The following is a 56,038-nucleotide window of genomic DNA, read 5'->3' as shown; positions in this document are numbered from 1 at the left end:
TGGCCGGATATATTTCACCAGCATGGAAGGCAACAGGTTGAACTCCTCCGTCAGCAGAAACCGGTAACCCGCCGTTCCGAAGAAATGCGGTACCCGCTTTCCGTCAGCCCTCACTTCATTGTCATTGAACCTGATCTTTTGCGGAACCAGTTGCTGCGCCGACAATCCCAGGAACCAGCTGGCAGAATACAGGTAAAGCCCGGTATTGAAATCCGGACTGACCTCGTTCAGGCTCCTGTTCTCATACACAGCAGGGTCTACGGGCGTAACGATCCCGAAATCCAGTTTGGCCGTATTCAGCCTCAGCTGGCTGATTCCCGCTCCGAAACCCGCAGCAAGGCTCGTTTTAGGACTGATGCCCAGATGATAAGCATACGTGATGTACCCTGAAAAGCGGTTGAGCGGTCCCGTTTTATCGTTGATCACCTGCACCCCGATGCCGTGATGTGGCGCAGCCGCAGTATAGGTCTCCCAGTAAGCGCTGCCCCTGGGATTTTCGCCGGGTATGCGGAAGCCCGTGGCGGAGGTCCGCAAATCCGATTTACCCAGTGGCATAAACGCAGTGAGGCAGGTGGTCACGGGTGCATCACTGATCCCCACCCACTGGTGACGGTGACTGACCTTGATATCTGTATAGTTTTCGATACCCGCCAGGGCCGGGTTGAGGATATACTGGTTGAGCATGTACTGGGAATAATGCGGCTGTTGCTGCCCGTTACCAGTCAGGCAAAAGAGAAGAACCGCTAAACTTGCATGCCATCTTTTCATCATTATCGTATAAGGGTCACTGATCCTTTGAGCAGTTCCCGACCATTCTTCGGATTGATCAGCCAGTAATAAGTGCCAGCCGGCAAGAGGCTACCATTCATTCTTCCATCCCATGCCCGGCCATAACCCAATGAGTGAAATACCCGCTGGCCATAACGGTTGAACACCTCCACAATACAGTTGGGATAGGATTCCATATATAGCAGTACCCAGGTATCGTTGATACCGTCTCCATTGGGTGTGAAGGCATTGGGCACGATTATCTTCGGTAATACTTTCACCAGCATTTCATCGGATGCCTTACAGCCATCCTTACTCGAAACAATCAGTTTGTACCGGGTATCCTCGCCCGGGGAAGCGGAAGGTTGCGCCCTCGAAGGATCATTCAAATGAACAGAAGGCAGCCAGGAATACCGGAGGCCGTCCCCTGCCCCGCTGCCTTCAAGAATGGTGAAACCTCCTGGAAGGATGCCTTTGTCCGGACCTGCATTTGCAACCGGACTCGGGTTCACCCGGATGTTCCGGGAGACGGAAGAGGAACAACCGTTTGCTGCGCGAAACTGGTAAGCTATCCTGTGTAATCCAGGGCCCGCCGCAGCGGGACTGAATACTCCCTGTGCATCCGTACCGGCGCCATCAAACAGCCCGTTACCGGGAAAGCCCAGTGTTTCCCGCGCAGGCAGCACAAAGGGCGGCGTTTCCTGGCAGACAGGAAACATAGGAGCAAAACTCACCACAGGGCTCGCTTTCAGGGTGATAAACCGACGGAGCACACCCAGGCAGGCATCTCCCGTACGGGCTTCGTACAGTACCCGGTGATCGCGGGTCAGCGGCTGGCTGAAGTCGGGGTATTTATGTGCATACTCCTTTCCGGGAACCGGGTCCTCATCCTCCGTTTTGATGGCCGGGTCCCGGTCATAGTCCCACCAGATGGTCAGCGCGCTGAGACGGCCGCTCTCGATCCTGGTAGCGTCCGTGATCACCAGCTCACTGTTGGCGCAAAGGGTCTGTTCTCCAGCCAACCTGAAATCCGCCGCCTGCACACGGCCATTGACCGTAAAAGGCCTGGAGAAAGAAGTGGCACAGCCCTCTCCCGATGTAACCTGCAGGCTCACCCGGTAATTACCGGCAGCCGCATAACGATGCTCCGCATGCTGGTCCGCAGAGCTGCTGTTATCACCAAACTGCCAGTGCCAGCTGAACCTGTCAGCGGTGCCATCAACAATGGAACTTGAATCCGAAAAGCGGGCAAAGGCATCATCGATACACACCTCCGGCACCCCGAAATTCACTACAGGCAGCGGGTGCAGTTTGATGGTCTGCTCTTTCGGGAGACTCTTACATCCCCTGGCCGTAACTACTTCCAGTCCCACCGTTACCCTGCCCGCTTGCTCATAAGTATGATTTACCGGACTGTTGCTGGTGGCCGAAAGCGTTTGCCCATCCCCGAAACTCCAGTTCCAGCGAGTAAGCGGATCGCCGCTGCTGGTGGAAATGCTGGCCATCTTAACAGGCAGTTGCCCGCAGAGCGGGCTCCTGAATTCAAAATCCGCCAGGGGTAACGGATCGATCCTGATTGCCTGACTGGCAGTATCCGACATACATCCCAGGTCTGTGGCCACAGCATGACGCACCGGATAAGTGCCGGGAGCCGCAAAGAGCCGGGATAAATCCTTTGCATCATTCACGATGCGGCCATCACCCAGATCCCAATACCAGTTCACGATCGGCCTGCCTGAAGCCGGGGTATTGTCTTTCAATAAAACAGCGTCGCTAATGCATCCGTTATGGGTAACCGAAAAACGGGCCGCCGGCTTTTCAAACACCTGAAAATCATAGTTGACCTCCTGCTCACCTGTACATCCATCCGAAGTGGGATTGATGAGCTTCACCCGGATTGGCCAGGTGCCCGGGCGGTCGATCCGGAGGGTCTTTTTGAGACGGTAGCGATAGAGCCGCAGGCCGCCATCCACCGTCCAGCCAGTATCATAAACGGGATTCAGGATGAGGGTATCCCGGATGCCAAGGGCATTGAGCGCGGGGCCAAAGATCCATTCGATCCGCTCCGGCTGATAGGGAAAGGTCATGGCCAGGCGGAAAGGAGAATTGCGGCAGCTGGCCGGCATATTCACCGGGGAATGATCGTTCTCAACGGTTACGTACTGGTATAGATCGCTGAGGTTGGTGCCGGCAGAATACCCGTAGGATTCATTTTCACTGAAGCCGTAGGCGATGGCATTGAAGGGGGTATCGCAGGTAATGGTGTGCGGCCCCTGCTCCACCCGGATATATGCATAGGCATACCCGGGGTCAGCCGGGTGGGTCACAAAGGCGGTGGCCTGTGATTGACCATCGATGGCAAAGGAGGCTATGGCTGCCGGATCGTTCTTCACCACGGCCATGATCTGGTGCATGGCATTTCCCGAACTGAGCAGCCGCATGCTCATCAAAGTGCTCCGGGTGATCACCTGCTCCACAGGGTTCAGGTAGATCATTTCCGGGTCGCCATTGCCCGTTTCCTCCCCGCAATTCTGGGTGGTAAAATACTGCGCAACCTGAATGGGTTTATCGCTTTCAATCACATGAGGAAGAGCGTCGTGGAACGTATAATGAAAATTGTTGGTAAAGGCGGAGGAAGGGATCGTTTGTCCATCCACGGTGACCCTGGCCGAGGGGTCCGGCCGGATCACCCGGTAGTAGTTCAAAGGCCTCGGGTCACTCGGGACCGTCAGGTATTTTTTGCCCCAGGTACTGGTGGGATACAATTGCTGAATGAGGTTGTCACTGGAGGACGGTACCCTTCCGCAACCGATGCCGATCCGTCCGCTCCCGGAATAGACCGCTACCTTTTTGCAACCGGCTCCGCTGTTCAGCGTCCGGACCACCGAACCGGTGAGATCGGACCTCGACAAATAATTGAACACCTGGCCCCGGTTCAGGAGAATGGTGTAAGGTTGGCCGGCACTCATGGATCCCGACAATGCCCCTGCAGCCGGGATGATCTGCACCTGCGTATTGTCTTCCACCGCCACTACAAAAAACCAGCTGTAAGAGCTCTCGTTGGTGGGGCCCGGCTGAGCGATCTGATCGAAGTTGATGGAGTAATATTCACGGCCGATGGTACTGACAGGAAGACATAAAGTAGCTCCGGTCACCGAGGCCATATAGATCTGCGCATATACCACAACGGGAAGTTCAGCGCTGATATGAATGCCTTTGTTGCTGATGCCCTCCTCCTGGAGAAAAGCTTCTTTCGGGATATCCGTCACCGGGGTGATCTGGTTGGCGCGGATGGTGTAGGTACCGATTGTGATACCCATGCCGGGGATGCTGACGGTGACCCGGGTGTCCATATCGGCCGTAATAAAAATATCCATTCCGGGTAAAGTGCCGGTGTACATCTGCTGGTGGTTGCCAAAGCCCAGCCAGAACTCCTTCCCCTTGTTGGTGAAGTCCTGCCCGGAGGCAAAAAAGACGCAGTAAAGCAGACCGGTCAGCAGCAGGATCCTGGGCATGCAGTAGGAAGAAGACGGGTAAGCGATCGCCTTCAGCGCGGCTAATATATCAATTAAATATCATGCAAAATGTAGTCAGCCAGCGGCAGGGACCTTATCTGCCGAGTAGCCGTGCTGCATTTTTTCCTTCGCAGAAAATGAGGTCGAGCACCGAGCAGTGAGGTCTGAAACCATGGCGTTCCTGGAACACCTGGGAGTACCGGACCGGGTCAGGGAACAACTGACCGATGGTATGGGGCGTGACCTTATTCCGGAGGTCGACCCACTCTGCCGGGTCATAATTTTCCTGGTACGAAGTGGTCAGTTCAGTAGTGAAATTTCCACCTGTTTTTGCGGTAGCCCATTCCCAGGTGGACAGGTTCCAGTCAAGCAGCCATTCAAATTTTTTCTCATATAAACCAGCGAGGCCTGGTTCATAAAACTGGAACCAGGGACTCCGGTTATAGCAGCTTTGGAGGGTCTTGAAATGTTGCGATTGCCAGCTATGGTCGTTGGCGATGCGGACATCCTTCATGGGTCGTTTTTGTTCCCGGCCATCGATGAGGGGAACACTGAGCAGGATGGGACCATTGCCACCGAGCACCTCCGTCCGGTTACGAAAACTCACTTTTTGGTAGCGATCATATACATCGAAATATATATGTGTGAAATCTGTAGAAATCCGGCATAAAGTAACCGGTGTAAAATAATGACAATCAATAACTAACTTCATCTTTATTTCAATTTTGTAAATTCTGTGGAGGAATCGGCTGAAAATGCGGTTACAGACATATTTCCACCATTTTACAAGCTAAATTTAAATAATCAGTATTTTCCATAATTGTACTTATAAATAGTTACTTACAATTAAATTTCAAGTCTAAAAATATTAGTAGGCTGTTTTTCCTCTCGCTGCCGGTTTGTCTGCCTGATTTTTCTAAAAGAATTAGCAAACAAATTCCTAAAAATACAACTCCTTTTTGGCAGTAAAAATTAATCTGCTACTTTGTGGTTCATAAAATGAATGGCATGAAAAAAGCGCGCTGGATGCTCCTGCTCCCACTCCTCTGGTTAGGTTGGCTGGGATGTGCAAAACCTACTTCTCTCGATTACCTGGGGATCCGGAATGTGAAGTTGCTCAGCATGGGTTGGAAGGAATCGACGGTAGCTGTTGACGTGGAATATTACAACCCGAACCGCTACCCCCTGACCCTGAAAAACGGAGATGTGAATGTGTATGTGAACGACCGGTATTTCGGAAAATCCACATTTGACAGCACCCTGAAAATTCCGAAACTGGACACTTTTCTGATGCCTGTAAAACTCACCGTTGACATGGCGAATACCGGGATCAGTTTCCTGCAGAATCTCGGATCGGAGGAAGTGATGATCCGTTTGGAGGGAAGTGTAAAAGTTGGAAGAAGTGGAATTTTTATCAATTACCCCATCAAATATGAAGGGAAGCAAAAGTTCAGTTTTTAGGATTTTGAAGATTTTGACAAGTGATTTTCCGGCGGGTGACTGCCGGATTTTTTTTTGCCCGGATGATGGAGAAAAGAGAAAAATGGGTCCCGGGGACGACATTCAGCCGGGGGGGGTTCGAGAGGGACTCCGGGGTGAAAAATGGCGGGAAGATCAGATGAAATTTTGGGAAACCGAGGGGATTGAACCGGGCAATCCGGAGGGAAATTGCCACCAGGTATGCCGGAAAAAGAGAGTGAAAAGCCGGGGAATTTTCCAGCTAAACTTCAAAATGATCACCATAAAATAATCCATCTTTCAATTTTACCCCGCCCCTTTTGCCGGATCACTGAAAGGAATTTCTGGATCAATCCGGCGTGATTCCCGGGTCGAAAAATGGTCCGGACATTTTCATGAACCTGTGTTTTCGGGAGAAAAATCAGCCACCAAAGCCTGGCGGAAATTTCCGTTTTTTCGTTCAGCATTCCTTCCTGAATGAAAAATGATGGCTGAATCCAGAAATAGCAATTCAATTTTTGCATGCTTGAGTATCGGTAAATTTTCTGACAGTCTGGCGTGCTTTAAAAGCCAGAAAGAAAAATCTTTCAACGGATATGGGCCGCATTTCGAACAGGATTTCCTGTTTTTTGAGGGTTGTCACCTGGGTTAAAACCTGGTTTTTGAATTGATCTTTTTAGAAATCGATGGGCCTAAAAGGACAATTTCGAAGTCATTTTCTGTCCCTGGCCGGGCAAAATCAATGAAAATTGAATGGTAAATTCCGGGCATTTTCTGAGCACCATTCAGCGAATTTTCAGTGGATTTTCAGCAGATTTCCGGCAGTTAGATTTTGGAGTACCAGAGGGAAAATCCGGAATTTTTGTTGAAAATTTCCATGGCTTGAGGTACATAAAACACGGTTTTTGAGCTCGTTTCTGACCTCCGTATTCGCCGATTTTATACCATTTTTCAGCATCGAAAAACCGCTATTTTTAGCTTTTTTTCGTTCGGAAGAAACAGAAGATATACCTGAAATCGGCCCAAATGGAGAACTGAATTTTACAATTTTTTGATGCCTTATGCCCATTTTTTGTCCCCGGATTTTCTGATTTTTTTCATCTGATCCTGACCTGAGGGACCTATAGATTGGTCAGATTCCCGACCCGGACCTCTTTAAAAAAGCGACAAAAACACTCACGATTTTCCGTGGAACATTCAAAAATCCAACTGGAAATAGCCTGTTTTCCGGATCACCCACATGGGCTGTTTTATATTAAAAAACAAGATGGCCTTGCAGCAAAAAACAACGTCTTCTGTCTCAAAAAACCAGCCTCAAACCGGGTGCTTTTTCAGCGTTCAAACACCCTTCTTATTATCCTTCATCACTCATCCATAAAATCCTCCTGTTCATCATCACATTCCTGTTACATGGCATATCCTCCGCACTCTTTTACTGCTTTCAGGTTATTTTTAACTTACAATCTGCTAACGTATGAATCGAGGAAGACAGGCCCCGGATCTCTATGCGAAGTATGCTGTGTACGATAAACCTGCCTATTTCAACCAAATGCGCGAAACGGAATGGCGCGGACAATTACAATCCTCCTCCGGCGGCAGGCTGTTCCGGATCAAATATTACGATAGTCTTTTCAGATGGGAAGTAAAGCCCACCCCCCAGCACCTGGTGCATCACCAGCAACATTACGGACGTCATTTCAACGGGTTAGTGGCAGGGTCCGACCTTGCCCCTGAACTGCTGATCGCCATCGATATACGCTCCGGTGAGGAGATCCTGCTGTTCGATGGAGCACGTCATGGCTACAGCAACCTGTTCTGTGATACCTGGGAGCCCAGGCAGCTGAACAACCGTAAGCCTTCCAAATTTTATACAGATAGTCGGGGTAACCAGGAATTCGAGATCGTGGTGCAGGCCTTTTTCAACGTGGATTATGAAGAGGAGCTTGACAGTTTCCGGGATAAAAGCGGTACCCTCCGGCTGATCAGCGGGGAAAAGACCAACCTGGGTTTCCTGCTCCGGAACGGATTTGATGCCATTGCCATCAGGGGGTACGATAGCCAGGGAGAGTTTGTAGCCATCCACAGCGCCGAACTGGCCTGATCCGGGAATCCGGAGCAAAAAAAAACGGCTGCACCTTCCGGTACAGCCGCTTCTGAAAAGAAACTTTATTGTTTTTTGCCGCCCCCGTCCTCGGGTTTCTGGCAGCATTTCGGCAATTTCTTATAGGCTTCCGGCTCGGCAGTCACATCATCTGCATCATACCCGATATTGGCAATGGCAGTTCTGATGTTCTCGATATTCTGGCGCTCCGCCAGGAAGGTCACTTTTGTTCTTTTATTCCTGAAATCCACATTCACTTTCTGAACGCCTTCTTCGCGCAGGAGATATTTCTCTATGCGGTCCTTGCACATCTGGCATTGAACGGTCGGGGTCTGAATGGTCACATTCTGGATACCTTTCTTCGCCTGGGCCATACCCATGGAAGCAATTCCCAGTACCGTAACCAACATTAACAGGAGTTTCTTCATATTACATTCGATTTGACTCAAATGTACTTATTTCCCCTGCCAGTTGGCGGGGTCTTCCCTCCATTTTAACAAAATGCCCTCTTCATCCTTGCTCACCATTCCTTTTTCGATGGCCAGCTCAATAAGTGTGGGATAATCAGTGAGGCTGCGATACTCCACTCCGGCTTTAGCCAGGGCTTCAGCCGCAACAGGGAAACCATAAGTAAAGATGCTCACCATACCGATCACATTCAGACCGGCTGCCTTCAGCACATCCACCACCTGCATGCTGCTTTTAGCAGTGGATATCAGGTCCTCTATCACTACCACTTTCTGGCCGGGAGTGAAGTAACCTTCGATCTGGTTGCCCAGTCCATGCTCTTTGGGCTTGGGACGCACGTAGATATAAGGCAGCTTCAACTGATCGGCCGCCATTGCGCCCCAGGGGATGCCCGCTGTGGCTACACCCGCCAGCAATTCAGCCTCAGGGAATTCTTCAAAAACAACATTACACATCTCGGATTTTACAAATTCGCGGATATAGGGAAAGCTCAGTGCCTTGCGGTTATCGCAATAGATAGGGCTTTTCCATCCCGAAGCCCATGTAAATGGTTCAGCGAGATTTAATTTAATAGCATTAATTTGTAATAACTTTTCAGCGACTGCTTTTTTGTTCGGTGCCATAGTATTCGTTTATTCCTGGTTGCGGCGAAATTGGAATTTGAAAAGGGAAAACTGAAAATTATTTATGCACATTACCATTTATTTTAACGACAAACCTTTGTTCCTCACCGATACCATCACCGATGAGATCGCTCCTTATGCCCACCACGATGATGCCGTTTACATGGATGAGCTCTCCGCTCCCGGTGTAAATTCCATGATCCACGAAATGAAACAGGAAAAGGTACATGCCGGTATCTATTTCCACGATGATATCAACCAGCTGAAGCGCGCTTTCTGGCGCAAGTTCATGCTCATTCAGGCCGCCGGCGGATTGGTTCAGAATGAAGACAAAGCTGTGCTGATGATGTTGCGCCGCGAAAAATGGGATCTGCCCAAGGGCAAGATGGACCCGGGTGAAACACCAGCCCAGAGCGCTTTACGAGAGGTTCAGGAAGAAACAGGCCTGGCTGAGGTAACACTCGGTGATCCCCTGGTGACCACCTATCATACTTATGACGACGCTGGTCATCATATCCTCAAAGAAACGTTCTGGTTCAATATGACCGCCCCCAAAGCGCAAACGCTCACCCCTCAGCTGGAGGAACAGATTACAGAACTGGTCTGGGCCGATAAAAACGCGCTGCAAGAATACCTGAAAAACACCTTCCCATCAGTGAAAGAAGTGCTGCAGAAGGCGGGATATTAAGATCTCTTACACTGTGCCCAGTCGCTCGCGTCCCCGCAAGTGACTTCTATTTGCTCGCCTCTGGCGAGTTCAGCGTTCGCCGGGAGGCGAACAAATATGCCTCACTCGCCAGAGGCGAGCGAGTGCACCCGAAGTAAGCCGGCAGACGCTGTTACTTCTTAGGCAGAATAGCTACTGTGAGCCTGCTTACACAGATCAGTTTCTGCTCTTCATTCACTATCCTGATATCCCATACATGCGTTGATTTACCAAGATGAATGGGTTTTGCAGTACCGGTCACAAAACCGGAGGAAGCGCTGCGGATATGATTGGCATTGATCTCCAGCCCTACACAGATGAATTTCTCCTGGTCTATCACCAGTACAGAGCCAACGCTGCCCAGGGTCTCCGCCAGCACGCAGGAAGCGCCACCATGCAGGATGCCGTAGGGCTGATTGGTACGATGGTCAACAGGCATGCGGATGCTGAGAAAATCATCGCCCAGTTCCGTGAACTCCAGCCCGATATGCTCCGCCATATTGGAACGGCGGATCTGGTGGAGATCGGAGAGCTGCAGGTTTTTATTGAACCAGATCATGGTCTATTTTTTAGGCAGGCCGGCATGGATACTGGCGGCTACTTCTTTGGGAAGGAACTGCATTACATCGCCTCCGTTCTTGAGTACATCACGTACAAGCGTGGATGCCACGGATGTATATTGAGGAAGGCAGGTCAGGAAAACGGTCTCGATCTTTTCGTCGAGACTACGGTTCATGTCTGCAATGGCCTTTTCGTATTCGAAGTCGTTCACGTAGCGGATACCCCGCAGTATGAACTGTGCTCCTACCTGTTTGCAGGCATTTACAGTCAGGCCTTCGTAAACGATGGCGCTCACTTTGGGATCGTTACTGTAGATGTCGCGGATCCAGCTGAGACGCTGTTCTTCGGAGAACATCGGCACTTTGTTGATATTCCGGCCGATACCGATCACCAGTTTGTCGAATAACGGTAATGCACGGTCGATAATATCCAGGTGACCGATAGTAATAGGATCAAAGGTTCCCGGGAACAGAGCGATTCTTTGCATGGCAATGCATTATAAGGTGAATTATCAGGAAGCGCCAGGCGTTTCCCTTCCCCCTGCCAGCAGATAGAGTGCCGCCATACGCACGGCCACACCGTTTTCCACCTGGTTGAGGATGATAGATTGCCCGCTGTCTGCCACATCACTGTCCAGTTCCACACCACGGTTGATAGGGCCGGGGTGCATGATCACTACTTCTTTATTGAGACTTTCGAGCAGTCTTTTATTGATTCCATAAGCCAGGTTGTATTCTCTCAGTGAAGAGAAGAGCACCTGGTTCTGTCTTTCCAGTTGGATCCGCAGCACGTTGGCCACATCGCACCATTCGAGGGCTTTGCGGAGATTGTATTCCACGCGCACATCGAATGCTTCCCGGATATGTTTGGGGATGAGTGTGGGCGGTCCTGCCACCATCACTTCCGCACCCATTTTTTTCAGGAGGTACATATTGCTCATGGCTACGCGGGAGTGCATTACATCCCCGATGATGGCCACTTTCAATCCTTCCAGGCGGCCCAGTCTTTCGCGCATGGAGAAAGCATCCAGCAGTCCCTGTGTGGGGTGCTCATTGATACCGTCGCCGGCGTTGATGATGGCTGCGGGAATATGTTTCGAGAGGAAATGAGGCGCACCGGTTGCGCTGTGACGCATCACCACCATGTCCACTTTCATGGAGAGGATATTGTTGACAGTATCCAGGAGGGTTTCGCCTTTTGAAACAGAAGAACCGGAAGCGGTGAAATTGATGGTATCGGCGCTGAGCCTTTTTTCGGCCAGCTCAAAGGAGATCCTTGTACGGGTGGAGTTCTCGTAAAATAAGTTCACTATCGTCACGTCTCTCAAAGAAGGCACCTTTTTGATGGGGCGCTGTAATACTTCTTTGAACTCAGTGGCTGTGTCTAAAATGAGCTGGATATCCTCGCGGGTTAGATCCCTGATACCGAGTAGATGTTTTACAGAAAGTCGCATTTCAGGGGGCGAAGTTAATGGAAAAATCAATACATGCCATCAGGGCCACCGAGAAGTCCAACTTCATCTTTTCCATCCTTCTCTTTCCAGAATACTTTCACTTTCTGGGAGATAATGGAATCGATGGACCTGCCCACATAATCGGCCTGGATCGGTAACTGCCTGCTGAAGCGGCGGTCCACCAGGATGCAGAGCTCCACTTTGGCGGGCCTGCCGAAATCAAGGAGGGCGTCAAGCGCGGCGCGGATGGTGCGGCCGGTATACAGCACGTCATCTATCAGGACCACATTCTTATTCTCGATGCTGAATGGAATATCGGTATGATTGGGAACATGCAGCTGGCTGCGTACATCATCACGGTAAAAGGTAATGTCGAGCTTTCCATATTTCACAGTTCCGGGAGGCGTCAGCTGACGGATCTCCTGCACTACCCTGTCGCTCACAAATACGCCGCGTGGCTGGATGCCGATGAGAACAGTATTTTCCAGGTTGGTATGATTCTCCAGGATCTGGTGACTTAATCTCTTGATGGTGATGGCCAGTTGCTGTTCGTTCAGTACAGTTTTCAAACCCGAAATTTTTATAAAAATAATTCAAAGAGGCAAAATAACGGCAAATAATTGGAACCGCTGAATTGATCCTTAAAACAGTGAAACCTGCCCGGGATGCCATGAGGCATACAGGACAGGTTCCTACTTGAAGTTATGTGGCAATTATTTGCCGCTCCAGAGAGCGTAAGTAACACCCAACTGGAATACGCGGTTGAAAATTTTCGCATCACCGTTATCATCCAGTCTGCTCAGACCAAAAACATAACGCGCGTCGATACCAAACGGAGAACTGGGGAACTCATAGCTGGCGCCAAGTCCCACACCCAGGTCAAAACCTTTGAAGTCATCGTTCCTGTCAACAGTTACGTCGCCTTGTTTTGTTTTCCTGGTTACAGCAAATCCAAACTGAGGACCTACCTGAGCGTTAAGACCAGGAGCGATTTCGTACTTCAGCATTACTGGGATGTTGATGTAGTTGAACCTGATCTTCGCATCATCTCCCGGAGCATCAACTTTACCGCCTTGTGTGGAAAAAGTCAGCTCAGGCTGAACACTGAACTTGTTACCTACTTTGAAATTAGCGAAACCGCCTACATGAAATCCAATCTTTGCATCAACGTTATCAGCGTCATCGCCACCCCAATCAGCAACGTTCAGACCACCTTTTAAACCAATCTTAGTTTGCGCATTAGCTGCAGCAAATGTTCCGGCAAATGCAAGCAGCAAAAAAATCCTTTTCATGTTTCTTCTGTTTAAGTTAATTGACTAGTGAGTAAATGAACAGAGAATTATCCCGATAATTCATTTACGGCTGCAAACATATAGTGCATATATGAATCCAGCAATATGATACATGTACACATTACCAGAAATTTCATGCCACAAATGAATATGGCTGATTCAGCCTCCTACCCTAACCAGCTACCAGACTGCATTTCAGCCATTCACAAAATTCAAGGGCAATCCGCAACGATGAAAGATGAATTTTATTTTATTCTTATTTTTTAACAGAAATTGTATCAGAATGGCCCTTTTTCCGGTGACAGTCTACCGTTACTCATGATAATAAGAAAAAAAGAATGGCTGAAGCAATGCTCCAGCCATTCAGAAAAACATTTTATTCTACGGTCATTTATTTACCCACGTTAAAAAGAGCCCAGGTGATACCCAGTTGGATACCGCTGTTCTTCATTTTATCAGCGTCACCACCTTCTTTGTTGATCTTGCTCAGACCGAGATTGTAACGCGCATTCACACCAATTTCTTTGGTGATCTGGTAACCTGCACCGAGGCCCCATGACAAATCGATCTTCTCAGCACCATCTTTCAAGTCTTCAGTATGTTCATCAGATTTTGCTTTAGCGTTCATCAGGAAACCTACCTGGGGACCAGTTTCAAAATACAGGCCTACAGGAAGATGATACTGGAACAGGATGGGAACGTTGATATAGTCAGCATTCCATTTTACTGTTTCACCAAGCATATCATACTTTGCACCTTGAGCAGAATAAAGGATCTCCGCTTGTGCAGCAATGTTTTCAGTAAATTTCATCCGACCGAATACACCGCCATAGTAGCCGATTTTGCTGTCGAGACCGTCAGCACCATCGCCAGTGAAGTTTGTAAGTTGAGCACCAGCTTTAGCACCAACACTGAATTGAGCGGATGCAGTAGCAATAGAGGCTAAGCAAATAAGAGAAAGAAAAACCTTTTTCATAATGTGAAAAATTTTTTGAGGGTCATTGAAAACGATAACGCAAACATAATGCTATAAGGTTAACGCATTACCTAACGAATTGTTAGAAATTTTATTTTTCAACTACACTATACAGTTATAAAATGTTTCCAAAACAAAAAAAAGAGCACTCATATGAGCGCTCTTGATAATTTAAATATGTGTTGCAAAAACATTATGCTTCCTGCAGGAAAGGATAACGGTAGTCAACCGGAGGATTGAAAGTTTCCTTGATAGTTCTTGCACTCAGCCAGCGATACAGATTGAGAATGGAACCTGCCTTATCATTCGTACCACTCGCTCTTGCACCACCGAAAGGCTGCTGACCAACAACAGCGCCCGTAGGCTTATCGTTGATATAGAAATTTCCGGCAGCATTGCGAAGCCTGTTGGTAGCCAGTTCCACGGCATAACGGTCCTGTGCAATGATAGAACCTGTAAGTGCATAAGGAGAGGTAGTATCTACCAGCTCCAGCGCTTTATCGAATTGCTCCGCATCATACACATGTATCGTTAACACAGGTCCGAAGATCTCCTCGCACATGGTAATATATTTAGGGTCCTTTGCTTCGATAACGGTAGGCTGAATGAAATACCCCTTGCTCTTATCGCAGTTTCCTCCAACCAGTACGCTTGCATTGGGATCATTCTTTGCATTATCGATATAGGATTTGATCTTATCAAAGCTCTTCTCATCGATAACAGCGTTGATGAAGTTGGTGAAATCATCCACCACACCCATCTTGAAACTGTTGATGCCGTCTACCAGCAGCTTCTTCACTTCTTCTGCGATATTGGAAGGGATATAAGCGCGCGAAGCAGCAGAACATTTTTGTCCCTGGTATTCAAAAGCACCACGCAGCAGGGCTGTTGCCAGTACTACAGGGTCAGCACTTTTATGTGCCAGTACAAAATCCTTACCGCCGGTTTCACCTACAATGCGCGGGTAGGTTTTATACGTATGCATATTCTTACCGATGGTTTCCCACATCTTGTTGAATACACCGGTAGAACCTGTGAAGTGTACACCTGCAAAATCAGCATGGCTGAAGCATACATTACCGATAGTGGGGCCATCCACATATACGAGGTTGATCACACCATCAGGCAAGCCGGCTTCTTTCAGTATGCGCATGAACATCTGTGCAGCATATACCTGAGTATTGGCAGGCTTCCATACCACCACATTGCCGCACATGGCAGCGGACGTGGGCAGGTTGCCACCGATAGCAGTGAAGTTGAAAGGAGTGATTGCGAGCACAAATCCTTCCAGGGGACGGAACTCCAGCCTGTTGTGGATCCCGGGCGCGCTGACAGGCTGCTGTCGGTAGATCTCGCTCAGGAAATGAACGTTGAAGCGAAGGAAGTCGATCAGCTCACAGGCACTGTCGATCTCTGCCTGGTAAACGTTCTTGCTCTGGCCCAGCATGGTGGTGCCGTTGATATATGGACGGTATTTTGTAGCCAGCAGATCAGCTGCTTTCAGGAAGATATTGGCACGGTTCTCCCAGCTCATATTGCTCCAGGCTTCCCTGGCAGCCAGGGCTGCATCGATGGCCTGTGATACATGGGATGCATCACCTGCGTGGAAATAACCGAGCGTATGTGCAGTCTCGTGAGGAGGACGCAGCGCCACTTTTTTACCGGTGCGCACTTCCTGTGAACCGATATACATCGGGATATCAGCCTCTGTATTTTTCAGTTCAGCCAATGCGTCTTTCAATCTCTTTTTTTCCGGAGATCCCGGTGCATAGTTCAATACCGGCTCATTCGCAGGCATCGGGTATGAAAAATATCCAAGATTCATATCATGTAGTTTTTGTTTCCGAATACTAGGCCGTTTCTTTTTCCATCATCAGGTAGGCCTTGATGAAGCCATCCAGTTCTCCGTCCATTACCGGCTGCACATTACCCACTTCAAAGTCTGTACGGTGGTCCTTGATCATTTTGTAAGGATGGAAAACATAGCTTCTGATCTGGCTGCCCCATTCGATCTTTTTCTTATTGGCATTGGCGGCATTCTTGAGAGCTTCGCGTTTGCGCAGCTCCTCTTCATACAAACGGCTTTTCAGCATGGTCAGCGCCATTTCCCGGTTCTCACCCTGTGTACGCGCTTTCTGGCACTCCACAATGATGCCGCTGGGGATATGCTTCAGACGAACGGCGGTTTCCACCTTGTTCACGTTCTGACCTCCCTTACCACCGGAGCGGTAGAATTCCCATTCCAGGTCGGCGGGGCTCACTGCCACTTCAATGCTGTCATCCACTAACGGGTATACGTAGATGCTGGCGAATGAAGTATGACGGCGGGCATTGCTGTCGAACGGCGAGATGCGCACCAGGCGGTGCACGCCGCTTTCGGCTTTCAGGAAGCCGTAGGCAAAGGGCCCGTCGAATTGCAAGGTGGCGCTCTTGATACCTGCGCCATCACCATCCTGCCAGTCCAGCTCCGTTACTGACCAGCCCTGCTTCTCGCCGTACATGCGGTACATACGGGCCAGCATTTCTGCCCAGTCCTGGCTCTCCGTTCCACCGGCGCCGCTGTTGATCTGCAGTACTGCCGGCAGTTCGTCTTCCGGTTGGTTGAGCGTGCTCTTGAACTCTGCATCTTCCAGTTGCTGAATAGCCTGATCATGGGCAACCCTTACTTCATCTTCGGATGCCTCTCCTGCTTTCCAGAAATCGAAGAGCACGGCAAAATCTTCTACAGAGGTAACGGTTGTTTCAAACAATTTTACCCAGTATTCATTCTGCTTGATGTTCTTGAGAATCTCAGTAGCGCGTTTGTTATCATCCCAGAATCCGGGGGATAACGAAAGTTGTTTTTCCTGGTTTATCTTATCACGTCTGTTATCGACGTCAAAGAAACCTCCTCAGGACCACAATACGGTCCCTCATAGCCTTGATTTGTTCTTGTGTCATAGGGGCGCAAGTTACAAAAAACTAACTGATTGCGGACTTTTTCCGAACTTCACCTCCTCAACAACTCATATCATGAAGACCATATTTTCAACACTGGCAGCCGCCTGTTTTCTGGTAGCCTGCAACAATGCGGAAACCACAAAAAAAGAGGGTGAAACAGACACTAAAACCGCGGTAACGCCGGTGATCAGGGAAGAAACAGTTGTATACACAGACAAAGGCGATACCCTGCAGGGTTTCATCGCTTATGACGAGAGCATTACCACCAAACGCCCGGCAGTTCTGATAGTGCCGGAATGGTGGGGCCTTACGGAGTATCCCAGGATGCGTGCCCGCGAGCTGGCAAAGCTCGGCTATGTAGCCATGGCAGTGGATATGTACGGAAAAGGCAGGGTAGCTGAAGATCCCAAAACAGCCGGGCAATATGCCATGGTATGGTACAGGGACCCAGCTGCAGCGCAGCGCCGTATTGAAGCAGCCGCCGCCGTGGTAAAAGGCAATGCGGCAACAGACAGCTCAAAACTGCTGGCAATCGGTTACTGCTTTGGCGGTTCCATGGTGCTGAATGCAGCCAAACTGGGGTCGGACTTCAAAGGCGTAATGAGCTTCCATGGCGCGCTTGAAGGCGGCGTGGTTCCTCAGAAAGGACTTACCAAAGCCAGGATCTTTGTGGCTAACGGAGAGTCTGATACCTTTGTTTCTGCGGAGCAGATCGCCACATTCAAAAAGCAGCTCGATTCTGTGGGTGCTCCTTACACATTCAAGCAATATCCGGGGGCACTGCATGCATTCACCAATCCTGACGCCACCGAAACAGGCAGGAAATTCAATATGCAGGTAGCTTACAATGCGGCAGCAGATACTGCTTCCTGGAAGGATATGCAGGACTTCTTCAACTCGATCCTGAAATAAGTTTTTTTACTCCCCGTGGAGGATCAGAATTGTCCGTTTTTATAGTGGAAATCCACCATGAAAACGGACAATTTCTATTGTGTATTTGACAAAAAAGGACAGGCAGATTTTACCGTATTCACGCACTTCCCTTCCTTTCCTGATTTACTGCTCAGGCGATAGCTTCCTTCAGTTCACTTTCATAACGTGGAAGCATAACCGAAAAAGTGCTTCCGATCCCCGGATTACTGTTTACAGACAGGCTTCCGCCGTTTTTCTCCAGGAAATCTTTACATAGTTTCAGTCCGAGTCCGGTTCCTGTTTCGCTATTGGTTCCACGTGTGGTGTAATAATGATCTCCGAATAACTGTCCGATCATCTCCGTTGTCATGCCCACTCCGGTATCCTGTACGGATATTTCCACATTCGACTGGTTTTCGGTGGCGCTCACCCATATGGTGCCATGGGCTGGCGTGAATTTAATGGCATTGGACAGCAGGTTACGAAGCACCATGCTGATCATTTCGCGGTCGGCGTAGCAGTAAACGGGTGTTTCCAGTTTAGCTTCCAGCCAGATCTTTTTATTCTTTGCCTGCAGTTTCAGCAGGGTGATGGTTTCGCCGATCATCTGGTGCAGGTCCAGCATTTCGGGTTGAACGGAAGCGTGCTTCATCTGTGTGCGCGCCCATAGCAAAAGGTTTTCCATAAGGCTTGTTACGTAGTTCATTTCATTAGTGATGCCGGGGATCATTTCTTTGATCTCCCTGGCGGAAAGTTTGGTCTGTTGCATATTCAGAAAGAGATTGCGCAGTCCATACATCGGTGTTTTGAGATCGTGCGCAATCACTGAGAACAATTTTGCTTTGAGCTGATTGAGTTCAGTCAGTTCGCGGGTCTGTTGTTCCAGCAGTGCGGCCTTCTCAACTATCTCCCGTTTTTGTTTGGTGATGGCTTTGTTCTGCTGGTGCAGTTCACGGCTCTTCATCATCAGGTTGAACTGGTACCGGAGATGTTCCTGTTTAATGAGATAGAGTGCATAAAAGATGAAGCCCAGCGCCAGGATATGATTGAAGGCGAATATCCAGTAGCTGATCTCAGACAATTTGAAAAAATACTCACGGGGAACAACAACCGCTAATACATAACAGCTGCAACTCCAGAGAAAGGAGAATACCAGGCTTACCATCCTTTGCAGAAAGAAAACGCCGGTGATCACATATAAAAGGAAGAACAGACCAACCCCTACATCCACCCTTCCGAGGTAAACGATACAGGTAACCAGGGGGTAGAGCCCGAAATACACCAGTCTGGCATACCGGTACTGGCATTCGTGGTTGAGCCAGAGCACCAGGGTGCAGATCACCAGAGGGGCCAGGGCCACGTACCAGGTGAGGGGTGGCAGGTGTTGTTCACTGAAAAGTCCTGCCAGCACCAGCAGCAATCCGGCGATCATACTGATACAGTTGAGCTGGTTGAAAATGATCAGCTTACGCCGTTCATAATCGTCCATTCCGGCTGTTACTCCCATGGAGCGCAGTAGTTTCCACTGACTGGTCAGAGCCTGGCCGCTGGTTTGCATATGAGGTTATTTTCGGGATATCGGGCGGAGACAGTAACGCGCCGGCAGGTCTTTTTATTTCGGGGAAACTAAAGAGGTTCAGATGCTTATACAATTAATATATGTAAATTGCTGGAACAGATTTAATTCCCCTTTAAGGCCCCGGACCGTTCTGGCAGGATTCTTGAAAAATCAGGAAGGACCATTGTATTATTCATCATTTAAATAACCATGCTATGAGTACACAAAAAGTAATACTCGGCACTCTTACGGGGGTGTTGGCCGGAGTTGCCATCGGGATGTTATGCGCCCCGGCTTCCGGAGCTGAAACACGTCAGAAAATTGCAGATGGTGCGGGCCAGTTGAGAAAGAAGTTCAACCGTTTGATCGGTGCATCTGCCGATGAACTGGACGAGCTGAAAGACGTATTTTCATCTGAGATCTCCGGGCTGAAGGATGATGTGCGTGAGAGGGTTCTCCAACTTATCAAAGCAACCAAAGCCAGTGGTAACTCTATCAGAGAACAGGTTACCCTGTAACGTATGCATTTACCGAAAAGCTATAGGCTATCGTTTGTGAACACAGGCGGTAGCTTTTTTTATATAAAATATCACAAAATCATTAACATTGTGCTCTAATCATTATTAAATAGAAGACTATGAAAAAACTCAACACTCGTCTCTTTGCATGTGCAGTGATTGCGCTTACTACTATCTCCTCTCCTGTTCTGGCAACTACAGTTGTTGAGCCAGTTCCCGTTTCTGTACCGGGATCTGCAGAGCCCACTCCTGCTGAGGTGAAGGCTGCCATGGAGAACTTCAGGGCGCTTCCCCGTAAAGAAAGGAAAGACCGTATCAAGGAAGCCAAGAAAATGATGAAGGAATACCGTGCAGACAAGCGTGCCGGTAAAGCTGCTGAAACTGACCAGGTGCTGCTGGCGATCCTCGCCATCCTGCTGCCACCGCTGGCTGTTTACCTGAAAGAAGGAGAAATTAACAGCAAGTTCTGGATCAGCCTGATCCTCACCCTGCTTTTCTGGATCCCTGGTGTAGTATATGCATTGCTGGTAGTATTTGATGCTATCTAAGCTACATCCCTTATGTCGTAGAAAGATGACGCTCAAAAACATCTTTCACTCATAAATTCGCATGCATGAAAACATTATCGTTCACAATTACCGGTCTGACCGCAGCCCTGCTGATAACGGCCTGCAGCGGCAGTATGTCGCCTACCGGCGGTAATCACAGTCTGGAAGGCAATTCCTGGAAACTGACGGGGCTCAGCAGCATCAGCGGCGAGCTTCCGAAAACGGCAAAGGAAGTGACCATGCGGCTGGATTCGGGAAAGGTCTCCGGCAATGGCGGATGCAACAGGTTTTTCGGGTCTTACAGCCTGAATGGCTCCTCTGTGAAATTCAATGGGGTGGCCAGTACCAAAATGTTCTGCCAGGGCGCTATGGAAGTGGAAGACGGATTGATGCAGACCATCAACAATACTGATGGCTACTATATCCGTGGCAAGTGGCTGGCCCTGCTAAAAGGGGCTGATACACTGGCGCACTTTGAAGTGACCAGAACGATGGAAAAATAATCCGGACAGGGAGCGAAAGCTCCCTGTTTTTTTTGCTTCCTGTTTATTTGGTTTGTTTAGGCTCGGCTTGTTTCGGCTCGGCTCGGGTCGCGAAGGGATATAAAACGCCGGTTGTGAAATGAACCGCACCGGGAGAATATATAGGTGACTTTTTATTGGGAAGATGGGACGGGGGAACAGGGATGAGCTGCATCGCTTACATTTCGAAGACCGGCTCTTTCATATCCCATCGCTCCTTTCTCCGAACGTGCAGCAACCTGCAAACAGATCCGGTCAAATCAACACCAACAAAAATACCTGCTCCATTTACTTTCGCTGACGCACCCGTCCCCATCCTTCTCCCACCCGCTCCGGACACCACACACCGGCCTTCCCCCAAACTTTTATCCGTACCGGAATTGGCACTCATCAACCACACACTCATATACTGCGCTTGTTTTTTATGTTACACCTCCCGGGTGCCCTGCCGTTGAGGGGGTATGGGCAAGGAGGCCTTTAAAACATACGATCCTACAGCCCGGCATTGCACCATATCCCTAATATACCCCACCACCGCCCAATTAAAACCCCGCAGGTGTGGGTATGTTTTTCAGCCTCCGGCCCATACCCCCTCAACGGCCAACAAACCATAAACCATAAAACAAAAAGCCGGTCTCCCATCTCTGAGTGACCGGCCAATTCCGGGTACGGATTAAAAGTTTCTTTTTTGGGTAAGCCAGAAGTGCTGGTTCCGGAGCGACAACACCTGCCGTCTGCTTAAATACGTAATATTTCGGCAATTGGATTGCGGCCATCAATGTGTACATTCGTACCCTGTAAATTCAGACCAATTCATGCAACCCAATCTCATGATCGATCTCCGTTCGGACACTTTCACCCTTCCTACACCCGGTATGCTGGAAGCCATGATGCAGGCCCCTGTCGGCGACGATGTTTTCGGAGAAGACCCTTCCGTTAACCTGCTGGAGGACAGGATGGCTGCTCTTTTCAGGATGGAAGCGGCGCTTTACTGTCCTACAGGTACCATGAGTAACCAGATCGGTATCAAAGCACATACACAGCCAGGTGATGAGGTGATCTGCGATCAGACTGCCCACGTGTACGTGTATGAGGGAGGCGGTATCGCCTTCAATTCAGGAGCACAGGTCCGCACCCTGCAGGGCGATCTCGGAAGGATCACTGCGGAACAGGTGGCTTACGTGATCAACCCTGATGATGTGCACCGGGCCCGTACCAGCCTGGTATGCCTGGAGAATACTTCCAACCGCGGCGGCGGCAGTTGTTATGATCTCGCAGAGATCGGCAGGATCAGGAAGCTCTGTGATGAGCACCAGTTGCTACTGCACCTGGATGGCGCCAGACTCTTCAATGCGCTGGTGGCCCGCGGCGAGAAGCCCGCCGACCATGGCGCTCTTTTCCATAGTATCAGCGTTTGTCTGAACAAAGGACTGGGATGCCCGATCGGCAGCGTGCTGATGGGTACCAGGGAGTTTATCAGGAAGGCCAGGAGGATCAGGAAAGTGTTTGGAGGCGGCATGCGACAGGCAGGTTATATGGCGGCAGCCGGACTCTATGCCCTGGAAAACCACGTGGAGCGGCTGGCCGATGACCATCGCCATGCGCGGTTGATCGCAGAGGCGTTGCAGCAGACCGGTTATGTGGAAAGCCTCCTGCCGGTGTCTACCAATATCGTGATCGCTGCCATCAAACCGGACTGGCAGCCGGGTCAGATCACGGAACTGCTGAAGGCAAAAGGGGTGCTGGCCCTGCCGGTATCCGCCAACCAGATCAGGATGGTGCTGCACCTGGGCATCAGCGATGAAATGACGGATATAACAGTCAACACTATACGAAACCTGGAAACTGGAAGGCTCTGAAAGCAGAACGGACAGCTCTCGCTGTCCGCTCGTAACCTAATTCACGTAGGTTGCAGGGTTTAGGGAAAATACGTAGGGTAAAAATTATAACTGCGTAAAGAGAATGGATTTTTATCGCTTCACATTATTTAGATAAGAATATTTATGCGGACTACAGGTATACACTTAGAGTCTGATAGTAAGGAACTATTGAAAAAAGTATTTATTGACCATAATTCTAACCAGATGCTACCGAAAATCAAACCTCAGCGTACCGAAGTGTGGAAAAAGCTGAACACGCATTACAAAAAAATCAAAGATGTAGAAATAAAGGAGTTGTTTGCAGAGGATCCTGAAAGATTCAGGAAGTTTTCATTGCAGTTGGAAGATATCCTGGTTGATTATTCAAAAAACAGGATCACATCCAAGACCCTGTCGCTCCTGGAAGAACTGGCCCAGCAGAGCGAACTGAAAGCCGCCATCGAGGCCATGTTCAACGGTGAAGCCATCAATGAGACGGAAGGCCGCGCCGTTCTCCATACCGCCCTGCGCAACTTTTCAGGCAAGCCGGTAAATGCAGAGGGAAAGAATGTGATGCCGGAAATACAGCAGGTGCTGAAGCAGATGCAGGACTTTGCCGCCCGGGTGCATAGCGGGGAATGGAAAGGTTACACCGGTAAAAAGATAAGATACATCGTCAATATCGGCATCGGGGGAAGCGATCTCGGTCCCTTCATGGTCACCGAAGCGCTGAAGCCCTTATGGGTGGAAGGCATCCAGCCTTATTTTGTATCCAATGTGGATGGGACCCATATTGCGGAAACCCTCAGGAAGGTGGATCCGGAAGAGACCCTCTTTCTGGTGGCCAGCAAAACATTTACCACCCAGGAAACCATGACCAATGCCCTTACAGCGCGTGAGTGGTTCCTCAACGCAGCCAAAGAGGAAGCTCATATTGCCAAACATTTCGTGGCGCTCAGTACCAATGAAAAGGATGTGGTGAAATTCGGCATCGATAAAGAGAATATGTTCGTATTCTGGGATTGGGTTGGCGGCCGCTATTCTCTCTGGAGTGCCATCGGCCTCAGCATTGTACTCACTATCGGTTACCACAATTTCGAGCAGTTGCTGCGCGGCGCCCATGCCACCGATCTGCATTTCCGCCATACCCCCTTCGATAAGAATATTCCAGTGATACTGGCGCTGATCGGGCTCTGGTACAATGATTTCTTTGGCACCCAAACGGAAGCCATCCTGCCATACGACCAGTACATGCATCGCTTTGCGGCATATTTCCAGCAGGGAAATATGGAAAGCAATGGTAAGAGCACTGACCGCCGTGGCAAAAACGTTAACTATGCTACCGGCCCTGTGATCTGGGGAGAGCCCGGCACCAACGGACAGCATGCATTCTATCAACTGATCCACCAGGGAACGGTGATGATCCCCTGCGATTTCATTGCACCGGCCATCAGCCACAACCCTATCGGTGATCATCATACGAAATTGCTCTCCAACTTCTTTGCACAAACGGAAGCACTCATGAATGGTAAGCCGAAGGACGTTGTACGCAAAGAACTGATTGCTGCCGGTAAAAACCCTGATGAAATCAAGGCCATTCTTCCATTCAAGGTATTCACCGGAAACAGGCCAACCAATTCCATCCTGGTGAAGAAGATCACTCCCTATACACTGGGGCAGCTGATCGCTGTTTATGAGCACAAGATCTTTGTGCAGGGTGTGATCTGGAATATCTTCAGCTTCGATCAGTGGGGCGTTGAACTGGGTAAACAGCTGGCAAATGCCATCCTGCCGGAACTGAAAGACAATAAGCCGGTAGTAAGTCATGATTCAAGCACCAACGGGTTGATCAATGCATTCAAAAAAATGCGCGGATAAAATAAATTTTTCTATTTTACCGCCCCGGAACCATGACCCTTAAATATGAAAAACAAAATCACACTCCTGTTTTTGTGCAGCATACTAATGGCCGTATGCGCCGAAGCACAGGAGCGCCTCTGGAACGATTTCACTCCCAATACCAGAGACCACGGACTGGCAGAGGACCGGCTCTCCGGTCAAACCCGTAAACACAGACTGGTCAGACTCAATTCAACAATAGCACAACAGTTGCAGCAACTGGCGCCTATGGACAATCCACAGGCATCTTTTCCTGCTACTGCTGTGCCTTTCGGGATCCCGCTTCCTGAAGGAGGGCTGCACCCGGATATCATTTCAGAATCCCCGCTGCTACCTCCTGATATGCAGCAGCAATACCCTTATATCAGAACTTACCGCCTCCGCGATGAACGCAGCAAACGCTTTACAGGCAGGATCACCATTACGCCAGCCGGCGTCAGCGGCCTTCTGTTCACCGACAGCGGCGCTGCCTACCTGGCCCCTGCTCCGCAGCATGGCGAGGGCATTCATGAAGTTTATTATGTAAAAGACATTCAATTGCAACAGGCCCTGAAATGCCTGACCATCGATCAGCCTGATCCTGTAAAAAACAATGATCTGCCCGGCTCACCGCTGGCGGGCGACTGCCAGCTGCGCACCTACCGGGTAGCCGTAGCCGCTACCGGAGAATACACGCAATGGGCGGGCAGTGTTGCCGCTGCAGTCAGTGCTATCACCAGTACCATCAATGATGTGAGCGCCATCTATGAAAGAGATGCTACCATCCGGTTTGTGCTTGTGAACAATACCAGCGTCATTTATTCAAACCCGAATACAGATCCCTTCCCTACCCTTGATTTCCCGGATGGAACTTTGCTGAACAATAACCATTCAGTGCTGGTCACCAATATCGGCAGCGGTAATTTTGATGTAGGCATGATCTTCAGCAGGGGCTGGAATGGTGGCCTGGCAAGACTTAACAGCGCCTGTAACAGCAGTTCCAAGGGCTGTAACGCAGCAGGACTCACATTCGGGACGGGCGCCAATCCGCAACCCGGACCGCAGGGACCGGTATTCACCGGCACGGTGGCCCATGAGATCGGCCATCAGTTCAGCGCCACTCATTCCTTTGCGGCCACCAATGGTTCCTGCAACGGAAATGCTTCAGAATACAGTGCCTGGGAGCCCGGCGGTGGTTCCACCATCATGGCCTATGCAGGCAGCTGTGAAGGCAATTCTTACCAGAACAACAGCGACCTCTATTTTCATGGCGGCACTATCGGACAGATCAGCAATTATGCCGTAAACTTTGCCAACTGCGCCACTATCACCGGCACCAATAATACGCCGCCGGTAATTTCGGTTGCTGCTACCAGTTATACCATCCCCCCGGGCACACCCTTTGAGCTCAGCGCTGTTGCCTCCGATGCCAGCAGCCTGCAGTATTGCTGGGAACAGCTCGATGGAGGCACGCTCACAACCGTAAAACCCAGCGCCACAGCGGTTTCCGGTCCAGTGTTCAGGTCATTTCCACCAAACGGGAATCCCAACAGGGTATTCCCGAATATGAACGCAATTCTTGCCAATATCAGTCCTGATTATGAAGTGCTGCCCACCGTAGCCAGGCTTCTTCATTTCAGGCTCACGGTGAGAGATGGCGCGGCAGGAGGCGGTTGCACCAGCGAAGCAAGTGTTACTGTATCCGTAGCAGGTGCTGTACCATTCCGGGTAAGCTCTCAGAATACAGCTACCAACTGGGCGGCCAATGGTGTGAACACCGCCGTGATCAACTGGAACCCGGGTGGTACGGAATCCGCACCCGTCAACTGCACGGCAGTGGATATTCTTTTCTCAACTGATGGAGGTTTCACCTACCCATATACGTTAGCAAGGGCCGTTCCCAACAATGGCTCGGCCACCATCACTATCCCTAATCTGCCCACCAATAACGGCAGGATCAGGGTGCAGGCGGTCAACAATATATTCTTCGATATCAATAACGGCAATATCACCATCAGTTCAGGATGTGCCGCCGAAGGCGCCAGGATAGTGCCGGAAAATGCAGTAACTGCGGAAGCCGGTGATGCTTCGCTGGATCTTGGTCTCAGTCCTGCTTTCGGCACGATGCTGAGCAATAGCTTCAACGGGCAGCTCGCCACCACCGATCCTAAGGGTAGCCTGGTGTTCAACCAGGTATCGGCGGGTAACTGCCAGCTTTCTTCCAATGTATACCAATACGACCGCTACCGGTTCATGGTCAACAAAGCAGGCTTGTATACGTTCAGTATACCCGGGGCAACATATCCGGCAGTGATGAACCTGTACCGGTCTGTGTATGACCCGGCCAGCCCCTGCACCAACTTCATCAACTCCAATGCCACCAGGATGACCACCAGCGTGAATGTAACTACCGGTTTTGCGCAGGAACTTTCACCCGGCATTTATTATGAACTGACCGTAGGCACTTTCAATGCCAGCAATCCGGCTTTACCGCTGAACTATACTGTTACGGTGAGCAATACGGTGAGCGGAACGCTCTGGACCAATTTCCCGCCACCCGGTGCAGGCTTCAATTATACATATGTGACTGTAAGCAACATAACAGGGCTGATCAAAGCTTTTGATACGGAGGCGGACCTTTCTAATGCTACGATCTATCCCAAAGGGTCGTACGCTGTATACGGTGTCTCTTACAATAATTCCATTACCACCAATACACTCAACGGGTATATTGGCGGCAGCTTCAATACTTTCACGTATGACATCCTCAACAATCCTGCAACCCTCTGCGCCAATATAAGTGACAATGCCGTGCAGGTAACAGTAGAGGGTTCAGGACCAGCAGAGTTGCTTCCATTGAGCGCAACATTCGTGAATAACACAGTAGTATTGAAATGGGCTACGCAACTGGAGCAGGGAGCTAAATTGTTTGAGATCCACAGGAGCACCGACGGCAGTAATTTTGTGAAGCTGCCCGGCGATGTACCGGCCAAAGGCAATAGCAACACTCGCACAGACTACAGTTATACCGATAACTCTCCTGCTGCCGGTGCCAGTTATTACAGGGTACGTCAGGTAGACCAGGACGGACAGGATGTAATGAGCAATATTGTGAGAACGGAAAAATCAAACAGGGACTTCCTGGTAAGGCTCCGACCCAATCCTTTGAAGCGCGGGCCATTGTATGTGGATTATATCAGTGAGCAAAGAGAAGATATTCGTATAATGATCACCGATAGTAAAGGAAGGATCATGCTGAACCTTACGGAGAATGCCAGGACCGGCATGAACAATTATCGTTTTGATGTAACGGGTTATGCCAAAGGTGTATACTTTGTAACAGTAAGGAGAAGCCTGGGTATCCTGGCGGAACGTTTTGTAAAGGACTGAACAGAAAAGCAACTGCATAAAAAATCCCCTGGTAATAACTACCAGGGGATTTTATTTTGAAAGGATTTTCAGACTGTTTCAGGAATTACCACTTGTCCACTTCTTCACCTGCATCAGCAGAAGTGCTGTGAGTTGGAGCCGGGGCGCTTGCCGCTACCACAACCACTTCAGAAGCATCTACTGATTCTTCAGCACCTTCATTTTCTACACCGTCCATACCTTGCTCATTGTCCTGGTCATGGTTGTAAGCGTCGAAATCGAAGTTGGGCATAAGATCGGTCTTCACATAATCAACTGCTTCGGTCAGCGCTTTCAGGAACTTGTTGAAATCTTCTTTGTAGAGGAAGATCTTGTGCCTGTCGTAACCGTTTTCGTTGAATTTTTTCCGGCTCTCCGTGATGGTAATGTAATAGTCATTGCCGCGGGTAGCTCTCACATCAAAGAAGTATGTTCTTCTTTTCCCAGCCCTGATGCGCTTACTGTAAACGCTTTCCATTCGTTTGTCGTTGTTTTCGTACGCCACAGTCATTTTAATTTTTGCAGTTTAATAATTGGCAGTTTTACAAAAAAGTAGGCACAAATATAATATTACTTTTGAACCGGCAAAATTTCCGGGCGGAATTTACGTGGTTTTATTTAACCATACAATACTATTCTAACTACTTAATTGTCATCAGGAGCCTCGGATCTTTCCAACAGTTGTTGTTCATACAAATATGAGTAATACCCGTTGCGGGCCAGGAGTTCGGCATGTGTTCCTTTCTCTACCATTTTCCCTTCTTCCATCACAATGATCTGATCAAAATCAAATAGAGTAAAAATGCGATGTGTAATGATGATAGCGGTCTTGTCTTTAAGAAAACGGTTGAGGTTACCAAGGATCTCTTTCTCCGTTCTTGCATCCACTGCACTGAGGCAATCATCAAACACAACGATGTGCGGGTCCTTGATCAATGCCCGGGCAATGGAGATCCTTTGCTTCTGTCCGCCACTGAGGGTTACCCCTCTCTCCCCGATCATGGTATCGTACTGCTCATGAAAACCGGCAATCTCTTTTTCCACGCTGGCCGCCCTTGCAGCCTGCTGTACTTTGGCCGTATCCGGCTCACCATCAAGCCCGAAGCTGATATTGCTGGTGATCGTATCGCTGAACAGGAACACATCCTGCGGCACATAACTGATCTGTTTCCGGAGGCTTTGCAGGTCTATCCTGCGGATATCGGTATTGTCGATCCGGATATCCCCGTTCGACGGATCATACATCCTTAACAGCAATTGAGCTATCGTAGTTTTACCCGATCCGGTATGCCCGATGATGGCGATCTTCTCTCCTTTCTTCACATGCAGGTTGAACTGCTTCAGTGCATGAATACCGGTATTTGGATAGATAAAATCAACGTTGTTGAAATCGATAGCGCCCTCCAGTGATGGCTCAACGGCAGCTACAGGCTGCCTGATGGCAGGAACGCTGTGCAGGAATTCATTCAGCCTCTTCTGTGAAGCCGCTGCACGCTGGATCATACTGGCCGTCCAGCCGATAGCGCTCACAGGGAAAGTGAGCATGTTCACATACATCACAAATTCTGCAATGGTGCCAATGGTGATGCCGCCATTCCCTTTGATGGCATAAATTCCACCGATCATGATAGTGAGCAGGGTGCTCAGTCCGATCAGCAGTGCCATACTGGGAAAATAAATTGCTTCCACTTTTGCAAGACCGATGGCATTTTCCTTGTACTCCTCCGCGTTCTTATTGAAGAAGGCATTCATGGCCTTTTCCTGTACAAACGATTTGATCACACGGATGCCGGAATAGGACTCCTGGGCATTGGTGGTAAGATCGGAAAGCAGGCTTTGGATCCGCTCACTTTTTTTGTTGATGATAGTATTCACAAAATAAATGGTGACGGCCAGCAATGGCAGCGGGGCCAGCACATAGAGCGTCAGCATTTTGTTGGACTGGTACATGAAAAACACACTGAAACCGATGGTGAATGCAAGGTTGATGAAATACATCAATGCCGGTCCGGTGTACATTCTTACACGGCTCACATCCTCTGCGATACGGTTCATCATATCGCCCGTACTATGTGTCTTGAAAAAATTGGAATCCAGTTTCAGGTAGTGATTGAAGACCTCGTTCTTCTGATCGTATTCGATATGCCGGCTCATCACGATGATGGTCTGCCGCATCAGGAAAAGAAAGAATCCGCTGAGTATAGCCAGGGCCAGTAATACAATGCCCACCCATACGATCTTCTGTCCGAAACTCAATTCAGCGCCACTGAATGCATGGATCAGTTCTTTTACACCGATATCGTACCTCGCCTGCTTTTCCACTACCTCACCGATCCGGGTTTCGTATTGAGCAGGGGCATTCTTCTGGATAAGTTCCAGCTGCACTTCATCAATCACAAAACCGGTCAGTTGTGGAGCGAGTATTTTGAAATAGTTGGAAAGAACGATGAAAATTATACCGAAGAGGAATCGCCACCGATATTTCCAGAAATACTTGTTGATCGCCTTTAAATGCTTCAAAACCGGGGAAATTTTAAGCAAAGGTAAAGGATATGAAATAAAATACTGCCAGGCCGCTATTGTACCGCCCACGATTTAATAAATCCTTACAGAAGACTGCAAACGAACCGCGATGGGCCGGTTTTCAAAAAATAAATGCAGCAGGCTATAAGGGTATTTCAAGATTGAGGTGTATCATTATGGATTACCATTTCAATCACCTGCTCTGAAAGAAGAAGAAGCCATACCAGGCACAGCAGAAAAGATGGCAAGGACCATTGAACAGTATTTCCGTAAACATATGGACGGACTGCACCGCTATGCCTGGACCCTCCTCCGCAGCAATGAAGCGGCCGAAGATGCCGTGCAGGCTGTTTTCCTAAAGCTCTGGGAAAAAAGAGCCGGTATCGATGAGAAGCAGTCGGTACAAAGCTGGCTCTACACTTCGGTATATCATTATTGTCTGAATGTAAAAAGAAGCGATGCGGTCCGGACCGAATACAGGCGCGAGCAGATGATACAGCACCAGCCGGCCATCTTCCGGGATGAACTGGTAGGCAGTGAACAGATGCAGCAGATCAGACTGGCCCTGGAAAGCCTGCCAACACAGTGCAGGATCATATTTTATAAAAGCAGGTTCGATAAAATGAAATATGCCGCGATTGCCCAAGAAATGGACATTTCCGTAAAAACAGTGGAAGCGCAGATCGGAAAAGCCCTGCGCATCCTGCGGGAGAAACTGTCGGATATCCTCGTAATGATCATCCTGTATCTAATGATGTAATATGAGCCAACACCCCAACCATCAAATGGACGATCAGTTGCTGGCAAAATACCTGTCGGGAGACGCCACGCCGGAAGAAGCCATCCAGGTGAATGACTGGCTCAGGCTTCCCGGAAATATGGAGCAGTTCCGGCAATCCGCCTACATCTGGGCGCAAATGGAGGGAGATCCTGTTCATCAATTGCCTGATCAGAACAATAGCTGGCAAAATATAAAGCTGGCGATGCAGGCACCCGTCAGCATTCCCTTGCAGCCAGGGAAACACAATAGATGGAGATTTGCCATTGCAGCCAGTGTACTGGTTGTAATGCTGAGTGGGATTTATTTTCTTTTTTTCCAACCCACACAACGCATTGCTGACTATGAAGTCAAAAAAAATACCCTCACCGCTGAAAACCGGGTCCTGCGCGATACATTGCCCGATGGCTCCCGTGTTGTACTGAACAGCTTCTCCGCGATTGAATACTCACTGGATTTTCCAAAGAGCGGCCGTAATCTCGGATTACATGGCGAAGCCTGGTTCGATATAACTCCCGGTCCCTCGGATCCATTCACCATCTTTGCCGGAGACGTTACAGTGAAGGTACTGGGTACCAGTTTCAACGTACGCGAAACACCGGATTCCGTGCTGGTAACGCTGCAGTCCGGCAGTGTGCGCATGTGCAGGGATCGCGACAGCATCACTCTTCAGCCAGGTGAACTTGGCATCTATGATATCCGGAACAGGCATTTCGAGATCATCCGGTCTGCCGATCCCAATCAGACCGGTTATGCCACCCGCATCTTCGATTTCAAAGATGAAAGCCTCCGTGAGATTGCAAGCCAGATCGAAAAAGCCTACGATATAAAAATCGTGTTCAACAATCAAGCACTGGCTGATTGTACCATGAGCAGTACTTTCAATAATGAATCGCTCGATTATATCATGAATGTGATTGCCGTAACCCTCAACATTACATTCAGAACAGAAAACAAAACGGTTTATTTAAGTGGGAAAAGTTGTGAGTAGCATCAGAATCGTTGTCTTCCTGACCTGCCTCCTGCTCATCTGCAAAATGGCGGCAGCACAGAAAAAATTAAACCTGCAGCAACAAGTGCGGCTGACCAAAAATGAATGGCCGCTGGATGAATTATTGCAGGAAGTGACCAACCAGACCGGTGTACCATTTTCCATCAATACCCGGAAATTTCCCCGTTCCCGGAAACTGCATATCAGACTACGCAATCAAACTGTAAACAACCTGCTGGCCAATATTAGGAAGTCTACCGGTATTGCTTATACGCAGGTTGGTTCGCATATCATTATGCTGGACCAGTTACCGGCAAAAGCAACAGCCGTTAAAGAACCGGTAAAAAAGGGCAATAATGCTGCAGGAAATAAAACTGTAATAAAGCGAAAAACCGTGTCAAATCCTGTACCACCCACCGATACAACTACTGAAACCATCCCGCGGGTAACTGATCTTCCTCCATCATTACCCGGCTCAGTTGTTTTTACAGCAGGATCCCCTACGCAGGTTATTTCTGAAATACCTGTACTCAGTAAAATACAGGTAAAGAAATTGCTGACAGGCAAAGTACCTGTAAGTAATTTACCAGGCACAGGCAACCAGTCAACTACAAGTACTTCTTCACGCAGCAAAAGAGAATACCAGGTTTACAAAGGTCTTTTTGCACAAGGCGGCAGCTCCTGCGATGATGCCCTGTACATGCACAATTCCGTGATGGCAGGCCATACCTACGCGTATGGCATTATCGGCTACACCACCAACCTTAAACAAAACGGTCTGCGTTACGGGATCGGCGGATCTGTTCCGTTAAGCAGCAGCTGGAATCTGCACCTGCAGCTCAGTACGGGCAAACTAAATTTCAAATACGATTCGGTGATCATGATGAAAGTGATCCGCAGCACCTGGCACCAGGTGGCGCTTAAAGCGGAATGGAAATTTGCAAAACAAGTCCGGTTCCAGTTCGGACCGGTTTATAATGTGCTGAAATCAAAGACAAATTTCAATAATCTTACAGAGCCTTTTCAATTGACCCCTTTCGAAGTCAGTATGCTGGGCAATCATATGCATACCCTTTATACCATCAAAGATGAGATCGGTGAAAGAGCAGGTACATTATTGAAAACATGGATTGGACTTCAGGCAGGTTTTTACTTTAACCTCGAATTTTCAAAATAACAGTAAGGGTATTTCCGTGTACGCGTGTATCATATAAGCACAGTCAGATAACAATCCACTTATATGATCGCAATACTGAAAACAGCGGAGCGGGCAGGCAGCCTGGGCTTCCCGAATAACTATGTTTACCAGCGTCATGTTTTTGCCTACAGGTCAATCCCTCTTTCTTCCATCACCAACAAGATGGTGCTGGAACTGGGATGTGGCGAAGGCTACGGCATGGAGATGCTCTGCCATCATGCAGCTTACTGGCTGGCTATCGACAAGAAAAAACCAGCTGCTGTTGTTTTCCCTGATAATACCGGTTTTCAGAAATGCATACTGCCTGATCTTTCTTTACTGGATGATGAAAGCTTCGATACCATCATCTGCTTCCAGGTAATAGAGCATATCAGTGATGATCATGCGCTTTTGATCGAGATCCGGAGAGTGTTGAAGAAAGATGGTGTCGCTTACCTCACCACACCGAACAAAAAGATGTCGCTCACCCGTAACCCTTTCCATGTGCGTGAGTACACGCCCCAGCAGATGACAGCACTGGCTGCACAGCATTTCAACAACCCGGAAATCAAAGGCATTTTCGGCAACCCACGGGTAATGGACTATTATGAGATCAACCGGAAAAGTGTTGAACGATTTCTCCGCTTCGATCCTCTGAACCTGCAATATCTCATGCCGGCCGTTCTGCTCAGAGGCATCTATAGCTTACTCAATAATTACAACAGGATGCTGATCGCAAAGCACGCCCCTGATATCACAAGCAATATCGGTTATACGGATTTCTATCTGTATTCCAGTATTGACAACTGCCTGGACTATTTCCTGCAACTTAGAAAATCGGGCACCAGTCGCTCGCGTCCCCGCGAGTGACAAATATTCCGTCGCCTCCCGGCGACACGGTGCTCGCCAGAGGCGGGCAAATAGAAGTCACTCGCGGAAACGCGAGCGACAGCCACAGCGCGAAAAAATGTAACTTAGTTGTGTAATCAAAAAACACGGCTATGTACTTTCAGCACGTATATGATAAAAGCCTGGCACAGTCCAGTTACTTCATCGGATGTCAAAAAGCAGGTGTCGCTGCTGTGATCGACCCAAAAAGAGATGTAGACACCTATATTCAGATTGCGAATGAGCAGCGCATGCAGATCACGCATGTGCTGGAAACTCATATTCACGCGGACTTCCTCAGTGGCAGCCGCGAACTGGCGGCCCTCACCGGCGCCAATCTCTTTCTTTCAGACGAAGGCGGTCCGGACTGGCAATATGCATTTGATCATACCGGTCTCCGTCAGGGAGATCTCATCACACTCGGCAACCTGAAAATTGAAGTAATGCATACACCCGGGCATACTCCGGAAAGCATCAGCTTTCTCCTGACCGATATACCCGGCAGCGCCGACCCCGTGATGTTCTTCACAGGTGATTTCGTTTTTGTGGGAGATGTTGGCCGGCCCGACCTCCTGGAAAAAGCAGCTGGCATGGCGGGCACCCAGGAAGCGGGGGCACAACAGCTTTTCAAATCACTGGAGCAGTTCCGCAAAGTTCCCGACTATGTACAGGTATGGCCCGGCCATGGCGCAGGATCCGCCTGCGGAAAGGCTTTGGGCGCAGTGCCCGTGACCACTACCGGGTATGAAAAAAGAAGGAACTGGGCATTCCGGTTTGAAAATGATGAAAAGGGATTCATCGGAAACCTGCTTGAGGGGCAACCCGAACCACCGAAGTATTTCGCAAAAATGAAGGAACTCAACAAGCAGCCAAGACCATTGCTCACGTCTGTACCTGTGCTTGCAGAATTGAGCACAGAAGCCCTGAAATCCGCTATGGACAAAGCTTATCCCATCATCGACACCCGCCATAAATCAGCATTTGCCACCGGCTTTATTCCCGGCAGTATCAATATCCAGGGAAATAACTCTTTTGCTACCTGGGCAGGCTGGTTCCTTGATTATGAAACACCATTCGTGTTGCTCGCAGACCCGGCCAGTCTCGACGACCTAACGCGGAAGCTCATGCGAATTGGTCTTGATAACATCCATGGCTTCATCCCTTCCACCAATACATTCACAGCAGGCGGCGGTAAACTGCAGACTGCCAGGACCACAGGTTATGAAGAGCTCAAAACTTTACAGCAGGGCCAGGACCTTCAACTGGTGGACCTTCGCAGCCTCTCCGAATACCAGCAGGGACATATCCCCGGCGCTGATCATGTATTCATCGGCACATTGCCGCAGCATCTCAATAAGATCAGTCGTGATAAAACAGTAGTAATTCATTGCCAGAGCGGCGACCGTTCTACCATTGGTTACAGCATTCTCGCCGCCAATGGTTTCAGCAATGTGATCAATTTCCCCGGCAGTATGCAGGAATGGCTGCAGCAAGGCGGCGCCATTGAAACAGCGCGATGATTTAAAACGAACATGGCAGACCGGCATTTGAGGTACTTCATACCGGTCTGACCATGTTGTTTAGCCGAATTCTAAACTACAGACCCTTTAATAAGTAATCAGAAAAGAGACAACCCAGTTTCTCCCTCCCCCTATTACCACCGGAAATATTCCATTTCTTTAACATCCTCTTCACGCTCTTTTCCGGTGATTTGTACCTAAACAGGAACGATTAATCCAATTTTCCGGCCGCCTTCCAGCCTAATTTTGCCTGTAGTAAAGAACAACAGGCTTCAGCAGAAAAACCGCCTGCTTTCCGCATGTGATTTGTCCCTAACGGAAAAAATACCGAATATGCACAGGAAAACATTCATCAACAGGTCGGTTCTGACGGTAGCGGCAATGATCAACGGCAAAAACACTCTGTTTTCCCAACAGGATTTATCATCAAAAAATGCTCAGCAAATGGATTTTGAAGTAGTCATCATCGGTGGGGCTTCTGCGGGATTATCCGCAGCAATGGCCCTTGGGCGCTCCAACAGGAAAACACTTGTGATAGACAGCGGCAACCCGCGCAATAAACCTGCTCCGCATGCTCATAATATCTTCACCCGCGATGGCACACCACCGCTGGAACTGCTTAAGATAGCCAGGTCGCAGTTGAAAGAATACCCGACCGTTTCCTTTAAAAATGCTTTTGTAACAAAGGCGCAGAAAAAGAACCGGCAGTTCATTCTTACCACTGATAAAGAGGAAGTGATCACCGCCAGAAGGCTGATCATCGGCACCGGCGTTACCGACCTGCTCCCGGATATCAAGGGATTCAAAGAATTGTGGGGAACGAAGATCGTTCACTGTCCCTATTGTCATGGATGGGAGCAAAAGGACCAGAAGGTAGGTATCCTCCTCAATGGAAAGAATGTTGAACACCTGGTACCCATGGTATACAATCTCAATAAGGATATCCATTTATTCACCAACGGAAAAAGTGAACTGAGCAGTTATTTCAGGAAATGGGCCAAAGCACATGAGATTGAAATAACCGAAACAGCCGTTTCGGAACTGGTGAATACCCGTAAAGGAGTTACCGTTAAACTGGCTGACGGGGAAGAGCATCATCTATTCTCCCTGTATTCAAGAGGCAAATACAAATTTCACAACGAACTGGCCGTTCAGCTGGGCTGCAGGCTTACAGACGAAGGTTCCGTGCAGGTGGACGAAGCAAACAGCACCAGCGTTTCCGGTGTATATGCTATCGGAGATCTCTCCCACCCCGGCGCACACCAGGTGATCTTTGCAGCAGCCACCGGTGCTAAAGCAGGTATGGCCTGCAATGGTGCATTAACTATGGAGGATTATGAAGGCCCGCACTAAACCAGTACTCATCCGCCATCCGGATGATTTCAGGCAACAATACCTGTCTGTAAGCGAACATATACCCTGCAACCTGGGTAATACAAGAACAAAGAATTTCTTTGAAGCAGTACCACTGGAAAAACTGAAGGTCCTGCATAAAGACAAATCCTTTGTAAGCACCCGCAGAAATTTCTACACCCTGATACTGCTGACGCGTGGCAGGATACAGGAAACTATCGGGTATCAGCAATATGAATTCGGTGCCAATACACTTTACTTCATTCCAGAAAACCAGCTGCATAGTATCGAGCAATGGAGCAGCGATGTGAAAGGTTATCACTGCATCTTTGATGCGGATTATTTTCTCCTATGCCTTCGCAACCAGGTTAAGCTGAATCATTATCCGTTTTTTCAGCCGGACAAAGAACCATTCATGAAGGTTTCTGAAACCGAGGCAGGCGCCTTGCTGCAACTTTTTCATAAAATGCATTTCGAATACTGCAACCGTAAGCATCATAACGATGACCTGCTGGTGCGCATGTACCTCAATATACTGCTGATAGAAATTGAAAGGATCCACCGGCTCAAGCACAGTACAGACAGCAACAGTATACCGCGCAAACAACAATTGAGCATACAGTTCAGGAAACTGGTATCGCAGCATTTCCTGCAAAAGAGGCAGGTCTCGGATTACGCGGCACTGCTCTACGTTACACCGCATTACCTCAACGATACCGTGAAGGAGATAACAGGAAGATCGGCCAGCGGGTTCATTTATGAAGAAATGATCCGGGAAGCCAAATCACAACTGATACAGACTACCAATACTGTTACGCAGATCGCAGCTGAGCTGAATTATTCCGACCAGAGTTATTTCTGCCGGTTCTTTAAAAAGCATACAGGTCAAAGTCCGCAGGAATTCAGGAAAAAGCATTTACACTGAGGGGGCCGTCCATTCGAACACCAGTAATTGCTCATTATTCTCGGTGATCTCTTTCGAAAAATGGAACCTTAATTTTTCCAGCAAAGAAATGGAGCGGCTGTTCTGAGGGGTAACGATGGCAAAAAGACTTGTCATCTGTAAAGTTACCTGTGCGTAGTTTATTACCAGTCTGCCTGCTTCCTGCGCAATACCGAGGCCTTCAAAACGCGGCAGCAATGCATACCCGATATCTGCCGTAGGCAGGTAATCTCTTTTCAGGAGGCCGCACATGCCGGCCACTTCACCGGAATCTTTCATTTCAATGGCATAAAGCCCGAAGCCAAGCGCCTGGTAATTATTTACATTTTTCCGGATATACCTGCCTGCCCCTTCAAGATCACGCACGCCACGATCGCCGATAAAACGCAACCAACCAGGGGAATTGACTATTTCCAGTACAAAAGCAGCATCATCAGGTCTCAGTTGCCTGAGCAGGAACCGGTTTGTTTCAGCAATCTGCATGAGCGGGAATTTATTTGAATGGTAAATGGCTGACAGCAATTTACTGGAATATTCTCTATCTTCACGCTCCAACTTCAGCCGCAAAAACATCAATTATGAAAAAAACAATTTGCGGACTTACCATTGCCCTGGGTCTTATCAGTAACGTCAACAGTTATGCGCAAACTACAGAATCGGAATTGACTGCCACGATCCTGCATCTTGACAGTTCATTCTGGAAAACCTACAATTCCTGCGACACCATCAATATGCGGAAATACTTCACGGAGGATCTGGAATTTTACCATGATAAAGGCGGCCCTTCTTTTGGAATGAGCCCCATGATCAGCACATTTGCCCGCAATCTCTGCAATGGCGGCTTCAGGGTTAGAAGAGAAGCCGTGGCTGGCACCCTCAAAGTATATCCTATGTGGAAGAACGATGAGCTTTATGGGGCCATCCTTTCCGGTGATCATTATTTTTATGTTACAGAAAAAGGACAGGCGGAAAAGCGAACCGGTTTTGCCCGCTTCACGCATCTCTGGCTGAAGCAGGATGGAGTCTGGAAGATGAGCCGGATATTGAGTTATGATCACGGTGCTGCACAATGATTCTGTCAATCCCAATTATATCGTTCCGAATATCAGCTCCGTTGTACGCTGCATCCGCAATGCGGAAGGGCTTACGGTGATCGCCGATTGCTGCTGCAGGGATGAAGTGAAATCGGGAGAGCTGAAGCTGGTATGGAAAGGGAATGCCCCGATAGATAACAGAGATGGCTATCCTGAAGATATGATTGGGCCAGATACCCCCGCCCCAACCTACGCTCGGATCTTAAAAAAAGTATCCGATACCTCAAAAGCAAGTCCTAAATAATACACTAATTTGCACCCATGAAAACACTCATCCTTACCCTCCTTACCATTGTAAATATTTCCGTTTATTCCCAGGAAACGCCCGACTTCCCCAATATGCGCAGCTGGGGTCTCTACTACATGGATTCCGTGGACAGGTATGTTTTTGCAGACACGGCATTTATCCGGGTATCACCAGACACTAAACAGGCTCCTTCCGATACCCTTTTTGCCGGCGACAATATCACCGTAAAAAGCATGGTCCCCAATGCCCTGACCATCCGAGGTCTCAAAGGTCCCTGGTTGAATGTGGGTTACCAGAAAAACGGCGAATACAAAACCGGTTATATCTGGCAGGGACTGATCAGTTGCACACCGCTTCGCCGCGGAGATATCAAATTCGTATATGCCATCGAGCGAACGGCAGATACCAGCTTTATTGCTAACGGAGAAAAAACTACTGCCCCCCGGTTCCTTGTGAGACTGAAAGTAGTGCAGAACGGAAAGATCCTTACACGAACATCTTTCTTCACCCCCAATGATGAAAGTGCCAATTCCAGCGGTGGCAAAGTAATGACGGGCATCGGACTCTCCAATGTGCAGAACATCGTAGTGATCTCCTTCAGTGGCGAAGCCTGTGGTATTCCCACCCTGGATTACTATTTCGCTTTTACAAAAAACAATAACCTCGTACGCTTCCCCGATAAAATGAATGTTGGCGATGCCGGTGCATACTACCATTCAGAGAATTTCATCTTCCCTGGCGAGAAAAACGGAAAACCCGATCTCCTGCTCTGGAATATGATCGAAGAGGAGGCAACGGAGAAGACTGACAGCAATGGGGAGCCCATCATGAAGGTCACTGGTAGGAAGAATAAAATTTTCCGCTGGAACAGCAGTACAGAAACAATCACGGAACAAAAAATATAGAAAGCCTTACGGACCATTTTTTAATCGTCTGAATCTACCAATCCTTCGGTTAAACTTTTCCATTGAAGTTTGGAGAAGATCAGCACACCTGCACTTCCCGTGATCATATCCCTTACTTTCTCCACCAGGTTGGTAGCTTCAGTATTAGGTTTCGTATTCCTGTCATATACGGCAGCTGTAATAAAATTCCCTTCCCTGGTGATCAGAAAACTGCTGGTGGATTCATCGGAAAAGAAATGGGAAATATCCTCACCTGGCTTGTCTGGGTGCCTTGCCGGCCTTACCCTGAAACCATACCGCTCAAACATAGGCAGCGTTTCATCTTCCACTTCTTCTATCCGCACCCAGTCATAACCTTCACCGGAACCTGTGCCCGGGCCTGGAATATCAATGCGCATGAAATCGCCGTTCTGAGGAGGCCTGTTCACTTCTTCACCATTTGCATCCACCAATTGAAATCTGGCCGATAAACCTCCTGCAACTTCATGCCATTGGTTCACATCCTGTAATCTTCTTTTAACTTCCAGGTAGAACACTTTTGCCATTTTCTCTTCATGCATATCAACTGAGCTTTCAGCATGGATAGCTTTGCCTTCCTCCTGTGGAGGAACAATTTGTTTTTCTGATCCTGTTTGCATATCTGAACCTTTTGTTTCTTTTTTTAACGCACCACATTATTCACACTATCGATTTTCTCTCTATGCATCCTGAGGTGGGGTAAATATTTGTTGGCGTAATCTTTAACGCGTTGCACCTGGCCATTCCTGGATTGATCTTCAAACAATGCAATGGCAGTGTTGTGGTCCATGATCTGGCTGGTAATATAGGCCGTATCAAAACTATATCCACTCATCCCTGATAACATCTGCCATTTTACCTGATGCATGGAATCCAGTCCTTGCGGGAGTTCCAGGTTCCAGCCTGCGGCCAATGTTTCCAGATCATTCAGAGCAGTCTGATGATCGTTCACCATCTGATTGCCAAAATCCCTTACTGCTTCATGCTCTCCTTTACTGGCGGCCAGCCTGCCAAATTCAATTTCAGCCTGGTTGGCATGAGCAGCATTCATAACGAACGTGCGATCCTTTTCGGGCATGGAAGGCTCATCGTCGTCATCCTTATCACATGCAATTACAAAACCAATGCACAAACAAAAACACACCATGTTTATACCGCTTCTGATTTTCATAAATTCTATTTTAATTTGTAATGAATATGTAAACTCCCGCAAACCTTATGCACGGCGGTATTTGTTGATAGAATTGCCGCATTTCCTAAAGTATAGGAAGTGATGAGGAATTGATGTAGCAACCAGAGGAGTGTTGCTCATTTTCAACAACAAAAAACCGGAGCAGTAACCCCGGTTTTCAAGCAAAACTAATGGATGAAAGCAAAGATTTATTATTCCTGATCTTCCTCATCATGCCCCTGTGTTTTAACGATCTTATTATAGATCCCGAATAAAAGAAACGGGGCAGCCCACTGTCCTATAAAAAGTGAAGTATGTTTCTTTCCCATCATTTGTAATGCAAGGGATACGCCCATGGCGCCAACAGAGGCCCAGAGAAAAGTATCAGAAGGCAGTTTGGCTGTCTGATCTTCGATAGTTTTTGCCACTGTCCCTTCCCGGTGTCTTGTATTGCTGAATATCTTTTCCATAATTTTCAGTTTACCTGTAACCGCTCAATTACGTTGCCATCTGATTACGCGTGCAGCTACAGGCAGCGGTGTAGAAGCAGATGCACAGCAGTGAGGAATTATCTGACCTTTTAGCCAGATAATTGAAATTAGTTACCTTGCAACCAAAGAACCTAAACGGAATTGCCAGGTAACGAAACTACACATCCTCTCCTTCAACGATTTCATGAAGGAGACCCTGCTGCTCTGGGAGAGTTGTCGGACCGCTTCAGCCCGGCCCTTATGGGCTTTGCAGGCAGGCTGCTCCATGAACCTTTCCTGGCAGGTGATATCGTGCAGGATGTGTACATAAAACTCTGGCAACGGAAAGGTGAATACGATTCCATCGAAGGGATCAGGAAATTTCTTTTCGTTGCCACCCGCAATGCCTGCATCAACCAGAACGAAAAATACCGCCTGCGCCAGGGTCAGCCTCCATCCAGCGAAGATGCAGACCCCGATGAAGCCATGCGGAAACTGATCCTTTCCGAATACCTGGGCCTGATCTACCAGATCGTTGCAGCCATGCCAGACAAGCTGCAACAGGTATTCTACCTGAGTTTCGAGGAAGGTCTCAGCCCCGAGGATATCGCTCAGCAACTGGATATCCCCAGGCAAACCATCAAGAACCGTAAAGTGGAAGTGTACAAAGCACTGAGGGAAGGATTGAAACACTATAAGGTAGCGATGCCCATTCTTCTCAAAATGCTTTTTCCACACTGATTCCGCTTTTTTTAAAATTTTTCTCTTTTTCCAGGTACGTTGCCGTTTTTCGGCTGTTGTATTATTTAAAGGTTATTTTCTGGAAGCGAACAACACATATATCGGAGATAGTTTTGAACTGGTGAATATCATGTACCGGATCAAACAGGAGCAGCCCGTAACGGAAGCTGAGCAGGCCCAACTCGAAAGCTGGCTACAACGCAGTACCGGCAACCGCCAGCTCTTCAACAACCTGATGGATGACCGCTTTGTGATGGACAACCTGAAAGAAATGAAACAGTGGGATATCCCTGCCTTCTCGGCCGCCCTGGTTCAGAAGATCAGGGAACAGGAAAAACCCGCGCCTGTCAGAACACTGCAAAGCCCCTGGTTCCGCAGGATAGCAGTAGCTGCCACTGTACTGTTGATAGCAGGAGCCACCTGGTTCATCCTTCGCCCATCGCCTGAAAAAGGAAACCCGGCACCGGCAACCATTGTCAGTATCGAAGGCGCTTCCAACAAAGCGAGGCTCACCCTTGCCGATGGGAGCGTGATTGAACTGGATACCCTCAAAAACGGCAGCATTGCCGCTGTTGCAGGCAATAACATACAGAAATCAAATGACCAGCTGATCTATAACAACGCAGGCGAAGCAAGCACCAATACGCTCACTACACCCCGTGGGGGCAAGTTCAGGCTCACACTGCCAGATGGAACCAAAGTTTGGATGAACTCAGCTTCTTCCCTCACCTATCCTACCGCCTTCAATGGCAAAAGCAGAACCGTTGACCTAACAGGTGAAGCCTATTTTGAAGTGGCGAGAAATCCAAAGCAACCCTTCACCGTAAATATTCAGGACCTCAAAGTGAATGTCACCGGCACCCATTTCAATGTAAATGGTTATGAAGATGAAGGCCAGGTACTCACCACACTTGTTGAAGGCGGTGTACAGGTACAACGCCAACAACAGGCACAGGCCCTGAAGCCCGGCCAGCAGGCCATTGCACAACAAAAAGCAAACACTATTACCGTTTCCAATGCCAATATCAAACAGGTACTGGCCTGGAAAGACGGACTTTTCATATTCGATGGTAAACAAAAAAGCGAGATCCTGCGCGAGCTGTCCAGGTGGTACGATATCTAGATCGATGATAAAAGCGGCCATAGCTCCACCACGTACAGCGGTGTGCTCAACCGGAGCCTGAGCCTGGAAGAATTACTGGACCTGCTCCGCGAAAGCAACGTGATGAACGGAAAGATCTCCGGACGTAAACTGATTATCCTGCCATAAACCACAGTTCCTCTCCTTATCTGTAAATCGAAAGTTTCCATTGACCCTGTTCGAAAGAACAATGGCATGCTATCGCTATTCCCAGCTTTTTAAATATGAACCCAAAACACTGTTTTCGTATGCAATTGATGAACCAGAGAACCGCCCGGCTTTTGCGGCAGGTCTTGTTTGTATTCTTTGTGTTTTGCAGCGCAAAGGTGAGTGCACAAACCATCACCCTGAACGCTGACAAACAACCCCTGAAGGAAGTACTGAAAGAGATCGGATCACAGTCCGGGAAGTCCATCATCTTCAAAGATGAAGAACTGCGCAACGCTTCTCCCGTAACCGTGAACCTGAAACAGGCATCCCTGGAAGATGCACTGGCAGCCATTTTCAAGGGGCAATCCCTGAAATACGAGTTTCGCAAAGGCGCTGTGATCATCCGGAAACCAGCTTCCGCAGTTCCCCGGAATACAGCGTCCGTGAACACTGACTCTATCATAACGGTAAAGGGTAAGCTAACCAATGAATCAGGAGAACCGGTGCAGGCGTCTGTAGTAAACCGCCGCACCGGCAACACCTTTATTGCGAATGAAAACGGGGAATTCACTGTTACAGATGCCCTGCCTACGGATATCCTCTATGTTACAGGTGTCAGCATCGAAGCATTTGAAGCACCAGTCAATGGAAAACAGAACCTCTTCCTCAAAGCACGCATGCGTGTTTCCAAAATGGAAGAAGTGGAAATTATCTCCACCGGTTACCAGACCCTTCCCCGTGAAAGGTCAACCGGCGCTTTCACCAAAGTAGGTGAAGAGCAACTCAACAAACAGATCAACACTGACCTGATGAGCGCCCTGGAAGGCCAGGTACCAGGACTATTATACGTTAAGAATCCAAACGGCACCACCGCCGACCGACCCATCATCCGTGGTATCAGCACCTACTCCATCAATGTAGGCACCGATCCCCTGCTGGTGATAGACGGACTGCCCACCTCGCAAACAATGAGCGAGATCAACCCATATGATATTGAATCCATCACCGTACTCCGCGATGCAGGCGCCGTATCCATCTATGGTTCACGCGCCGCCAATGGAGTGATCGTTCTCACTACCAAACAGGGAAAGAAGAACGGCACCGGTATCAAAGTAAACCTGAATGCAGATTTCTTCTTTTCACAGAAGCCTGATCTCAGCGTATTGCATTACGCCAATACCAGCGATCTGATCGATTATGAAACCGATGTATACAAGTATGAGCTCTGGAGAGCAGGTGGTTCTGTAACTTCCCTCTTCAACGGTTATGGCGGCATCGGACAGGGCACCATCCGCTACTACAGTCCGCTCTACCAGCTGTACCGCGATCAGGCCGAAGGCAGGATCGATCAGCACCAGGTAGACCAAACCCTTGGCCAGTGGCGTCAGAACGATTACTACAATGAATACAGGGACCAGGTTTGGCAGAACGAGGCCAGGCAGCGTTATAACCTCAGTGTCAGTTCAGCCACTAACAGGAGCAGCACGTATTTCTCCATGAATTTTGATGAAAGCAAAGCCCGCGTACGCGGCAACAAAGGCCGGAATATCGCGCTCTATCTCAAATCAACTTTCAACCTGAGTAAATGGCTCACTGCAACAGTTGGGGCCAACGGATCCTTCGCCACTGACTATGCAACCGATGGTACTTACGGAAATTATCTGCTGCAACCCCGCTATGCACAGATCAAAGATGCGGATGGCAACCTGGTGTATGCAGACTGGATGAACTTTTCCGACGGTTTCACCTCCGGCGGGGCCATGAATGGACTGGTGGCATCACAACTGACAGCCAATGGAAATTTCAAATCCACAAAGTTCAATGTGCTCAACTCACTGAACGATGGCATCGCCACACAACGCTACACCAACCTCCGCGGCTTCGCCAATATCAATGCACAGATCATTAAAGGCCTAAACTACTCAGCACAGTTCCAGTATGAAATGGGACGCAATGAAACCGAGACCTTCCACGATGCAGAAAGCTACAAGATGCGCCTGGCCTGGAATACACTCACTTTCACCAATACTTCCACCAACCTGCTGGACCGTGCATTGCCCGTAGGTGGCCGCTATTATCAGCAGCAAAGCAGGAGCAGTTCCTATACATTCCGCCATCAGCTGAATTTCGATCGCAGCTTTGGAAAAGAGGAAGATCATGCCATCACAGCCATCGCAGGTTTTGAGGCAAGAGAGTCCAAATCCCCCCGTTCACTTATGGATCTCCGTTATGGTTATGACCCTGTAACCCTCACCTTCACGCAGGTAGACACAAGAACTTTAAGTGAAACAGGTGTCACCAGTTATATGTATGGAAGAAGAACGCTCAGCGCACTCAACAGGAACCAGGATGATATCAAACACCGTTTCATTTCTGTTTACTCCAACGGTGGTTATACATACAAGAGAAAATATAATCTTACTGCCAGTGTGCGTATCGACCAGGCCGATCTCTTTGGCGCTGATCCCAAATACAAATACCGCCCGCTCTGGTCAGTAGGCGCCGGCTGGAATGCCACCAATGAACCCTTCCTCGAAAACGTACACTGGCTGAGCCTTCTCAAAGTTCGAGCCACTTACGGAAGCGCCGGTAATGTGGACCAGACCTCTTCTCCCTTCCTGGTGGCACGCAGAAGGAACGACAACCTGTATCCTTCCTTGCAGTACACGGATATCGTGAGCCTGCCCAACCCCAAGCTCCGCTGGGAAAAAACAACCACCGTTAACTTCGGTCTTGATTTTGCCCTCTTCAATAGCCGCCTGAGAGGTGGACTGGATATCTATCATAAACTGAGTACAGACCTGCTGGTCCCTACCAGCCTGGATCCTACAGTAGGTACCAACACCATCACCCTCAACAATGGCTCACTGCTCAACAAAGGCGTGGAAATTTCCCTGGGTGGAAAATGGCTCAGGAAAAAAGACTGGAACATCAATTCCAATTTCGTGATCGGTTTCAACAAAACGACGGTGAAGAAAGTGAACAATGTTCCCGCTACGGCTTACTCCTATGTGTCAAGCCCCACCAATTATTTTGAACTGAACACACCGTTCAATACGCTCTATGCTTACCAATATGGTGGCATGACCAATGGTTACCCCTGGTTCCTCGATGAAAAAGGACAATCGAACGTAACCTTCGATGCCAATGGCATACCTACCGCTATCCGTGATATCAACAGTAAAGATGCACTTAAACGCATGGGAGTACTCACACCTACCTGGAATGGTTCCTTCAACAATACCATTTCCTGGAAAGGTTTTGATCTCGGCTTCATGTTCGTATTCTCCGGTGGCAACAAACTGAGAAGGGACGTTACGCCACTCAACTCGCTGAATGCAATGGATGAGGATATTGTCCGTCGCTCAAAAGAGGGAGCGCTCACTGATTTGCCAAGGTTCATGATGGATTACCCCACACTCACCCTGGCCAATAACGCCGGTACCCTGAGCACGCTCTGGCAGTACTCAGACAAGCAGGTGGTGGATGCAGATTATGTAAAGCTCCGTAATATCGGGCTCTCCTACACTTTCGCAAATGCGTTCACACGTTTGCTGAAAGTAAGTTCCATCAAACTCACTGCACAGGCCAATAACCTCTGGTACTGGAGCAAGGCAGGAGACGATATCGATCCTGAGAGCTACAACCCTAACACAGGTACACGTAACCTGCACGCCCCAAAAACATTTGTATTTGCCTTAAATCTTAATTTCTAATCTGCTTTTATGAAAAAGATCATCCTACCAATATTAGGACTGCTGGCACTCGCCACGCCTTCCTGCAAAAAATATCTGGATCTTGTTCCCAAAGGTCAACTGCTGGTGGAAACAGCGCAGGATTACTATGATTTCGTATCCTATCCTAACAGGGGATATATAATACTCAACCTGCAATTCCTCAGTGATAACAACTGGATCCGTGAATTCAATGTCATCGGGGCCAACAAAACGCTGGATGTAGTTCATTTTACAGGAGATACGGTAGAGAACCGCGTCAATCTCATTACCAGCTCCAACTTCTACAGCAGGGCGTATCTGTACATCAGCCGCTGGAACACCATTATATCGCAGGTGGATGGCGCCCGTGGTGAAGAATCCATCAGGTTGCTTGCAAAGGCAGAAGCAAAAGTATTTCGCGCCTTCGATTATTTTCATCTGATCAACACCTATGCAAAAGCCTATCATCCCAACACTGCCGCTACTGACGGAGGCGTTCCGATGATGTATACCTACGACCTGGAAGCCACGCCTGAAAAAGGAACTGTACAGGAAGCCTATGATCTTATTCAGAAGGATCTGGACGAAGCCATTCCGTTTATCCAGGCAACCCCCAAAGACCCATACCATCCTTCCCTCGCTTTTGCATGGGCCCTCAAAGCCAAAGTGCATCTCTTCAAAAGAGAATGGAGCGCAGCGAAAGAGGCTGCACTGACATCACTTTCCTACAATGATAAGCTCATTGACCTGGTTGACCTCAGCGCCAAAGGTGGTCCTACCGTAGTGAACACGCCTGCCGCCGCTAACCCGGAAGTGCTCAGTCTCATGTTTGTGCAGGGATACAATGAAATGAACTTCGCATGGCAGTGGCTGCTCAGTCCTGAACTGGTGCAATTGTTCGGCACCAACGATGCACGTTACAACCTGTTCTTCAGGAATACCAATGGAAGTTATATGGACCTTGGTTCCGGTACTGCTTACTGGCAGAGCACATTCACGCAGTTCTTCTATCCTACAATTGGCATGAAGACCGGCGATGTGTATCTCATCCTGGCCGAAGCCTATGCCCGCGAGAACAATATCAGCGGAGCCATGGACTATCTCAACAGGCTGCGTAAGAAACGCATCCTGGACGCCACGGCGGAACTGCCCGTTCCTGCTACTGTTCAGGAAGCCATGCAGTACATTATCACGGAAAGACGTAAGGAACTGCTCTTCGGTTTCAACCGGTTCTTTGACCTGAAGCGTTATAACCTGGATCCCGAATATGAAAAGACCATTGAACGCAAATTCCCGATAGTTAACCAGACCGTTCCGCAACAGACTTATACCATCAAACCCAATTCAAGATTGTATGTGATCCCGTTCCCGGCGGATGTACTCAAGCTCAACAGGGCACTCACATTGAATACCGACGAAACCATACCCTTCTAAACAAATAATGATGAAGTCCGTAATTGCACTGCTGTTCAGCGCTACAGTCTTTACCGGTTATGCGCAGACTGTTCAGCCTGTCAAAACAGATTCTGTAAAAACACCTGCGCAAACGATGCCGGTGGATTATGACAGGATGTTTTCAAAACCCGGCCTTTTGAAGGCAGGATTGTTTACCGTTCGCCAGATGGAAAACAAATGGTTCTTCGAGATCCCCGATTCCCTCATGAACCGTTACATACTGGTAGTAACCCGCTATAAGAGCGTGCCTGCCGGTTTCGGCAGCTTCGGAGGTGAAGAAGCCAACAGACAGACGATCTATTTTGAAAAGAACGGTGAGAACAGGATCTTCCTTCGCGCACTGGTGAATGTGCAGGAAGGGAAGGACAGCACGCAGGCTTTGTACAAAGCAGTGCAGACCTCCAGCGTGAATCCCATAGCGGCCGTGCTGGATATCAAATCCATTAATCCCGCTACAAAGAACTATGTAGTGGATGTAACGGACCTGTTCAGGAAAGACAACCCGCTGCTGGGAATTTCCACTCAACAAAAAGGAGATAAGAAACTGGGCGCACTCGCAGAAGATCGTACATACATCACCGGTATACGCACTTATCCCATCAATGTGGAGATCACATCTGTAAGAACCTACAACAGTGTGAACCCGGCATTGAGCGCGGCAGCGTCAAGCGGTGTGGTTACACTGGAAACAAATACCAGCATGGTGGTGCTGCCTGAAGTGCCCATGCAGCGGAGATTGTTTGATGACCGTGTAGGGTATTTCGCCAACAGGTTCCTGGTGTTTGATGAAGACAAACAGGTGGCCGAAAAGAAATCCTATATCCAGCGTTTCAGACTGGAGCCCAAACGGGAAGACCTGGCAAAATACAAACGCGGGGAAATGGTGGAACCCGCCACTCCCATTGTATTCTATATCGATCCTGCAACTCCAAAAAAATGGAGGCCTTATCTTATTGCCGGTGTGAACGACTGGCAGAAGGCCTTTGAAAAAGCAGGATTCAAAAATGCCATCATCGGAAAAGAATGGCCGGAGAATGATTCCACCATGAGCCTGGAAGATGCGCGCTTCTCCGTGATCCGCTACTATGCATCAGAAACGCCCAATGCCTACGGGCCCCGTATATGGGACCCGCGCAGTGGTGAGATCATCGAAAGCCATGTAGGCTGGTTCCATAATGTAATGAAACTGGTTCACAACTGGTACATGGTGCAGGCGGGCCCACTGGATGCAAGGGCCCGTAAAATGCAGTTCGATGATGAACTGATGGGTGACCTCATCCGCTTTGTGAGCTCACACGAAGTTGGACATACCATCGGCCTGAGACATAATATGGGTGCCAGTTCGGCCACACCGGTGGAAAAATTACGCGACAAGAAATGGGTGGAAGCACATGGACATACCGCCAGCATCATGGACTATGCTCGTTTCAACTATGTGGCGCAACCGGAAGACAATATCGGGAAAGATGGTATCTACCCAAGGATCGGCGACTATGATAAATGGGCCATCATGTGGGGCTACAAACAATTCTACAAAGGAGATGAGAACGAAGAATCCCTCTTCCTCAATAAACTTATAGTGGACAGTCTGGCTGCCAACCCGCGCCTCTGGTTTGGTGGAGAAGGAAACGATGAAGATCCAAGGAGCCAGAAAGAAGACCTGAGTGATGATGTGATGAAAGCGAATGATTACGGCATCAAAAACCTTCAGCGTGTGGTGGCTGCATTGCCCGCCTGGACAAAGACGGAAGGCGATCTCTACATAAACCTGAAAGAGATGCATAAAGCCGTGGTAAGACAGTACAGTCTTTATATGCGTCATGTGGCTAAATACGTGAATGCCCGCAATATCACTATTAAGAGCGTGGAGGAAAAAGGAATCGTGTACCAGTACATTCCCAAAGAAAAGATGAAGAGCTCTATGCAATTCATTGCAAAGCATGTGTACAATCCACCACTCTGGTTATATCCTGCTTATACCAAAGACCTGTTGGGCCTCAAGCCTTCCAGCGAAATAATGGAACAGCAGAATTACTATATGCAGATGTACCTGAATATCGGTATCCTGGCGAATATGCAGCAGAACAGCATGGATGATCCCAAGGCTTATAAAGTACCTGAATACCTGGAAGACCTGAAAGCGGAGATCTGGAATGACATGCCATCTGATGAAAAAGCAGCTTATTTCAGGAGATCCATTCAGCGCAATTACCTGGAGCGCCTGGGACAGATCGTGTACAATAAAGAGGTGGCGGAAGGCGTCAAAGCCATGAATGATTATCAGAAGACGGATGTAAAGCTCTATGCGCTGGCGCACCTTAAAAAGCTGAGAGACAGTATCAGCCTGCGTTTGCAGCAGCCTATGTCAACAGTGAACCGCCTGCATTTCACGGACATCAAAAATGAAATGGACAAACTGATCAAAAAAAGTGCAAACTAATATGAAGAAGATCCTGATGCTCGCTTTTACAGCAGCCATTCTCTGTGGTTTTACTGCTTACCGTGAAGCCAGCGGCGCTGATGACGTAACAAAGGCCTACCTGATGGTGAAAGAATGCCTGCTGAACTCTGATTCAGTGAATGCCGCCACCCATGCTAAATCACTGAGTGCGGAGCTCACAAAATGGCGTGCCAAGAAAGTCAATATTTTTATGCTGGATACTTTGCAGCGTAAAAGGTCTGAAGCTATTCACCTGGCCAATGAAATAGCAGAAACCAAAAACATCAACAGGCAGCGCAAGAACTTTGCAAAGCTGTCGGAGCATGTATGGTACTGGATGCAGCACCAGCGCAAACCAACTTCCATCGTGTACAGGCAGCAATGCCCCATGACCGGGGAAATCTGGCTGAGCAATGAAACTGCCATCAAAAATCCTTACTATCCAAAAAATATGCTGACCTGTGGCAATATAACAGGGTCCACAGAGTAAACTGAATTTCCTGTGCAAGCAAAACCGGGGGCTGATCTTTTGTATCAGCCCTTTTTCGTTTCGAAAAACAGGCGGCTCCGTGCAATTGATAAATTTTACTACTTTTGCGCCGGGATCAATCTAAAACATGCTTCCCGGAGGACGATGAGCACCAGCACTTCTCAGATCTATGCACACTGACGCCGCGGCGTCATTCTAACAGGCACTGGCTGTAATCACAGCAGGCCAGCTTTCTATTGTGTATATTAATCTCAGAAGAAATGGAAAAGTTCATCCCGGAGCGCTCGCTGGAGCGGGAACTACTTCGCTTATTATATGCCGAATATTCAGTCAATGACACACTGATCCTCCTGAATACCGGTTTAGCCTGGCAGGAATTATTCTCCAATATTTTATTGTGTTTGCGTTGGGACCGGTATCCCCATCAGGCTATAGGTCTGATTGCAGATACTGAATATTTGCCTGTACCCGGCAATTCAGTGCATGTGATATTGAATACCCTGTGCAGTTGCAGCTTTGACGAATATTATCGTATGCTGAAACCAGGCGGTTTGCTGCTGAAGACTATCAGTTTGCAGGAAAAACAATATGTTTTTGAGCAGGCAGCCGTCATCGATGGCTTCAGTTATGAAGGGGAAGTAATGATCATAAATTCATACGTTATCCTCAGCTATCGTAAAGCGTGGTAGCAGTCAGTTTAACGGAACAGCCATGCAGGTTGTTCCGTTCTTTTATCATAGAACGGGGAACCAGATATCGAACTGCGCCCCCTTATCCCTTTCACCATGCGCTTCAATGAAGCCCTGGTGATTGCTCACGATCTTCTTCACGATGGCGAGGCCGATGCCTGTGCCATTGAATTTCTCTTTGGAATTCAGACGTTGGAAGATCTCGAAGATCCGTTCCCTGAACTGGTTATCGAAACCAATGCCGTTATCAGTGTACATGAAATGATGATATTGCTGTTGCGGAACTGCTGTAGTGTTTGGGATCTCAGTGCCCATAATGATTTCATGCCTGAGGTTTATCACCGGTTGCCGCCCCTGACCGGCGAACTTCAGCGAATTGCTGAGCAGGTTGATCAGGAGTTGTTTGAACTGGAAAGGAATGATCCTGCCCTGCCCCAGATCATCAGAATGAAGCAATGCTTTCTTCTCTTCAAACACCTCTTTCAACTCTTCCCTGGCTTCTTCAAGGATCTTATTCATACTAACGATCTCGGTAACCCGATCAGCATTGCTGGTGCGTGAGTAAGACAGGAGATCATTGATCAGGGTCTGCATGGTGCTGGCAGCCTTTTCAATACGGTGGAAATAATCCTGCCCTTTATCCGTGAGGTTCTGTAATTCGGTCTCTGTGATCCGTTCTGCAAAGATGCGGATCTTGCGAAGCGGTTCCTGCAGGTCGTGGCTGGAAACATAGGCAAAACTGTTCAGCTCTGCATTCATTTTTTCCAGTGCTTCATTCTTCAATGCCAGTTCCTGGGTACGCTCGCGCACTTCATTTTCCAGGGCCAGGGAGAAAGATTTCTCTTCTGTGATATCCCTGAGGGTACCCAGCATTTTTAAGGGCTCACCGCTTTCATTGAATACAACCTTCCCCTGAGTTTTGACCCAGCGGATATTTCCATTGGGAATCCGGATGCGTGCTTCGTATTGATAAATACCGGACTGAAGCGCTGTTTCCATCGCTTTGAGTAACACAGGCTGGTCTTCGGGCAATAACTGGGAACGCATCTGCTGGTGAGTGAGTACTGTGCCTGGAGGATGCCCCATGATCTCTATCATCTGGGCAGAATGAAGAATCGTATAGTCGCGCAGATCCAGATCCCAGTTAGCGAGATTAGTGGCTTCCACGGCCAGTTGCAGGCGCTCCCTGGCTTCCTCCACGTGTTGACGGGTTATCACTTTTTCAGTAACATCATATACAGTGATCAGGATGCCCGTTACTTTTCCTTCACGGTCGCGCAGCGGCGCATATTCATAATCAAAGTAGAAAGACTGGTCCACCACAATGGCGAATGCTTCGCTTTCACGATAAGGCACGCCGGTTTCAAAAACCTGCTGAAGCAGTGCGGGGAATTTCTGTTTTTTCAGCTCAGGAAAAACGTCCAGCGCTTTTTTGCCGATCACATCTGATTCATGCATACGCCAGATACTATCCAGCATCGTCCTGTTGGCGTTTTCAATGATAAAGTCGGTTCCCCGGAAAATGGTCATGGCAATGGGAGACTGCATCACCATACTCCTGAACTCCCGCTCACTTTCCTCCAGGAAGCGTTTGGCATTCACCAGTGAGGTCACTTCATTGGCCACTACCACCACACCTGTGATCTGTCCATCCTCTTCCCGTAATGCCTGGTATACGAAATTGAAAAAGGTAAGTTCACGAAGTCCATATCTGTTGAGGAAAACCGGGAACTCGTAACCATGATAGGGTATGCCGGTTTCGAAAACTTTGCTGAGGAGCGGCTCTACGGAACTGCGTACTTCAGGAAGTACATCATAGAGGGATCTGCCGATGAATTGCGACTCCTTCCTGTCCACAATCTGGAGATAGGTGTCATTTGCCATCTCCACGATCATATCTTTCCCCCGAAGAATGGTGATTCCCACGGGAGCCTGTTTTACTATATTCTCAAATCTACGTTCCTGGGCTGACGCGATTGCTTTATCCATATTTGATTACTGCTGCAGGGGGTGTCCACTGGTATTCCTGTGCCGCTTTTCCAAAGCTACGGAATTGTTGTAAGAGCGGAAACGCTTGTTTGCAGCGGGTTTGTGGAGATTTCTCCACTGGTATCCCAATGGATCAGCTACTCATCCATTTCCGGAAATTCATTGCTTTCTCCCTGCTGATAAGAACAGACTGTTCGGGGTAAGGATGCAAATGAGCCATCAGCCTGCCATTAAAATGATGGGTAACGGAGCGGATAGCAGACCGGTTAAGCAGGAATTGCCGGTTGGCCCGGTAAAAATTCCTGGGATCGATCTGTCCAATCAGTTCATCAATGGACCGCTCTTCCAGAATAAGCACTGACTTATCGAACCTGATCCCCGCTAACCTTCCGTTGCGAAGTTCGAACCAGGCAAAATCCTTTACTGGTACCGGCAGCAGCTGGTCTTTAAAAGGTACCAGGAAATTCTCCCGGAACCTGTTCATGGGTAACAGCATTTGTTGTAGCTCCTGCAGGAGCTGCGAAACAGGCTTTGCATCTTTCCCGCTCTGCCAGTACTTTTCATACTTGCGCAGTCCCTTTTCCATCCGTTCCGCATTCACCGGTTTAAGCAGGTAATCCACGCTGTTACAGTTGAATGCCCTGATGGCATATTCATCATAGGCAGTGGTGAAGATCACTGGTGTGGAAATTTCCACTGCATCGAAAATTTCAAAACTTTGTCCATCAGAAAGATGGATATCCAGAAACAGCAGATCGGCTACAGGCATGTCCTGAAAATACCGGATGGTTTCGTCCACCGATTCAAGAATGGCCCCGATATGGCAATCGGGCCTGCATTGCCGGATCACATCCGATAACTGCCGCGCAGCATGCGGCTCATCTTCCACGATCAGAATATTCATGATATCTTTTTTCTGTTTCCTGATTTTCAGGCAGCAGCGGGATACTTACAGAAAACTGCTGCTGCTGCTTTTCGATCCTTATCCCCTGCCCGCAGAGATATTGATAGCGCTGATGTAGGTTGTACAAACCTGTACCGGTAGATGCCAGCTTCACCTTTTTTTCCATCAGGTCATTTTCCACC

General features: G+C 48.6%; 51 protein-coding genes. 28 read left to right on the top strand and 23 right to left on the bottom strand.

From position 1 onward, the window contains the following. The 3 genes from ACTHMC_RS23435 to ACTHMC_RS23425 all read right to left on the bottom strand — a co-directional run. The coding region (locus ACTHMC_RS23435; protein ID WP_440416915.1) for a PorP/SprF family type IX secretion system membrane protein at positions 1–768 on the bottom strand (768 nt) is incomplete at its 3' end. 2 nt (positions 769–770) lie between these two features. Beyond that, the gene (locus ACTHMC_RS23430) at positions 771–4,283 is read right to left on the bottom strand and encodes a PKD domain-containing protein (RefSeq protein ID WP_440416913.1); all 3,513 of its coding nucleotides are present in this window, start codon (positions 4,281–4,283) and stop codon (positions 771–773) included. A 94-nt stretch (positions 4,284–4,377) separates the two neighbouring features. After that, positions 4,378–4,995 carry a WbqC family protein gene (locus ACTHMC_RS23425; protein WP_440416912.1) on the bottom strand — a complete coding sequence of 206 codons (618 nt, stop codon included), beginning with the start codon at positions 4,993–4,995 and terminating at the stop codon, positions 4,378–4,380. Between the two features lie 296 nt (positions 4,996–5,291). Here ACTHMC_RS23425 and ACTHMC_RS23420 point away from each other — a divergent pair, with 296 nt between their 5' ends. The 3 genes from ACTHMC_RS23420 to ACTHMC_RS23410 all read left to right on the top strand — a co-directional run bounded on the left by ACTHMC_RS23420 (position 5,292) and on the right by ACTHMC_RS23410 (position 7,842). Beyond that, the gene (locus tag ACTHMC_RS23420; RefSeq protein ID WP_440416910.1) at positions 5,292–5,744 is read left to right on the top strand and encodes an LEA type 2 family protein; all 453 of its coding nucleotides are present in this window, start codon (positions 5,292–5,294) and stop codon (positions 5,742–5,744) included. Next, on the top strand, positions 5,716–6,033 hold the full coding sequence (locus tag ACTHMC_RS23415; RefSeq protein WP_440416909.1) for a hypothetical protein: 318 nt from the start codon (positions 5,716–5,718) through the stop codon (positions 6,031–6,033). Before ACTHMC_RS23420 ends, ACTHMC_RS23415 begins: the two co-directional genes overlap by 29 nt. Before the next feature lie 1,182 nt (positions 6,034–7,215). Then, positions 7,216–7,842, top strand: coding sequence for a hypothetical protein (locus tag ACTHMC_RS23410; RefSeq protein WP_440416908.1), 627 nt, complete (start codon positions 7,216–7,218; stop codon positions 7,840–7,842). Between the two features lie 65 nt (positions 7,843–7,907). On the opposite strand, the gene ACTHMC_RS23405 is transcribed toward ACTHMC_RS23410, so the two are convergent. Both ACTHMC_RS23405 and pyrE read right to left on the bottom strand, forming a co-directional pair. After that, positions 7,908–8,270: a heavy-metal-associated domain-containing protein gene (locus tag ACTHMC_RS23405; protein ID WP_440416906.1), complete on the bottom strand. Its 363-nt coding sequence runs from the start codon at positions 8,268–8,270 to the stop codon at positions 7,908–7,910. 27 nt (positions 8,271–8,297) lie between these two features. Continuing rightward, positions 8,298–8,933, bottom strand: a complete 636-nt coding sequence (gene pyrE, locus ACTHMC_RS23400; RefSeq protein ID WP_440416905.1) for an orotate phosphoribosyltransferase — start codon at positions 8,931–8,933, stop codon at positions 8,298–8,300. A gap of 64 nt (positions 8,934–8,997) precedes the next feature. Here pyrE and ACTHMC_RS23395 point away from each other — a divergent pair, with 64 nt between their 5' ends. Continuing rightward, positions 8,998–9,621, top strand: a complete 624-nt coding sequence (locus tag ACTHMC_RS23395) for an NUDIX hydrolase (protein ID WP_440416904.1) — start codon at positions 8,998–9,000, stop codon at positions 9,619–9,621. 151 nt (positions 9,622–9,772) lie between these two features. On the opposite strand, the gene ACTHMC_RS23390 is transcribed toward ACTHMC_RS23395, so the two are convergent. From ACTHMC_RS23390 to prfB, 8 genes are all read right to left on the bottom strand, one after another. Next, positions 9,773–10,198: a hotdog fold thioesterase gene (locus ACTHMC_RS23390; protein WP_440416903.1), complete on the bottom strand. Its 426-nt coding sequence runs from the start codon at positions 10,196–10,198 to the stop codon at positions 9,773–9,775. Positions 10,199–10,201: 3 nt separating this feature from the next. Beyond that, a complete protein-coding gene (gene coaD, locus ACTHMC_RS23385) occupies positions 10,202–10,687 on the bottom strand; it encodes a pantetheine-phosphate adenylyltransferase (RefSeq protein WP_440416902.1) in 486 nt (161 codons plus the stop codon). Positions 10,688–10,711: 24 nt separating this feature from the next. After that, positions 10,712–11,653 (bottom strand): aspartate carbamoyltransferase catalytic subunit, encoded by a 942-nt coding sequence (locus tag ACTHMC_RS23380; RefSeq protein ID WP_440416901.1) that lies wholly within the window; start codon positions 11,651–11,653, stop codon positions 10,712–10,714. 26 nt (positions 11,654–11,679) lie between these two features. Next, complete coding sequence (gene pyrR / locus ACTHMC_RS23375; RefSeq protein WP_440416899.1) at positions 11,680–12,222, bottom strand: bifunctional pyr operon transcriptional regulator/uracil phosphoribosyltransferase PyrR; 543 nt, start codon at positions 12,220–12,222, stop codon at positions 11,680–11,682. Between the two features lie 144 nt (positions 12,223–12,366). Beyond that, a complete protein-coding gene (locus ACTHMC_RS23370) occupies positions 12,367–12,945 on the bottom strand; it encodes a porin family protein (protein WP_440416897.1) in 579 nt (192 codons plus the stop codon). Positions 12,946–13,336: 391 nt separating this feature from the next. After that, the gene (locus ACTHMC_RS23365; RefSeq protein WP_440416896.1) at positions 13,337–13,921 is read right to left on the bottom strand and encodes a porin family protein; all 585 of its coding nucleotides are present in this window, start codon (positions 13,919–13,921) and stop codon (positions 13,337–13,339) included. Between the two features lie 193 nt (positions 13,922–14,114). Then, the gene (gene pruA, locus ACTHMC_RS23360) at positions 14,115–15,746 is read right to left on the bottom strand and encodes an L-glutamate gamma-semialdehyde dehydrogenase (RefSeq protein ID WP_440416895.1); all 1,632 of its coding nucleotides are present in this window, start codon (positions 15,744–15,746) and stop codon (positions 14,115–14,117) included. Between the two features lie 25 nt (positions 15,747–15,771). Further along, a protein-coding gene (prfB, locus tag ACTHMC_RS23355; protein WP_440416894.1) for a peptide chain release factor 2 occupies positions 15,772–16,861 on the bottom strand; the annotation gives its coding sequence in 2 pieces (ribosomal slippage) (positions 15,772–16,800 and positions 16,802–16,861; 1,089 coding nt in all). Between the two features lie 72 nt (positions 16,862–16,933). Here prfB and ACTHMC_RS23350 point away from each other — a divergent pair. Beyond that, on the top strand, positions 16,934–17,773 hold the full coding sequence (locus ACTHMC_RS23350; protein ID WP_440416892.1) for a dienelactone hydrolase family protein: 840 nt from the start codon (positions 16,934–16,936) through the stop codon (positions 17,771–17,773). Positions 17,774–17,924: 151 nt separating this feature from the next. On the opposite strand, the gene ACTHMC_RS23345 is transcribed toward ACTHMC_RS23350, so the two are convergent. Then, the gene (locus ACTHMC_RS23345) at positions 17,925–19,331 is read right to left on the bottom strand and encodes an ATP-binding protein (protein WP_440416890.1); all 1,407 of its coding nucleotides are present in this window, start codon (positions 19,329–19,331) and stop codon (positions 17,925–17,927) included. Positions 19,332–19,546: 215 nt separating this feature from the next. On the opposite strand from ACTHMC_RS23345, the gene ACTHMC_RS23340 reads away from it, so the two are divergent. From ACTHMC_RS23340 to ACTHMC_RS23315, 6 genes are all read left to right on the top strand, one after another. Further along, complete coding sequence (locus tag ACTHMC_RS23340; RefSeq protein ID WP_440416889.1) at positions 19,547–19,849, top strand: YtxH domain-containing protein; 303 nt, start codon at positions 19,547–19,549, stop codon at positions 19,847–19,849. Between the two features lie 119 nt (positions 19,850–19,968). Then, positions 19,969–20,397 (top strand): YqaE/Pmp3 family membrane protein, encoded by a 429-nt coding sequence (locus ACTHMC_RS23335; protein ID WP_440416887.1) that lies wholly within the window; start codon positions 19,969–19,971, stop codon positions 20,395–20,397. Positions 20,398–20,462: 65 nt separating this feature from the next. Then, entirely contained in the window at positions 20,463–20,900 is a 438-nt protein-coding gene (locus tag ACTHMC_RS23330) for an META domain-containing protein (protein ID WP_440416886.1), read from the top strand. An 833-nt stretch (positions 20,901–21,733) separates the two neighbouring features. Continuing rightward, the gene (locus ACTHMC_RS23325; RefSeq protein WP_440416884.1) at positions 21,734–22,777 is read left to right on the top strand and encodes a threonine aldolase family protein; all 1,044 of its coding nucleotides are present in this window, start codon (positions 21,734–21,736) and stop codon (positions 22,775–22,777) included. 225 nt (positions 22,778–23,002) lie between these two features. Beyond that, entirely contained in the window at positions 23,003–24,655 is a 1,653-nt protein-coding gene (pgi, locus tag ACTHMC_RS23320) for a glucose-6-phosphate isomerase (RefSeq protein ID WP_440416883.1), read from the top strand. A 45-nt stretch (positions 24,656–24,700) separates the two neighbouring features. Further along, complete coding sequence (locus ACTHMC_RS23315; protein ID WP_440416881.1) at positions 24,701–28,045, top strand: reprolysin-like metallopeptidase; 3,345 nt, start codon at positions 24,701–24,703, stop codon at positions 28,043–28,045. Positions 28,046–28,130: 85 nt separating this feature from the next. Here the strand turns inward: ACTHMC_RS23315 and ACTHMC_RS23310 are convergent, their stop codons facing one another. Together ACTHMC_RS23310 and ACTHMC_RS23305 are read right to left on the bottom strand one after the other, a co-directional pair. Beyond that, positions 28,131–28,574, bottom strand: a complete 444-nt coding sequence (locus tag ACTHMC_RS23310; protein ID WP_440416879.1) for a DUF3276 family protein — start codon at positions 28,572–28,574, stop codon at positions 28,131–28,133. A 134-nt stretch (positions 28,575–28,708) separates the two neighbouring features. Beyond that, complete coding sequence (locus ACTHMC_RS23305) at positions 28,709–30,583, bottom strand: ABC transporter ATP-binding protein (protein WP_440416877.1); 1,875 nt, start codon at positions 30,581–30,583, stop codon at positions 28,709–28,711. Between the two features lie 244 nt (positions 30,584–30,827). Here ACTHMC_RS23305 and ACTHMC_RS23300 point away from each other — a divergent pair, with 244 nt between their 5' ends. The 7 genes from ACTHMC_RS23300 to ACTHMC_RS23270 all read left to right on the top strand — a co-directional run bounded on the left by ACTHMC_RS23300 (position 30,828) and on the right by ACTHMC_RS23270 (position 38,218). Beyond that, positions 30,828–31,346 carry an RNA polymerase sigma-70 factor gene (locus ACTHMC_RS23300; protein ID WP_440416875.1) on the top strand — a complete coding sequence of 173 codons (519 nt, stop codon included), beginning with the start codon at positions 30,828–30,830 and terminating at the stop codon, positions 31,344–31,346. Position 31,347: 1 nt separating this feature from the next. Beyond that, on the top strand, positions 31,348–32,355 hold the full coding sequence (locus ACTHMC_RS23295; protein ID WP_440416873.1) for a FecR domain-containing protein: 1,008 nt from the start codon (positions 31,348–31,350) through the stop codon (positions 32,353–32,355). Then, positions 32,348–33,532: a hypothetical protein gene (locus tag ACTHMC_RS23290; protein ID WP_440416872.1), complete on the top strand. Its 1,185-nt coding sequence runs from the start codon at positions 32,348–32,350 to the stop codon at positions 33,530–33,532. The genes ACTHMC_RS23295 and ACTHMC_RS23290 overlap by 8 nt, the downstream gene beginning before the upstream one ends. A gap of 63 nt (positions 33,533–33,595) precedes the next feature. After that, positions 33,596–34,402 carry a class I SAM-dependent methyltransferase gene (locus ACTHMC_RS23285; RefSeq protein ID WP_440416871.1) on the top strand — a complete coding sequence of 269 codons (807 nt, stop codon included), beginning with the start codon at positions 33,596–33,598 and terminating at the stop codon, positions 34,400–34,402. A 131-nt stretch (positions 34,403–34,533) separates the two neighbouring features. Further along, entirely contained in the window at positions 34,534–35,940 is a 1,407-nt protein-coding gene (locus ACTHMC_RS23280; RefSeq protein WP_440416869.1) for an MBL fold metallo-hydrolase, read from the top strand. Between the two features lie 444 nt (positions 35,941–36,384). Then, a complete protein-coding gene (locus ACTHMC_RS23275) occupies positions 36,385–37,293 on the top strand; it encodes an NAD(P)/FAD-dependent oxidoreductase (RefSeq protein WP_440416867.1) in 909 nt (302 codons plus the stop codon). After that, on the top strand, positions 37,277–38,218 hold the full coding sequence (locus ACTHMC_RS23270) for a helix-turn-helix domain-containing protein (protein ID WP_440416865.1): 942 nt from the start codon (positions 37,277–37,279) through the stop codon (positions 38,216–38,218). Before ACTHMC_RS23275 ends, ACTHMC_RS23270 begins: the two co-directional genes overlap by 17 nt. Here ACTHMC_RS23270 and ACTHMC_RS23265 read toward each other — a convergent pair. After that, the gene (locus ACTHMC_RS23265) at positions 38,210–38,719 is read right to left on the bottom strand and encodes a GNAT family N-acetyltransferase (RefSeq protein WP_440416864.1); all 510 of its coding nucleotides are present in this window, start codon (positions 38,717–38,719) and stop codon (positions 38,210–38,212) included. The genes ACTHMC_RS23270 and ACTHMC_RS23265 overlap by 9 nt on opposite strands. 95 nt (positions 38,720–38,814) lie before the next feature. Here ACTHMC_RS23265 and ACTHMC_RS23260 point away from each other — a divergent pair, with 95 nt between their 5' ends. Genes ACTHMC_RS23260 through ACTHMC_RS23250 form a run of 3 tightly spaced genes read left to right on the top strand, consistent with a single transcriptional unit; the run spans position 38,815 to position 40,482 of the window. Then, positions 38,815–39,309 (top strand): nuclear transport factor 2 family protein, encoded by a 495-nt coding sequence (locus tag ACTHMC_RS23260; RefSeq protein ID WP_440416862.1) that lies wholly within the window; start codon positions 38,815–38,817, stop codon positions 39,307–39,309. Continuing rightward, positions 39,287–39,574 (top strand): hypothetical protein, encoded by a 288-nt coding sequence (locus ACTHMC_RS23255; RefSeq protein ID WP_440416861.1) that lies wholly within the window; start codon positions 39,287–39,289, stop codon positions 39,572–39,574. The genes ACTHMC_RS23260 and ACTHMC_RS23255 overlap by 23 nt, the downstream gene beginning before the upstream one ends. Positions 39,575–39,591: 17 nt before the next feature. After that, positions 39,592–40,482 carry a hypothetical protein gene (locus tag ACTHMC_RS23250; RefSeq protein ID WP_440416859.1) on the top strand — a complete coding sequence of 297 codons (891 nt, stop codon included), beginning with the start codon at positions 39,592–39,594 and terminating at the stop codon, positions 40,480–40,482. 20 nt (positions 40,483–40,502) lie between these two features. Here the strand turns inward: ACTHMC_RS23250 and ACTHMC_RS23245 are convergent, their stop codons facing one another. The 3 genes from ACTHMC_RS23245 to ACTHMC_RS23235 all read right to left on the bottom strand — a co-directional run bounded on the left by ACTHMC_RS23245 (position 40,503) and on the right by ACTHMC_RS23235 (position 42,141). After that, a complete protein-coding gene (locus tag ACTHMC_RS23245) occupies positions 40,503–41,120 on the bottom strand; it encodes a hypothetical protein (RefSeq protein ID WP_440416857.1) in 618 nt (205 codons plus the stop codon). Between the two features lie 23 nt (positions 41,121–41,143). Further along, a complete protein-coding gene (locus tag ACTHMC_RS23240) occupies positions 41,144–41,671 on the bottom strand; it encodes a DUF4142 domain-containing protein (protein ID WP_440416856.1) in 528 nt (175 codons plus the stop codon). A gap of 212 nt (positions 41,672–41,883) precedes the next feature. Then, positions 41,884–42,141, bottom strand: coding sequence for a hypothetical protein (locus tag ACTHMC_RS23235; protein WP_440416854.1), 258 nt, complete (start codon positions 42,139–42,141; stop codon positions 41,884–41,886). Positions 42,142–42,303: 162 nt separating this feature from the next. On the opposite strand from ACTHMC_RS23235, the gene ACTHMC_RS23230 reads away from it, so the two are divergent. From ACTHMC_RS23230 to ACTHMC_RS23200, 7 genes are all read left to right on the top strand, one after another. Beyond that, complete coding sequence (locus ACTHMC_RS23230; protein ID WP_440416853.1) at positions 42,304–42,882, top strand: RNA polymerase sigma factor; 579 nt, start codon at positions 42,304–42,306, stop codon at positions 42,880–42,882. Between the two features lie 130 nt (positions 42,883–43,012). Next, positions 43,013–44,005, top strand: a complete 993-nt coding sequence (locus ACTHMC_RS23225) for a FecR family protein (RefSeq protein WP_440416852.1) — start codon at positions 43,013–43,015, stop codon at positions 44,003–44,005. 266 nt (positions 44,006–44,271) lie between these two features. Beyond that, positions 44,272–47,889, top strand: coding sequence for a SusC/RagA family TonB-linked outer membrane protein (locus ACTHMC_RS23220; RefSeq protein WP_440416851.1), 3,618 nt, complete (start codon positions 44,272–44,274; stop codon positions 47,887–47,889). A 9-nt stretch (positions 47,890–47,898) separates the two neighbouring features. Further along, the gene (locus ACTHMC_RS23215) at positions 47,899–49,323 is read left to right on the top strand and encodes a RagB/SusD family nutrient uptake outer membrane protein (RefSeq protein ID WP_440416850.1); all 1,425 of its coding nucleotides are present in this window, start codon (positions 47,899–47,901) and stop codon (positions 49,321–49,323) included. A gap of 10 nt (positions 49,324–49,333) precedes the next feature. Then, positions 49,334–51,784, top strand: a complete 2,451-nt coding sequence (locus ACTHMC_RS23210) for a zinc-dependent metalloprotease (protein WP_440416848.1) — start codon at positions 49,334–49,336, stop codon at positions 51,782–51,784. Between the two features lies 1 nt (position 51,785). Continuing rightward, complete coding sequence (locus ACTHMC_RS23205) at positions 51,786–52,274, top strand: DUF3347 domain-containing protein (protein ID WP_440416846.1); 489 nt, start codon at positions 51,786–51,788, stop codon at positions 52,272–52,274. 260 nt (positions 52,275–52,534) lie between these two features. Then, positions 52,535–52,963, top strand: a complete 429-nt coding sequence (locus ACTHMC_RS23200; protein WP_440416845.1) for a hypothetical protein — start codon at positions 52,535–52,537, stop codon at positions 52,961–52,963. 45 nt (positions 52,964–53,008) lie between these two features. On the opposite strand, the gene ACTHMC_RS23195 is transcribed toward ACTHMC_RS23200, so the two are convergent. The 3 genes from ACTHMC_RS23195 to ACTHMC_RS23185 form a co-directional block, all read right to left on the bottom strand. Beyond that, positions 53,009–54,952: a PAS domain-containing protein gene (locus ACTHMC_RS23195; protein ID WP_440416844.1), complete on the bottom strand. Its 1,944-nt coding sequence runs from the start codon at positions 54,950–54,952 to the stop codon at positions 53,009–53,011. A 133-nt stretch (positions 54,953–55,085) separates the two neighbouring features. Continuing rightward, on the bottom strand, positions 55,086–55,856 hold the full coding sequence (locus ACTHMC_RS23190) for a LytR/AlgR family response regulator transcription factor (protein ID WP_440416842.1): 771 nt from the start codon (positions 55,854–55,856) through the stop codon (positions 55,086–55,088). Beyond that, positions 55,831–56,038, bottom strand: a 208-nt coding sequence (locus ACTHMC_RS23185) for a hypothetical protein (protein WP_440416840.1), incomplete at its 5' end; no start/stop codon positions are given. The genes ACTHMC_RS23185 and ACTHMC_RS23190, both read right to left, overlap by 26 nt.

It is taken from the genome of Pseudobacter sp., assembly GCF_051955275.1.
Lineage (GTDB): Bacteria > Bacteroidota > Bacteroidia > Chitinophagales > Chitinophagaceae > Pseudobacter.
Note: the sequence above shows the minus strand (reverse complement) of the source record. Positions and strands in the feature narration are given on the sequence as shown.

Excerpts from the sequence above, each read along its gene's own strand:
- ACTHMC_RS23430 (WP_440416913.1), bottom strand. The coding sequence starts at position 4,283 with ATGCCCAGGATCCTGCTGCTGACCGGTCTGCTTTACTGCGTCTTTTTT.
- ACTHMC_RS23425 (WP_440416912.1), bottom strand. The coding sequence starts at position 4,995 with ATGAAGTTAGTTATTGATTGTCATTATTTTACACCGGTTACTTTATGC.
- ACTHMC_RS23420 (WP_440416910.1), top strand. The coding sequence starts at position 5,292 with ATGAAAAAAGCGCGCTGGATGCTCCTGCTCCCACTCCTCTGGTTAGGT.
- ACTHMC_RS23415 (WP_440416909.1), top strand. The coding sequence starts at position 5,716 with ATGAAGGGAAGCAAAAGTTCAGTTTTTAGGATTTTGAAGATTTTGACA.
- ACTHMC_RS23410 (WP_440416908.1), top strand. The coding sequence starts at position 7,216 with ATGAATCGAGGAAGACAGGCCCCGGATCTCTATGCGAAGTATGCTGTG.
- ACTHMC_RS23405 (WP_440416906.1), bottom strand. The coding sequence starts at position 8,270 with ATGAAGAAACTCCTGTTAATGTTGGTTACGGTACTGGGAATTGCTTCC.
- pyrE (WP_440416905.1), bottom strand. The coding sequence starts at position 8,933 with ATGGCACCGAACAAAAAAGCAGTCGCTGAAAAGTTATTACAAATTAAT.
- ACTHMC_RS23395 (WP_440416904.1), top strand. The coding sequence starts at position 8,998 with ATGCACATTACCATTTATTTTAACGACAAACCTTTGTTCCTCACCGAT.
- ACTHMC_RS23390 (WP_440416903.1), bottom strand. The coding sequence starts at position 10,198 with ATGATCTGGTTCAATAAAAACCTGCAGCTCTCCGATCTCCACCAGATC.
- coaD (WP_440416902.1), bottom strand. The coding sequence starts at position 10,687 with ATGCAAAGAATCGCTCTGTTCCCGGGAACCTTTGATCCTATTACTATC.
- ACTHMC_RS23380 (WP_440416901.1), bottom strand. The coding sequence starts at position 11,653 with ATGCGACTTTCTGTAAAACATCTACTCGGTATCAGGGATCTAACCCGC.
- ACTHMC_RS23370 (WP_440416897.1), bottom strand. The coding sequence starts at position 12,945 with ATGAAAAGGATTTTTTTGCTGCTTGCATTTGCCGGAACATTTGCTGCA.
- ACTHMC_RS23365 (WP_440416896.1), bottom strand. The coding sequence starts at position 13,921 with ATGAAAAAGGTTTTTCTTTCTCTTATTTGCTTAGCCTCTATTGCTACT.
- pruA (WP_440416895.1), bottom strand. The coding sequence starts at position 15,746 with ATGAATCTTGGATATTTTTCATACCCGATGCCTGCGAATGAGCCGGTA.
- ACTHMC_RS23350 (WP_440416892.1), top strand. The coding sequence starts at position 16,934 with ATGAAGACCATATTTTCAACACTGGCAGCCGCCTGTTTTCTGGTAGCC.
- ACTHMC_RS23345 (WP_440416890.1), bottom strand. The coding sequence starts at position 19,331 with ATGCAAACCAGCGGCCAGGCTCTGACCAGTCAGTGGAAACTACTGCGC.
- ACTHMC_RS23340 (WP_440416889.1), top strand. The coding sequence starts at position 19,547 with ATGAGTACACAAAAAGTAATACTCGGCACTCTTACGGGGGTGTTGGCC.
- ACTHMC_RS23335 (WP_440416887.1), top strand. The coding sequence starts at position 19,969 with ATGAAAAAACTCAACACTCGTCTCTTTGCATGTGCAGTGATTGCGCTT.
- ACTHMC_RS23330 (WP_440416886.1), top strand. The coding sequence starts at position 20,463 with ATGAAAACATTATCGTTCACAATTACCGGTCTGACCGCAGCCCTGCTG.
- ACTHMC_RS23325 (WP_440416884.1), top strand. The coding sequence starts at position 21,734 with ATGCAACCCAATCTCATGATCGATCTCCGTTCGGACACTTTCACCCTT.
- pgi (WP_440416883.1), top strand. The coding sequence starts at position 23,003 with ATGCTACCGAAAATCAAACCTCAGCGTACCGAAGTGTGGAAAAAGCTG.
- ACTHMC_RS23315 (WP_440416881.1), top strand. The coding sequence starts at position 24,701 with ATGAAAAACAAAATCACACTCCTGTTTTTGTGCAGCATACTAATGGCC.
- ACTHMC_RS23310 (WP_440416879.1), bottom strand. The coding sequence starts at position 28,574 with ATGACTGTGGCGTACGAAAACAACGACAAACGAATGGAAAGCGTTTAC.
- ACTHMC_RS23300 (WP_440416875.1), top strand. The coding sequence starts at position 30,828 with ATGGCAAGGACCATTGAACAGTATTTCCGTAAACATATGGACGGACTG.
- ACTHMC_RS23295 (WP_440416873.1), top strand. The coding sequence starts at position 31,348 with ATGAGCCAACACCCCAACCATCAAATGGACGATCAGTTGCTGGCAAAA.
- ACTHMC_RS23285 (WP_440416871.1), top strand. The coding sequence starts at position 33,596 with ATGATCGCAATACTGAAAACAGCGGAGCGGGCAGGCAGCCTGGGCTTC.
- ACTHMC_RS23280 (WP_440416869.1), top strand. The coding sequence starts at position 34,534 with ATGTACTTTCAGCACGTATATGATAAAAGCCTGGCACAGTCCAGTTAC.
- ACTHMC_RS23275 (WP_440416867.1), top strand. The coding sequence starts at position 36,385 with ATGGATTTTGAAGTAGTCATCATCGGTGGGGCTTCTGCGGGATTATCC.
- ACTHMC_RS23270 (WP_440416865.1), top strand. The coding sequence starts at position 37,277 with ATGAAGGCCCGCACTAAACCAGTACTCATCCGCCATCCGGATGATTTC.
- ACTHMC_RS23265 (WP_440416864.1), bottom strand. The coding sequence starts at position 38,719 with ATGCAGATTGCTGAAACAAACCGGTTCCTGCTCAGGCAACTGAGACCT.
- ACTHMC_RS23260 (WP_440416862.1), top strand. The coding sequence starts at position 38,815 with ATGAAAAAAACAATTTGCGGACTTACCATTGCCCTGGGTCTTATCAGT.
- ACTHMC_RS23255 (WP_440416861.1), top strand. The coding sequence starts at position 39,287 with ATGATCACGGTGCTGCACAATGATTCTGTCAATCCCAATTATATCGTT.
- ACTHMC_RS23250 (WP_440416859.1), top strand. The coding sequence starts at position 39,592 with ATGAAAACACTCATCCTTACCCTCCTTACCATTGTAAATATTTCCGTT.
- ACTHMC_RS23245 (WP_440416857.1), bottom strand. The coding sequence starts at position 41,120 with ATGCAAACAGGATCAGAAAAACAAATTGTTCCTCCACAGGAGGAAGGC.
- ACTHMC_RS23240 (WP_440416856.1), bottom strand. The coding sequence starts at position 41,671 with ATGAAAATCAGAAGCGGTATAAACATGGTGTGTTTTTGTTTGTGCATT.
- ACTHMC_RS23235 (WP_440416854.1), bottom strand. The coding sequence starts at position 42,141 with ATGGAAAAGATATTCAGCAATACAAGACACCGGGAAGGGACAGTGGCA.
- ACTHMC_RS23225 (WP_440416852.1), top strand. The coding sequence starts at position 43,013 with ATGTACCGGATCAAACAGGAGCAGCCCGTAACGGAAGCTGAGCAGGCC.
- ACTHMC_RS23220 (WP_440416851.1), top strand. The coding sequence starts at position 44,272 with ATGCAATTGATGAACCAGAGAACCGCCCGGCTTTTGCGGCAGGTCTTG.
- ACTHMC_RS23215 (WP_440416850.1), top strand. The coding sequence starts at position 47,899 with ATGAAAAAGATCATCCTACCAATATTAGGACTGCTGGCACTCGCCACG.
- ACTHMC_RS23210 (WP_440416848.1), top strand. The coding sequence starts at position 49,334 with ATGAAGTCCGTAATTGCACTGCTGTTCAGCGCTACAGTCTTTACCGGT.
- ACTHMC_RS23205 (WP_440416846.1), top strand. The coding sequence starts at position 51,786 with ATGAAGAAGATCCTGATGCTCGCTTTTACAGCAGCCATTCTCTGTGGT.
- ACTHMC_RS23200 (WP_440416845.1), top strand. The coding sequence starts at position 52,535 with ATGGAAAAGTTCATCCCGGAGCGCTCGCTGGAGCGGGAACTACTTCGC.
- ACTHMC_RS23195 (WP_440416844.1), bottom strand. The coding sequence starts at position 54,952 with ATGGATAAAGCAATCGCGTCAGCCCAGGAACGTAGATTTGAGAATATA.
- ACTHMC_RS23190 (WP_440416842.1), bottom strand. The coding sequence starts at position 55,856 with ATGAATATTCTGATCGTGGAAGATGAGCCGCATGCTGCGCGGCAGTTA.